38 protein-coding genes (2 of these 38 cut by a window edge) are annotated in these 57,671 nt (G+C 33.6%); 25 read left to right on the top strand and 13 right to left on the bottom strand.

Annotated elements, in window-relative coordinates; translation table 11 throughout:
• The 5 genes from AC8GF4_RS17950 to AC8GF4_RS17970 form a co-directional block, all read right to left on the bottom strand.
• On the bottom strand, positions 1–102 hold the 5' portion of the coding sequence (locus AC8GF4_RS17950; protein WP_506596725.1) for an ATP-binding protein. The gene continues 1,365 nt to the left of window position 1, outside the view; the window shows 102 of its 1,467 coding nt (coding positions 1–102); it begins with the start codon at positions 100–102; its stop codon lies beyond the left edge, outside the window.
• 2 nt (positions 103–104) lie between these two features.
• Positions 105–806, bottom strand: coding sequence for a response regulator transcription factor (locus AC8GF4_RS17955; protein ID WP_506596727.1), 702 nt, complete (start codon positions 804–806; stop codon positions 105–107).
• A 714-nt stretch (positions 807–1,520) separates the two neighbouring features.
• The gene (gene pepT / locus AC8GF4_RS17960; protein ID WP_506596729.1) at positions 1,521–2,795 is read right to left on the bottom strand and encodes a peptidase T; all 1,275 of its coding nucleotides are present in this window, start codon (positions 2,793–2,795) and stop codon (positions 1,521–1,523) included.
• A gap of 146 nt (positions 2,796–2,941) precedes the next feature.
• Positions 2,942–3,691, bottom strand: coding sequence for a hypothetical protein (locus AC8GF4_RS17965; protein ID WP_506596731.1), 750 nt, complete (start codon positions 3,689–3,691; stop codon positions 2,942–2,944).
• 271 nt (positions 3,692–3,962) lie between these two features.
• The gene (locus AC8GF4_RS17970; protein ID WP_506596733.1) at positions 3,963–5,867 is read right to left on the bottom strand and encodes an SPFH domain-containing protein; all 1,905 of its coding nucleotides are present in this window, start codon (positions 5,865–5,867) and stop codon (positions 3,963–3,965) included.
• A gap of 192 nt (positions 5,868–6,059) precedes the next feature.
• Here AC8GF4_RS17970 and AC8GF4_RS17975 point away from each other — a divergent pair, with 192 nt between their 5' ends.
• On the top strand, positions 6,060–7,022 hold the full coding sequence (locus AC8GF4_RS17975) for an ion channel (RefSeq protein ID WP_506596735.1): 963 nt from the start codon (positions 6,060–6,062) through the stop codon (positions 7,020–7,022).
• Here AC8GF4_RS17975 and AC8GF4_RS17980 read toward each other — a convergent pair.
• On the bottom strand, positions 7,012–7,704 hold the full coding sequence (locus tag AC8GF4_RS17980) for an SIR2 family NAD-dependent protein deacylase (RefSeq protein ID WP_506596736.1): 693 nt from the start codon (positions 7,702–7,704) through the stop codon (positions 7,012–7,014). The genes AC8GF4_RS17975 and AC8GF4_RS17980 overlap by 11 nt on opposite strands.
• Before the next feature lie 164 nt (positions 7,705–7,868).
• Between AC8GF4_RS17980 and AC8GF4_RS17985 the strand changes: the two genes are divergently transcribed.
• Positions 7,869–8,528: a TrmH family RNA methyltransferase gene (locus AC8GF4_RS17985; RefSeq protein ID WP_506596737.1), complete on the top strand. Its 660-nt coding sequence runs from the start codon at positions 7,869–7,871 to the stop codon at positions 8,526–8,528.
• Positions 8,529–8,561: 33 nt separating this feature from the next.
• Positions 8,562–9,554, top strand: coding sequence for a phosphotransferase (locus AC8GF4_RS17990; RefSeq protein WP_506596739.1), 993 nt, complete (start codon positions 8,562–8,564; stop codon positions 9,552–9,554).
• A 389-nt stretch (positions 9,555–9,943) separates the two neighbouring features.
• On the opposite strand, the gene AC8GF4_RS17995 is transcribed toward AC8GF4_RS17990, so the two are convergent.
• Both AC8GF4_RS17995 and AC8GF4_RS18000 read right to left on the bottom strand, forming a co-directional pair.
• The gene (locus tag AC8GF4_RS17995; RefSeq protein WP_506596741.1) at positions 9,944–10,711 is read right to left on the bottom strand and encodes a carboxypeptidase-like regulatory domain-containing protein; all 768 of its coding nucleotides are present in this window, start codon (positions 10,709–10,711) and stop codon (positions 9,944–9,946) included.
• Between the two features lie 199 nt (positions 10,712–10,910).
• Positions 10,911–12,848, bottom strand: coding sequence for a DEAD/DEAH box helicase (locus tag AC8GF4_RS18000; RefSeq protein WP_506596743.1), 1,938 nt, complete (start codon positions 12,846–12,848; stop codon positions 10,911–10,913).
• Between the two features lie 678 nt (positions 12,849–13,526).
• On the opposite strand from AC8GF4_RS18000, the gene AC8GF4_RS18005 reads away from it, so the two are divergent.
• From AC8GF4_RS18005 to AC8GF4_RS18030, 6 genes are all read left to right on the top strand, one after another.
• The gene (locus AC8GF4_RS18005) at positions 13,527–13,811 is read left to right on the top strand and encodes a DUF4834 family protein (RefSeq protein ID WP_506596744.1); all 285 of its coding nucleotides are present in this window, start codon (positions 13,527–13,529) and stop codon (positions 13,809–13,811) included.
• 171 nt (positions 13,812–13,982) lie between these two features.
• On the top strand, positions 13,983–16,391 hold the full coding sequence (locus AC8GF4_RS18010) for a YfhO family protein (RefSeq protein ID WP_506596746.1): 2,409 nt from the start codon (positions 13,983–13,985) through the stop codon (positions 16,389–16,391).
• Positions 16,392–16,440: 49 nt separating this feature from the next.
• On the top strand, positions 16,441–17,739 hold the full coding sequence (locus AC8GF4_RS18015; RefSeq protein WP_506596748.1) for a glycosyltransferase family 4 protein: 1,299 nt from the start codon (positions 16,441–16,443) through the stop codon (positions 17,737–17,739).
• A 51-nt stretch (positions 17,740–17,790) separates the two neighbouring features.
• Positions 17,791–19,269, top strand: coding sequence for a lipopolysaccharide biosynthesis protein (locus AC8GF4_RS18020; protein WP_506596750.1), 1,479 nt, complete (start codon positions 17,791–17,793; stop codon positions 19,267–19,269).
• 129 nt (positions 19,270–19,398) lie between these two features.
• Positions 19,399–21,075: a mechanosensitive ion channel family protein gene (locus AC8GF4_RS18025; RefSeq protein ID WP_506596751.1), complete on the top strand. Its 1,677-nt coding sequence runs from the start codon at positions 19,399–19,401 to the stop codon at positions 21,073–21,075.
• Positions 21,076–21,336: 261 nt separating this feature from the next.
• A complete protein-coding gene (locus tag AC8GF4_RS18030) occupies positions 21,337–21,633 on the top strand; it encodes a hypothetical protein (protein WP_506596753.1) in 297 nt (98 codons plus the stop codon).
• A gap of 98 nt (positions 21,634–21,731) precedes the next feature.
• Here the strand turns inward: AC8GF4_RS18030 and uvrA are convergent, their stop codons facing one another.
• Positions 21,732–24,527 carry an excinuclease ABC subunit UvrA gene (uvrA, locus tag AC8GF4_RS18035; RefSeq protein ID WP_506596754.1) on the bottom strand — a complete coding sequence of 932 codons (2,796 nt, stop codon included), beginning with the start codon at positions 24,525–24,527 and terminating at the stop codon, positions 21,732–21,734.
• Positions 24,528–25,170: 643 nt separating this feature from the next.
• Here uvrA and AC8GF4_RS18040 point away from each other — a divergent pair.
• The 13 genes from AC8GF4_RS18040 to AC8GF4_RS18100 all read left to right on the top strand — a co-directional run bounded on the left by AC8GF4_RS18040 (position 25,171) and on the right by AC8GF4_RS18100 (position 53,243).
• Complete coding sequence (locus tag AC8GF4_RS18040; RefSeq protein ID WP_506596756.1) at positions 25,171–29,634, top strand: T9SS type A sorting domain-containing protein; 4,464 nt, start codon at positions 25,171–25,173, stop codon at positions 29,632–29,634.
• 2 nt (positions 29,635–29,636) lie between these two features.
• A complete protein-coding gene (locus AC8GF4_RS18045) occupies positions 29,637–30,323 on the top strand; it encodes a glycoside hydrolase family 78 protein (protein ID WP_506596758.1) in 687 nt (228 codons plus the stop codon).
• A gap of 254 nt (positions 30,324–30,577) precedes the next feature.
• A complete protein-coding gene (locus AC8GF4_RS18050; protein WP_506596759.1) occupies positions 30,578–33,379 on the top strand; it encodes a triple tyrosine motif-containing protein in 2,802 nt (933 codons plus the stop codon).
• Between the two features lie 243 nt (positions 33,380–33,622).
• Complete coding sequence (locus tag AC8GF4_RS18055) at positions 33,623–36,667, top strand: SusC/RagA family TonB-linked outer membrane protein (protein ID WP_506596761.1); 3,045 nt, start codon at positions 33,623–33,625, stop codon at positions 36,665–36,667.
• An 11-nt stretch (positions 36,668–36,678) separates the two neighbouring features.
• Positions 36,679–38,157, top strand: coding sequence for a RagB/SusD family nutrient uptake outer membrane protein (locus tag AC8GF4_RS18060; protein ID WP_506596762.1), 1,479 nt, complete (start codon positions 36,679–36,681; stop codon positions 38,155–38,157).
• Positions 38,158–38,169: 12 nt separating this feature from the next.
• Entirely contained in the window at positions 38,170–39,798 is a 1,629-nt protein-coding gene (locus tag AC8GF4_RS18065; RefSeq protein ID WP_506596763.1) for a hypothetical protein, read from the top strand.
• Between the two features lie 12 nt (positions 39,799–39,810).
• Entirely contained in the window at positions 39,811–41,472 is a 1,662-nt protein-coding gene (locus tag AC8GF4_RS18070) for a family 16 glycosylhydrolase (RefSeq protein WP_506596765.1), read from the top strand.
• Positions 41,473–41,739: 267 nt separating this feature from the next.
• Entirely contained in the window at positions 41,740–42,999 is a 1,260-nt protein-coding gene (locus AC8GF4_RS18075; protein ID WP_506596767.1) for a glycoside hydrolase 5 family protein, read from the top strand.
• 135 nt (positions 43,000–43,134) lie between these two features.
• Positions 43,135–46,530, top strand: a complete 3,396-nt coding sequence (locus AC8GF4_RS18080) for a 1,3-beta-D-glucan phosphorylase, GH149 family (RefSeq protein ID WP_506596769.1) — start codon at positions 43,135–43,137, stop codon at positions 46,528–46,530.
• 6 nt (positions 46,531–46,536) lie between these two features.
• A complete protein-coding gene (locus tag AC8GF4_RS18085) occupies positions 46,537–47,811 on the top strand; it encodes a glycoside hydrolase family 17 protein (RefSeq protein WP_506596771.1) in 1,275 nt (424 codons plus the stop codon).
• 168 nt (positions 47,812–47,979) lie between these two features.
• The gene (locus tag AC8GF4_RS18090; RefSeq protein ID WP_506596773.1) at positions 47,980–49,416 is read left to right on the top strand and encodes an MFS transporter; all 1,437 of its coding nucleotides are present in this window, start codon (positions 47,980–47,982) and stop codon (positions 49,414–49,416) included.
• A 306-nt stretch (positions 49,417–49,722) separates the two neighbouring features.
• Positions 49,723–51,432, top strand: coding sequence for a family 16 glycosylhydrolase (locus AC8GF4_RS18095; RefSeq protein ID WP_506596775.1), 1,710 nt, complete (start codon positions 49,723–49,725; stop codon positions 51,430–51,432).
• Positions 51,433–51,680: 248 nt separating this feature from the next.
• Positions 51,681–53,243 carry a sugar porter family MFS transporter gene (locus AC8GF4_RS18100; RefSeq protein ID WP_506596776.1) on the top strand — a complete coding sequence of 521 codons (1,563 nt, stop codon included), beginning with the start codon at positions 51,681–51,683 and terminating at the stop codon, positions 53,241–53,243.
• A gap of 118 nt (positions 53,244–53,361) precedes the next feature.
• On the opposite strand, the gene AC8GF4_RS18105 is transcribed toward AC8GF4_RS18100, so the two are convergent.
• Positions 53,362–53,580 carry a Txe/YoeB family addiction module toxin gene (locus AC8GF4_RS18105; RefSeq protein ID WP_506596778.1) on the bottom strand — a complete coding sequence of 73 codons (219 nt, stop codon included), beginning with the start codon at positions 53,578–53,580 and terminating at the stop codon, positions 53,362–53,364.
• Positions 53,571–53,774: a DUF2683 family protein gene (locus AC8GF4_RS18110; protein ID WP_506596780.1), complete on the bottom strand. Its 204-nt coding sequence runs from the start codon at positions 53,772–53,774 to the stop codon at positions 53,571–53,573. The genes AC8GF4_RS18105 and AC8GF4_RS18110 overlap by 10 nt, the downstream gene beginning before the upstream one ends.
• A gap of 305 nt (positions 53,775–54,079) precedes the next feature.
• Here AC8GF4_RS18110 and AC8GF4_RS18115 point away from each other — a divergent pair, with 305 nt between their 5' ends.
• Together AC8GF4_RS18115 and AC8GF4_RS18120 are read left to right on the top strand one after the other, a co-directional pair.
• Positions 54,080–54,664, top strand: coding sequence for an RNA polymerase sigma factor (locus AC8GF4_RS18115; RefSeq protein WP_506596781.1), 585 nt, complete (start codon positions 54,080–54,082; stop codon positions 54,662–54,664).
• Positions 54,665–54,718: 54 nt separating this feature from the next.
• Positions 54,719–54,862 carry a hypothetical protein gene (locus AC8GF4_RS18120; RefSeq protein ID WP_506596782.1) on the top strand — a complete coding sequence of 48 codons (144 nt, stop codon included), beginning with the start codon at positions 54,719–54,721 and terminating at the stop codon, positions 54,860–54,862.
• A 106-nt stretch (positions 54,863–54,968) separates the two neighbouring features.
• On the opposite strand, the gene AC8GF4_RS18125 is transcribed toward AC8GF4_RS18120, so the two are convergent.
• On the bottom strand, positions 54,969–55,625 hold the full coding sequence (locus AC8GF4_RS18125) for an endonuclease III domain-containing protein (protein ID WP_506596784.1): 657 nt from the start codon (positions 55,623–55,625) through the stop codon (positions 54,969–54,971).
• Positions 55,626–55,776: 151 nt separating this feature from the next.
• On the opposite strand from AC8GF4_RS18125, the gene bcp reads away from it, so the two are divergent.
• Complete coding sequence (gene bcp / locus AC8GF4_RS18130) at positions 55,777–56,229, top strand: thioredoxin-dependent thiol peroxidase (RefSeq protein ID WP_506596785.1); 453 nt, start codon at positions 55,777–55,779, stop codon at positions 56,227–56,229.
• A gap of 84 nt (positions 56,230–56,313) precedes the next feature.
• Here the strand turns inward: bcp and AC8GF4_RS18135 are convergent, their stop codons facing one another.
• Positions 56,314–57,671 carry the 3' portion of a TonB-dependent receptor gene (locus AC8GF4_RS18135; protein ID WP_506596787.1) on the bottom strand. 106 nt of this gene lie beyond the right edge of the window, so only the last 1,358 of its 1,464 coding nucleotides appear in the window; its start codon lies off the right edge, out of view — the gene reads right to left on this strand; the stop codon is at positions 56,314–56,316.

A 57,671-nucleotide genomic window follows, 5' to 3' on the forward strand; every position in this document is an offset into this window, starting at 1 on the left:
TTCGTGACTTACATAAGTGTACATCAGTCCAACTCCGGCAAGAAGGACAAAAAACACTAAGGATATTTTCCAAAATAAGCTGTTAAATGTTGATTTTTTCATAATTATTTTAATTCATCAGTAAAACGGTATCCCACTCCCCAAGTGGTCAATATGTATTTTGGAGTGGTAAGATCGGCTTCAATCTTGGTTCTTAATCTATTGATATGTGAGTTTACAGTATGCTCATATCCCGAAAATTCATAACCCCAAACCAGATTCAATAAGTTTTCTCGAGAATAACTCTTTCCGGGATTTGACATAAAAAGATACAACAAATCAAATTCTTTGGGGGTTAGATCCACTTTTGTACCCTCAAGTGTTACTTTTCTTTTTATGGGGTCGATTGCTAATCCCCCATATTCAAATATCTCTTCTACAATTTCTTTTTCAGTATTCCCCATTTCGGTTCTGCGCAAAATGGCCTTTACACGAGCAATAAATTCTCGAATACTAAATGGTTTTGTCAAATAATCATCGGCTCCAGTTTCTAACCCAATTATCTTATCTATTTCTTCACTTCGAGCGGTTAGCATTAAAATTGGGGTGAAAATTTTGTCTGCTCTCAATCTTCTGCAGATCTCAATTCCGTCCATTTCAGGAAGCATCACATCAAGGATAATCATATCATACTTATTCTTGGTCGCCAAGCTTAAGCCTTCTGTACCCGTATGCGCTTTGGTCAATTCGCAATAGATATCTTTCAAATGAATTGCAACGAGTTCAACTATCGAAACATCATCTTCAATCATTAATATGTTTTTCATTTGTTTTTCTTTAAACTTAAAATAAAAAAGGATGCATTACCTCATTATTCAATACCATAATTAAGAGTATTTGGGCGTGACCCCATGGAGAAAATGGGCTTACTTATAGCACCGGTTACAAAGCCCCTTTCCTCCATGCGGTCGGGCTGTTGCTGCTACTTCGGTAGCTTAGCCCATCCCTCACGCGAGCGCAATGACCTGCAATATAATCATTTGTAGCCAATATTGTTTTCCACTTTGTATTTGAAAGCTAATTTCAACTTAGAAAAACTTTTCTTCTTTTGACTGATACAAATCTCGCTAGAAGTTATCACGAAAAGATTGCGGAAGTGTTCTTTTTTATTATACAAATGTTATTATGAAAAAATCCCAAAGCTGTTTGTGACAACTTTGGGATTTTGAATGTAAAGTCAGTTTTTTTTCGAGCACCTTTGTCAAAGTTCAAAACTTTGACAAAGGTTTAATGTAGCTTTTTTTCAAACAACTTTGTCAAAGTCTATTCCGATAAATATCGTTATTGGCAAAGAACGCTTAATTCTACATAATACATTTTTTGTTATTCTGTCTCGTCCCCAAAGACGAGACAGAAAGACAACAAAACCAATGAAATTAGTTTTACCAAATGTTGTAAACAAATGAATTAAGCGACAATGATTTAAAAAGGAACGACCTAATCAATGAGGTTTAGCTTCTTAGTAGCGTATCTTGCGAAAGTTATTTTTTCTTCGGTTTTTCTTCTGTTTTTATATAATCTCCTTTGGCAGTCAATTCAGCAATTCTAACAATAACATCAACTGCTTTTTGCATACTCTCTACAGGTACATATTCGTATTTTCCGTGAAAATTGTGTCCGCCAGCAAAAATATTTGGGCATGGCAATCCTTTGTATGATAATTGGCATCCATCAGTACCGCCTCGAATGGGTTTGATAAGTGGTTTTATACCCAATTCTCTCATGGCTTTTTCGGCAATAAAAACAATATGTTTTACAGGTAATACCTTTTCTTTCATATTGTAATATTGGTCTTTTACTTCGGCAATTACAATATCTTCGCCAAATTGTTTGGCAAATTTCTTGTTGAATTTTTTGGCTATTTTGCCAATTAAATCTTTACGTTTTTCAAATTTTAATTTATTATGATCTCGGATTATTAATTCCAAAACCGTTTCTTCTATGCTTCCCGATAAGTGATGTACATGAAAAAAACCTTCGTAACCTTTGGTTTCTTGGGGGGTTTCTCCTTTTGGTAACTCGTTAATAAAATCATTGGCAATCAACATTGAATTGATCATTTTTCCTTTGGCATAACCCGGATGGACGCTTTTGCCTTTGAAAGTAATTTTGGCACCCGCAGCATTGAAATTTTCATATTCCAATTCACCTACTTGACTCCCATCCATAGTGTAAGCCCAGTCAGCTCCAAATTTTTCTACATCAAAATGGTGAGCCCCTCGGCCAATTTCTTCATCGGGGGTAAATCCAATTCTGATTTTTCCGTGTTTAATTTCAGGATTGTTGATTAGGAATTCCATTGCGGTTACTATTTCAGTAATTCCGGCTTTATCATCGGCACCCAAAAGTGTGGTTCCATCTGTAGTAATTAAGGTTTGCCCTTTGTATTGTAATAAATCTTTAAAATAAGCAGGGGATAAGATGATATTTTGTTCAGCATTCAGTACAATGTCTTTACCGTCGTAATTTGGTATTATTCGTGGTTTTACATTGGCACCAGTAAAATCAGGAGTGGTGTCAAAATGCGAAATAAAGCCAATAGTTGGTACTTCATGATCTACATTACTTGGTAGCGTTGCCATTATATAAGCCTTGTCGTCTATAGTAACGTCATGTAATCCAATGGTTTTTAATTCTTCTACTAGTTTGTTGGCTAGATCCCATTGTTTTAAAGTACTAGGAGTAGTTGCTGAGCTGGCATCCGACTCGGTATCGATTGTTACATAGCTTACAAAACGATCAATTATATGTTGCATGGTATTTATTTTTGAACAAAGATAAACATTTTTGAAAAACGTAGGTTGTTGGTTTGGCGGTGGTATAAAATAAAAAAATATCCATTTTTCAATGGATATTTTCATTAAACTGGTTAGGTTTGGGTTTGGATATTTATTGTTGTACTTTAGTTTGGTTTTGCAGCTTTTTCCGCTGCTATTTTGGCTTGAGCTGCTGCTGCTTTCTCTGCTTCTGCAGTTGCTTTAGCGATTTGCTCGTCCAATAAAGTTGATTTTTGCAAAGCTAATTTAGCAGACTCAGCAAGTTTTGCATCCGCTTCTGCTTTTTCTTTTTTTAGTTTTTCAACATCTTTGATTAATTTCTCTTGAGCATCTTTAGCTTTCCCAGCTTCTTTTTCATAAGCCGCTATTTTTTCTTTCGAAATTTTTTCTGCTTCATCTGCCGCCTTTTTATCAGCTTCTGCTTTAATTTTAGCAGCTATTGCTTCTTCTTTTGCTGTTTTTGCATCTGATTCGGCTTTTGCTTTTGCTTCAATGGCTGCTACTCTTGCTGCTTCTTTTGCTTCTGCAGCTCCTTTTGCTTCTGCTTCAGATTTTATTTTGGCTGCAATTGCTGCTTCTTTTGCTGCTGCTATTTTAGCTTGCTCTGCTGCTTTTTTTTCTGTTTCTGCTTTTGCTTTTGCCGCCTTATCTTCGGCTACTTTAGCTTCAGCAAGTGCCTTTTTTTCAGCTTCTATTTTTGCTAAATACGCTTTTTCTTGATCTTTTAAATCTTGCATTTGCTTTTTAAAATCAATTGGAGCTGTTTTTTCTTTTACGGTATTTTCAGTTGTTGCTTCAGTATTTGTTGATTCCTGAGCAAAGAAAAATTGAGTAGTTAGTAAAAATACGATAACAAAAGGTACTTTTAAATTCATGACTTGGTGGTATTTAGTTAATAGTTTTTAGTTTTGGTTTTGACAAATATAACTTTTTTTTCAATTTGTAAACTTTTTAATAAATATTTTTTCAAAATATTAATATAAAATGTTATTTTTTTGTATTTATTGTTTATTACTTATAAATATTACCGAATTTTTATTTGTTTAAAAATCTTTTGTTATCGTTTTTTTTTTTAGCAATTAATTTTTCAAAAAAAAACCTGCAATTTCTTGCAGATTTTTAGTAGTATTGAATTGTAAATAGTAATTATTTAGAAGTATCTTTATTTTTATCAGTATCCATCATTTCCATAAGTTTAAGGCCAAGCAAGCCACTCATTGATCCGTCTGTTCCGTTACTACCAGAAATAAGTACGTCTGGAATCACTTTGATTTTTCCTTTTCCTATTTCTTCGGTGATTTTGTATTTTGTAAAATTATCTCCACCCATAGCAGAAACTTGAAGCTGATACGCCTCAGCAGTAGATTTACCTATTGCCATGATTTTTTCTGCTTCTGCAAGACCAGTTTTAGAAATTCTTTCGGCTTCGGCGCTGGCTGTCAATTTGGTTGCTTCGGCTTGTGCACCTGCTCTTGCTTTGGTAGCTTCCGCTTCGGCATTGGCTCGCATTTTTGTAGCTTCGGCTTCAGCATTTACGTTTAGTTTTAAACTGGTTGCATCTCCTTCTGCTTTTTTTACAGTCGCATCTGCAGTTCTTTGAGCAATTTCAACACTTTGTGATGCTTTTACGATTTCTTTTTGCATATCGGCAATGGCGGTTTCTTTTTCCATTCCCTGGCGTTGCTCTTGCGCCATCTTTTGGGTTTGATAGGTTTTTTGCTCTTCTTCGGCAATTTTTCTATCTGTCAACGTTTTCATTAACGATTCAGGTGGAACAATATCTCCAATTAATGTATCAACTGCGTTAACATTGTATTCGTCTAAAACCACTTTGATATGATTCTTGGCAGATTCCTGACGTTCTTTTCTAGTCGAAAGAAATGAAATTACATCACTTTCCTGAGCCGAATTTCTAAAATAATTTCCAATAGTTGGTTCCAAAACTTGAGAAACTAAGTTGTTCATGCTTCCAAAACGAGCAATTACTTTTGGTGCCTCATTGGCAGGAACGTGAATGATTTGTGAAACATCCAGATTAAAAGGGAAACCATCTTTGGAGCGAACCGTAATTGTAGAAAGGTTTTGGTCTAAGTTATGTGATTCACTTCTGGCGTCTGCCCAGTTCAAAACTAAATTTGTGGTAGGAACTGGTTCGAGTTTGGTTGTGTATTTGTTAAGTGCATATTTTCCGGGTCCAAAAGGTTCCATCCAAACACCTCGTTGCCCTTTGGAAACAATATTTCCGTGTTTGAAAGTGTCGCCAGTTACATCTTTTCCATCTTCTCCAATGTAAGAAATCACTACACCAACATATCCAATAGGCACATCAGTCATTGGAGTTTGTTCAATTTGAATTGCCCATGAATTGATATAATAGGAACCTGCTAACATCACTTGCGGTTGCAATCCACGATTTCCACCATTCTTTAAGAATTGATCAAAATCTTGGAAGTTATTGTGATTGTCAACAAACTTTCCAGCAATTTGTCCAATCGGAATCGGTTCTCCATCCATTGCGGTTACAATACCAACCATATTTTCGGATATAACAATTTGTGGAGAAACAACCACTTCAAACAAATGGGTGTTGATACGATACGATCCTGTTGTAATAAAAGCGGATTGTCTTCCTTTTTGTCCGCCATTGTCAAGAAATAAAGTAGCATCCTGAAAATTGTCTGAACTCACTTTTTGAGCAAGAATACGTCCTGTTGGTATTTCGGCTCCATCCTTGCTGAGTAACAACCCGATATTTCCTTCTGGAATAATAGTAAAGGAGGCCATATCTATCGAAAATTGCCATGGCCACATCGCCCAATACAATCCTGGAGCAAGTGTTTTGGCTTGGTAACCGGCTTCTCCTTTGGTTGCTATAATTCTGCCGTCTGGTAATGATTTATCAGCGCCAAAAAGAACGAATTTTTTGGTAACTAATCCAATTTTATTCTCAGGAACGATGACCATTCCAAAAAATACACGTAAAACAAATTTGTAAAATAGAAAGGATAATACAATTAAGAATATCCACCAGTAGGTAAGAAAAAAAGTCATATTGGTTAAGGTTTAGATTACAAACATAATTTATTTTAGTATAGTTTATTTATAAAGTTATAATTTTTTTAAAAAAATGTTTTGCAGTTCACCTATTTGTTTAATTCTCTGTAGTATGTGTTTTAAATGATTTTTTTATTTGTGTATTAATGAAATATATTATTTAATTTGCAACTCATTAGTAAAGTAAATATGGCATTTTTTAATCGATTAAATTTAAGAGAAAAATCACTGGCCAATACTGGTTTTGGAACAAGTGCTTCTAATGTAGGAGGGCGCTTTGTAAATAAAGATGGCTCGGCAAATGTTTCAAAAAGAGGGATTGGACTTCTGGATAGAATCAGCTGGTATCATACAATGCTAAGTCTTTCTACTTGGCAATTTTTGTCCATTCTATTTTTGTTTTATATTGTAATCAACTTTGTTTTTGCATTGCTTTATTTCGGGATAGGAATTGAACATTTAAATGGGATTGCGACTTCTGAAAGTAAGTGGGTTCAATTTGGGCAAGCGTATTTTTTTAGTGCTCAAACCTTCACCACCGTTGGTTATGGACACATTAGCCCCTCTGGATTTTATACCAGTGCATTGTCATCTGCTGAAGCACTTATTGGATTGCTGAGTTTTGCTATCGCCACAGGTTTGTTTTTTGGACGATTTAGTAAACCTTCTCTTTTTTTAAAGTTTTCGCACAATGCAATTATTGCCCCTTACAAAGAAGGAACTGCATTGATGTTTCGGATTGCACCTTATAAAAATACCAATTATATAGATACTGAAGCAAATGTTACTTTGGGAATGCGTATCGAAGAAGAAGGTGTTTATGTAAATAAATTTTACATTTTGGATCTTGAATTTCAAAAAGTAAATTCATTGGTTCAAAGTTGGACTTTAGTTCATCCTATTACCGAAGAAAGTCCTATGTATGGGCTAAGTGCTGCAGATTATAGTACTATAATTGGTGAAATCATGATTAACATCAAAACCTTTGATAGTATGTTCAGTACTACAGTTGCAAGTCGTACTTCTTATACTTTTGATGAAATCATTTATGGTGCCAAATTTAAACCTATGTTCACTCGAAGCGAAAATAACAAAAGCACTGTTCTGGATTTGGGTCTTTTAAATTCGTTTGATAAAGTTGTTATGAATTAGCCAATAGTTTTTCTTTTAAAATACGAACGCCTTCTGATGCGATATTCGGAATGACTTCCAGCGGATTTCTTAGGTTTGGTATTTGAATGGGTTTTGGATCGATATAATAAATGGGTGTTTCTCTTTTGGTAAAATCGATTAATCCTGCAGCAGGATAAACTTGTAATGATGTTCCGATTACTGCAAAATAATCGGCTTGTTCGGTTATTGTAATGGCTTCTTCAAGAGCGGGCACTTGCTCGCCAAACCATACAATATGAGGGCGAAGCTGATTTCCTTCGTTATCTTTATCCTCAAAATTTAAATCGTTGGACCAATCCAAAATGTAATTTTCATTTTTGACACTTCGTACTTTTAATAATTCGCCGTGCAGATGTATTACATTTGAACTTCCTGCTCGTTCGTGTAAATCATCTACATTTTGAGTGATGATGTAAACGTCAAAATCATTTTCTAATTCGGCTAAAATCTGATGTCCTAAATTGGGTTGTACGCTCTTTAATTGTTGACGTCTTTGGTTGTAAAAATCAAGAACCAAAGCTGGGTTTTTGTGCCAACCTTCGGGAGTGGCGACATCCATTACATTATGACCTTCCCATAATCCATCGCTATCGCGAAATGTTTTGATACCACTTTCGGCACTTATTCCTGCGCCAGTAAGAACCACTAATTTCTTTTTCATTTTTTTCATTTTTAAAATCATACCTACAAGGTTTGAGAAAAACCTTGCAGGAAATTCTGTTATCCTGCAAGGTTTTTTTTAACCTTTTAGGTTTTATAGTTATTGAAAATTTTATAGAAAATAAAACTACTCTTTTTTAGTATTTTTGCCAAAACTAATATACAATGATTGACCTTGATTACCTTGCTTTTCTTGAAAATATTTTGACAGATAATAGAAAAGAAAAATTCCTGAAAGTTTTGAATGATAGAACCAATCATTTTACCATTGCGGTTGAAGATGTTTTTCAGATGCATAATGCTAGTGCGGTAATGCGCAGTTGTGAGGTTTTTGGAATTCAGGAATTACATGTTATCGAGGAACGTTATGGAAAACGGATCGATAAAGAAATTGCTATGGGAGCCCAAAAATGGGTTGATATTTCGACTTATGATAGTGTTACGAATTGTATTGATACGTTAAAAAATAAAGGGTATCAAATTATTGCCACCACACCGCACGAGAATGATTGTTTGATGGAGGATTTTGACATTACAAAACCAAGTGCCTTGTTTTTTGGAACCGAGAGAGATGGATTATCAGAAGAGATTCTCAGGAGAGCGGATGGTTTTCTTAAAATTCCGATGGTGGGTTTTACGGAGAGTTTGAATATCTCGGTTTCGGCATCGATTATTATTCAGAATCTAACGAATCGTTTACGCAATTCGGATATTGATTGGCAATTGACGGAGGAAGAGATTTTGGTAAAAAGATTGGATTGGGCTAAAAAGTCGATAAAGGATATAAAGAGGATAGAGGAGCGGTATTATAGCAATGAAAAGTAATTAGATTGCAGATTACAGAATAAAATCAAACAAATGACAACAGAATTTCCAGTATCAAACTCGACACTCTCAGCAAAAGAACTTGGTGAATTTATTCAGCGGAAGTATAATTTAAGTAAAGGCACCGAATGCAAACTTTTCAGAACAGGAATGAATCACGTTTATATGGTTACGGATATGAAAGAAAAATATGTTTTTCGTGTCTATACTTTTGATTGGAGAACAAAAACAGAAATAGCAGAGGAATTAAGATTGTTAATTCACTTAAAGGAAAACAAAACTCCTGTTTCATACCCAATAGCGGATAATTTAAATGAGTATATTCAAGAATTTAATGCTCCAGAAGGAAACAGATTTGGTGTATTGTTTTCGTTTGCAGAAGGCACAAAATCGGCAAAATTTACTGCTGAAACAAGTTTTTTTATTGGGCAGGCATTAGCAAAAATTCATAAGTCTGCAGAGAATTTTCCATTAAACAGAATTGTATATAATAATAAAGTTTTGCTTGTTGATTCCCTTGAGCGAACACGAAAATTCTTTAAAAAAGAAACGGATGAAATAAAATTTTTAGAAAGAACTGCCAATTTTATTGATACTAAATTTAATGAAATTGATAAAGAGCAAATCAGACATGGGGCAGTTCACCTTGATGTGTGGTTTGATAATATGCATTTTAATGAAGAAAATAAAGTAACCCTTTTTGATTTTGATTTCTGTGGTAACGGATGGTTGTGCTTAGATATTTCGTACTTTTTATTTCAGTTATTCAGCACAAATTTAGACGAGAATGATTATCAGATAAAAGCAGAAAGTTTTCTAAAAGGATACGAAATTACAACTCCAATCACTAAAGAAGAAAGACGAATTTTACCCTTTGTTTGTCTCGGAATTATGACATATTATATAAGTATACAATGTGACAGGTATGATAATTGGACGAACATTTTTTTAAATGAAGATCATTTAAAAAGATTTGTTGGTAATTTAAAACGATGGATTGTTTATAATGAAATCGAAATTGAATAAGCTTAGTTTAATTCTAAATAACTTTTAGCAAGTAAATGACAGAAAACAATTTTTCAGATGAAATATTTTTTCTGATTCAATGCTAAAGTTTCTTTATTGCCGAAATGCTGCGTGAGGGATAGAAGCTAGCTACCTTGTAGCGCGTATAGCCCGACAGCATAAAAAAAAAAGGGACCGACTAATTAGTGTGATTAGTTGGTCCCTTTTTTTATGGTGGCACGCCCACATGATACTTAACCCATTTGTTAAATAGTCCGATCACAAGAGGTATAATGCCGATATAGTATAAAAACAGTCCATTTTTCTGGACTATAGTGAATAAATAATAGGTATAATGTTGAAAAAACTAAGACTGAACACTAAAAAAAACTGATCACTGACCACTAGTTTTATTTTTTCTTCAAAACTTTGTATTGTTCGTAGCAACCGCTAATGGCATCCATAATCTGAAGATCGTTGGCGGTTTTTATAAAAGCTTCGGAGTAGCTGCATCTGCCTAATATTTCGGAAATTTCATCTTGTGAAACGCCAAGGAGTAGTGAGATGGTTTCTCTGTCGTATTTGGTTTCTAGTAGATTCCTAACGGTGTCGTCCTTTCGCATCTCTTTGAGTTTTTTGAGCTGTTGGGGTTTTTTTCCGAAGAAATTGTAAAGCATATCGGCAGGATTGAATATGGATCCCAATACTTTTCCAAAAGCATCTGGTGCATATTGTCCTCCTTCGTATCCTTGACCTAAGCCCGAAATGCTATAGCGATAGTCTTCCTTGATTGGAATTAATTTGGAATCGATTTCTAGATATCCAGTTAAGTAGTATGGGCTAATTACCACTTCGTTTAATGGGATCGCTTTTTGGGTAAGTTGTATGGTTGTTTTTTTGTTTTTTATCCAGTCATTGGTCACACGTACACGTAAGGATTGAAAACCGAGAAGGGTAATGTGTAAGGTGTCGCTTTGTGTTACAGCAATTTCAAAATTACCTTTATCGTCTGTGGTAGTTCCGGTAACTTGATTGATATTGATGATGTTGACGTTGGCTAATGGGGTGCCGGTATTATCACTGATTATTAATCCAGAGACTTTTGTTGGGGTTTCAATTGTTTGGGCAATTGAATTTATGGACGTTACTAAAAACAAAAAAACTACAAAATATTTCATAAACTGATTTAAAACTTTAAAAGTAGTAAAACAGGATTAAATATTTTGTAGTTCTAGTATAATTATAAGAAAATTAACAGTCGATTATAGGTTAGAGGTCAGAGCTCAGAAATTAGAAGTTAGAAATCTGTAATTAAATACCTGTTTTCTATCTTCTGCCTTTTGACTTCTAATTTCTACCTTCTAACCTCTACTATCTTTAGTCTCTTCTAGGTCTTCTTGGTCTTGGTGCGTCACCAAAGTTTTCAGAACGTCTCGGAGCTCTATCAGATGAACCTTCTGTTCTTGGTCCTCTGTCTGATGAAAAACCACCAGTTCTTGGAGCTGAAGAGCTTCTTGGTCCAAAGCCACCTTCTCTAGGAGCAGATCCTCTGTCGCTTCTAAAACCTCCGCCAGATCCTTCTCTTCTTGGAGCAAAACTTCCTTCTCTACTTGGAGCAGAGCTTCTACCACCGCCGAATCCGCTTCCTCCACCTCTTGAATCTCTTCCGTTGTGATCACGTCTTCCGCCACCGTCGTTTTTAGAAATTTCAACATTGATACGACGTCCTTCTAATTGTACGTTGTTCAATACTTCCATTACTTTATCCGTGTGTTCTGGATCGGTGTTAAAGAAAGAGAATCCTTCTTTTACATCTACTTTGAAAACGTCATCACGACCTAAGTCTAATGTTTCTTTCAAATAGTCTTTTAATGACATCCAGTCGAAGTTGTCTCTAGAACCAATGTTTACAAAATATCTTGTAGCACCGCTATTGTTGCTTTCTCTTGGAGCACCGTCTCTGTCATCACGATCTCTTCTTTCAGAGTTCGATTGATTAGAGATATCTCTGTTTTTCTTGTAGTAAGCAATAAAACGATTAAATTCTACCGACACCATTTTCTTGATTAATTCCTCTTTCGTTAAACCTTCAAGAACATTGTTAATAGCAGGTAAGTAGTTGTCAATTTCGTGATCAACTTCAGTATCCTTAATTTTGTTTGCTAAGTGCAACAATTGGATTTCGCAGATTTCAATTCCAGAAGGGATTGTTTTTTCTTCGAATTTTTGTTTGATGATTCTTTCGATTGAAGAAATTTTACGCAATTCGCTTTTTGTAACGATTACGATAGAAGTTCCTAATTTACCAGCACGACCTGTACGGCCAGAACGGTGATTGTACGTTTCGATTTCGTCAGGAAGTTGGTAATTTACTACGTGAGTAATATTGTCAACGTCAATTCCACGTGCAGCTACGTCAGTTGCAACAAGCATTTGGATTTGTCTTCCTCTAAAAGATTTCATAACACCATCACGTTGCGCTTGAGATAAATCTCCGTGCAATGCAGCAGCGCTGTATCCATCTTCGATTAATTTCTCTGCAACAGCTTGAGTGTCACGTTTTGTTCTACAGAAAACTACTGAGAAAATATCAGGGTTACAATCTGCTAATCTTTTCAAAGCTTCGTAACGATCACGAGCATTTACTAGGTAAAATTCGTGAGATACGGTAGCCGAACCAGAGTTTTTGGCACCAACAGTAATTTCTATTGGGTCGGTCATAAATTGTTTTCCAATACGTGCTACTTCAGCAGGCATTGTTGCAGAAAACAACCATGTGCTTTTGGAGTCAGGCGTAGTAGAAAGGATGTTTACGATGTCTTCGTAGAAACCCATATTCAACATTTCGTCTGCTTCATCAAGGATACAATAATTAATTTGAGAAATGTTTACCAATCCTCTGTTTATCATATCTTGCATTCTTCCTGGAGTTGCCACAATTACTTGTGCACCTCTCTTTATGTCTCTCGCTTGTTCTGTAATGCTAGCTCCACCGTAAACCGCTACCACATTAATACCTTTTTCGTATTTTGAGTAGTTTTTAAGTTCGTTGGTAATCTGCAAACACAATTCGCGTGTTGGAGATAAAATTAACGCCTGTGTATTTCTATTGTTGGCATCAATTTTCTGAATAACTGGAAAACCAAATGCTGCCGTTTTCCCTGTCCCTGTCTGAGCCAACGCAACTAAATCTGTGTCTTTTTCCAATAATAGGGGAATCGCTTTCTCCTGTACTTCGGTCGGATTCTCAAATCCTAGATCTAAAATCGCCTTCAGTAACGATTCACTCAATCCTAATTGTTCAAATTTATTCATATGTATTTTTAAAATAGGGTGCAAAATTACTGTTTATAATTCATATAAACTAATTGAATTTTAAGAATTATGGTTTTATTAGGTTTTGATTATCAGTTTGTTATATTTTAAATTATACTTTTAAGTTTTGAAATTGTTTTTTCAATGTAAATTTATGTCGTGATATTGATTTTTTTGTTAAAAAAATAGTATAAAAACTGTTATAATGATGGATATTGTTTTTTAAGATTATAAAAAATGGTTTTGCACTGAATAGATTCTTGAATATTGCTACTGTTTGGGATTTATTAAGTACAAACCCGTTGGGTGAAATTATTTTTGACCACATAGAAACATAGAATTTATAGTTTTTAAAAGAAAAAGATAGACGTTTTACTACTCACATAGCTATTCTATGTGTGAAATAGTGCTATTTCTATTTATTCTTTGCCTATTTAGCATCCATCTATGATTCTATGTGGTTAAATTTTTATTTTACTTGAATTTCACCCAACGGGTTAAGTACAATTATAAACCAAATGTTACCTTAAGCAAATTACAATTTTGGTTTGGTTAAATAGATTTGTTCTTTTTTTGGTGCTATACTACCAATTTTATCATTTCTTTAAGAATGATATTTTTAAAATGCTCCAAAGTTTCCATATTGATTTATTAATTTTGCCTAAAAATTATTGGATTATGCAAACAGCCTCTTTTTCGGGTTTTATAAAAGCGATATTTTATATGATCGCTTTCTATTATATATTTAAGTTTTTGGCTAAGTTGTTTTTGCCTATAGTTGTAAAAAAGGTAGTGGAAAAAGCGGGTCAAAATTTTCAACAGCAACAGCAGCAAACTTCTCAGCAATCCACTTGGAAGAAAACACCTAGTAATGATGAAATTATAATCGATACAGCCAATAGTAAAAATCCTCGCGAAACCAAAAAAGTGGGCGATTATGTCGATTATGAAGAGATTGATTGATGATTTAAGATTAACGTTTTTTTGATTTTTTTTAACTTGGTGAAAAAATCAATTTTCTTCTGTAACGTAAATTAAATCATTAATCCTTATTATTGCTAATTAAAATTGTTCTCGTTTCTTCGGGACTAAAATCTGAAATCAAAAATCGTTAATCTTCAATCTAAAATCTTAATGAAGCAACTTCAAAGGTTCTTTCCGCACGCACTAGCCATTTTTGGTTTTGTTATCGTATCTGCACTTTATTTCTTTCCCGTTTTGCAAGGAAAACAGATTTTTCAATCGGATATAGCTCAATATACCGGAATGGCCAAAGAACAAAATGATTTTAGAGCTACGTATCACGAGGAACCGTATTGGACAAATTCAGCTTTTGGAGGAATGCCAACGTATCAATTAGGAGCCAAATATCCTCATGATTATGTCGGTGCCATCGATGACGTATTGCGCTTTTTACCAAGACCTGCGGATTATTTATTCTTATACTTTCTTAGTTTTTATATTTTAATGTTGGTTTTAAAAGCAGATCCCCTCAAAGCTTTTTTTGGAGCATTGGCTTTTGGTTTTTCTACTTATTTAATAATTATTCTTGGAGTTGGACATAATGCCAAAGCCCACGCGATTGCTTATATGCCATTGGTTGTGGCTGGATTTGTACTAGTTTTTCAACGAAAATTCATTTTAGGAGGATTGCTAACGATGTTTGCAGTGGCTTTGGAAGTAAATGCCAATCACTTTCAAATGACCTATTATTTATTGATATTGTTATTGATTCTTTCCGGGTATTTTGTTTATGAAGGAATCAAATCAAAAGAATACAAGTCTTTATTACATTCTATTGGAACGTTAATAGGTGCCGGAATTATTGCTATTGGAGCCAATTCAACCAATTTGTTAGCAACTGCCGAATATGCAAACTTTAGTACAAGAGGAAAAAGCGATTTAAGTTTCAATCCTGATGGATCCAAAAAGGTTACTGATATGGCAATGACGTATGATTATATCACCGAATATAGTTATGGTATAGCCGAAAGTTTTAACCTGATCGCACCTCGATTGTTTGGAGGGTCCAATAATGAAAAAGTAGGTACAGACAGCAGTATGTTTGAGTTTATGATTTCGCAAGGAGTTCCCGAAGCACAAGCCACAGATTTTGTGTCTGGAATGCCAACGTACTGGGGAGATCAGCCCATAGTATCTGCACCTGCATATATAGGAGCAGTTGTTTTCTTTTTAGCCATTTTGGCTTTGTTTATTGACGATCGAAAAATTAAATATGCTTTCTTAGGTGGAGCAATACTTACATTAATGCTTTCTTGGGGGAAAAATTTTCCTGCATTGACCGATTTCTGTATCGATTATATTCCTATGTATAATAAGTTTAGAGCAGTTTCTTCTATTCAGGTTATTTTGGAATTGTGTTTTCCAGTTTTAGCTATAATGGGGTTGCAATCTTTTTTTAAATTAGAAAAAGAAAAACAATTGAAACCTTTGTTGCAATCGGGAGCTATTTGTTTAGGACTTATTTTGGTATTGTTCCTGTCTAAAAGTTTGTTCAGCTTTTCGGGTGCGAGTGATGGATCTTTTATGGAAAGTTACGGACCTAATTTTGTGGATGCTCTAAAGGCGGATAGAAAATCATTATATAGTGCTGATTTGTTGCGTTCTGGTTTTTTTATTCTTATATCAGCTGGTACTTTGTGGTTGTTTTTTAAAAATAAAATAGCTCAAAACACGGCTATTATTTTGGTGGGTTTATTTATGGTTTCCGACTTGTTTTTTGTAGCCAAAAATTATGTTTCCAACAAAGATTTTATCAGTGCTAGAGAAGTAGAAGTCCCTTTTCAAGAAACACCCGCAGATACTGAGATTCTAAAAGACACAACCAACTATCGTGTTTTTGATATTCAAGGATTAATGCAAGCAAGAACATCTTATTTTCATAAAGCAATAGGAGGGTATAGCGCGGTGAAACCTCAAAGAATACAACAATTATTTGATTACCAAATTGCTAATAATAATTTGGAAATTCTAAATATGTTGAATGTAAAATATGTGATTCAAGTAGACAAGGAAGGAAAGGAATATCCAATTATCAATCCAGATGCCAACGGAAATGCTTGGTTTGTGAATCAAGTTGCGTTGGTTAAAAATTCAGACGAAGAGATGAAAGGGTTGGATAAATTGGATTCTAAAAACGTAGCTGTTGTTAATGAAAATCAGTTTTCAGATATAAAAAATAAAGCTTTCGCTAAAGACAGTTCGGCTACCATAACTTTGGATTCTTATAAACCAAATAATTTGAAATACACTTCGAATAATTCAAAAGAAGGTTTGGCTGTTTTCTCTGAAATGTATTATGGAAAAGGATGGATAGCTCTTGTTGACGGAAAAGAAACTTCAATAATGAGAGCAGATTATGCATTGAGAGCAATTGTGGTTCCTGCAGGAAAACATGCTATAGAATTTAAATTTGATCCTCAAGTTGTAAAAACGGGAGGTGTAATTACGCTTGTCAGTTCTGTAGGAATGTTGTTTCTTTTAATTGGAGGGATTTACTTTGAGAAGAAAAAAAGTAGATAAACATTGTAGAGATACACTGCAGTGCTACTATAATCAACAAAATAAGAAATTGAAATCAGAGTCAAAAAAAATTCTCATCATAACGTATTATTGGCCACCAGCTGGAGGGCCTGGTGTTCAGCGTTGGCTTAAGTTTGTCAAATATTTACCGGATTTTGACATTCAGCCCATTGTTTATATTCCGGAGAATCCAACGTATCCAATTGTTGATGCCAATTTAGAAAAGGAAGTTTCGGATAAAGCGATTATTTTGAAACACAAAATTTTCGAGCCGTATCAGCTGGCTTCGGTTTTTTCTAAAAATAAAACAAAAAAAATCAGTTCAGGTATTATTCCAAATCAGAAAAAGCAAACTTTTTTGGATAAAATGTTACTATGGATTCGTGGGAACTTGTTTATTCCAGATGCTCGGGTTTTTTGGGTAAATCCTTCTGTAAAGTATTTAGAAAAATATATAGTTGAGAATAATATTGATACCATTATCACTTCGGGACCTCCACACAGTTTGCACTTGATTGGATTGGTTTTAAAACAGAAATTAAAAGTTACTTGGTTTGCCGATTTTCGGGATCCTTGGACAACTATAGGGTATCATAAATCATTGCGTTTGTCAACAAGAGCAGAAAGAAAGCACAAAGCGCTTGAATATCGTGTCTTGAATACAGCCGATACTGTTATTGTTACCAGCAAAACGACCAAAACAGAGTTTGAAGCTATTACCAATAAGCCTATAGCTGTTATTACCAATGGTTACGATACCGAAGCTGTTACCAAAGTGACTCTGGATTCTAAATTTAGTTTGGCTCATATTGGTTCCTTTCTTTCAGAACGAAATCCAATTATTTTATGGGAAGTTTTAACGGAACTGCTCCACGAAATTTCTGATTTTAAAAGTCATTTAGAACTTAAATTAATAGGGGCCGTTAGTCAGGAAGTATTGGATAATATTTCTCAATTTAATTTGAACTCCTATTTGAATAATTTGGGATATGTTTCTCATTCGGAAGCAGTGGAGCATCAACGCAATTCGCAAGTTTTGTTGCTTATCGAAATAGACTCAGAAGAAACTAAAAGCATTATTCCTGGTAAATTGTTTGAATATATGGTGTCCAACAGACCTATTATTGCTATTGGTCCAAAAGATTCTGATTTTGCCGAAATTATTACCGGAACCAATACAGGTGTGTTTTTTGAATATACTGAAAAAGAAAAACTTAAAAACACCATCATATCGTATTATAATCAGTTTTTGGAAGGGAAATTACAATCCTATGGTGTAGGTTTGCAAAAATATTCCAGGCAACATCTGACCAAAGAACTGGCACAGTTGATTCATTCTAAAATTTAAGGTATTCCAACTTTAAACTTTTTCAAACCTTAAACTTTTAAACTCCTATTAATGGGCATAGTCTTAAATCAGTCTTTAAAAAACACAATAATTACCTATATCGGTTTTGGAATTGGAGGGATAAATACCATTTATTTATATCCTGTTTTTTTAGGGGCTACTTATTATGGTTTAACAAATTATGTTACGTCTTGTGCCAATGTCATTATGCCATTGTTTGCCATTGGTATGCAAAATACGTTGGTAAAATTCTATTCTCAATATAAAACAGACGAAGAAAGATCTCGTTTTTTATCTTTTACAGTATTATTTCCATTATTATTAATTATTCCTTTTTTATTGTTAGGGTTTTTATTTTTTGATGAAATACTATTTTTCTTATCTAAGAAAAACGCGGTAGTCAAAGGATATATTTGGTTGATACCTGTCATTGGATTGAGTATGGCATATTTCGAAATATTTTATGCATGGGCAAGAGTACACATGCATTCCGTTTTTGGTAATTTCATCAAAGAAGTTGGTTTACGCCTATTTTCTTTGTTATTGTTACTTGGTGTTTATTATAATTGGCTCTCAGTGGAGGGATTTGTTTATGCAACAACAGTCTTATATATTTTAGCCTTTTTGGTCACTATGTTTTATGCATTTAGTATTCAGAAGCCTACTTTTCAGTTTTCAATACCTGCCAATACCAAAGAGATATTAGTATATACTTTTTATATTATTTTATCAGGAAGTGTTGCCAATTTGCTTTTGGATGGTGATAAAATGATTTTGAATCAATATATGAAGATAGAAAACATTGCCTTTTATTCCGTTGCTACATATATTGCTTTGGTGATTTCCGTACCAAGTCGGGCAATGCATCAAATTGTGTATCCTATTACTGCAAAACTAATGCATGAAAACAAGCACGATGAAATGAATATTCTTTATAAAAAAACCTCAATCAATCTACAAATAGTTGGTGGATTTGTGATGCTTTGTATTTTTGTCAATATCGATCAGTTGTATGAAATGGTACCAAAAGAATACAGCGGTGGAATAATGGTTGTTTTTATGATTGGTTTGTCCAAGTATTTTGACTTGATTTTGGGGAACAACAACGCTATTATTTTTAATACAAAATATTATAAAACCGTTTTGTTTTTGGGAGTGGCGCTTGTAGTATTAACAGTAGGCCTAAATATGATTTTTATTCCTCTTTTCGGGATTATAGGCTCTGCTTTTGCAACTTTATTGTCAATAACTTTGTACAGTTTGGCTAAATTGCTATTTGTTGTAAAAAAACTGCATTTGTATCCTTTTACCAAACAAACAGTACATTCCTTGGTTATTACTTTAATAGTTTTTCTATTGTTTTATTTTTGGAAATTTCCAATAAATCAAATTATAGCAATTGGTTTAAAGTCAATTTTGGTAACTATTGTATATGTTTACATCAATTACAAAATGGTTGTTTCGCCTGAGATTAACCAAATTTTGGATGACTTATTCGTAAAATTGAGATTAAAAAAAACGATTAATTAATCATTACATTTCTCACTTAAATTTTTAAATTTTTGGTCGCTTAGTTTTTTTATATTTGTAAGAGATGTTTTTTTGTAAGCTTAATGTAACGATCTCTATTACAGAATTTAATACTAATATATTTTAGCGATGATTAAATTTAAAATAAAAGTATTTTGTTTATTCCTTATTAGTTCGACACTTGTTTTTTCTCAATCTCAAAAGAGTGAAGTGCCTGTTGTTGATAGCATCAAAAAAGAAAAATTAAACAATCAAATAAGCGGTTATCCAGTTGTTCCTTTTAATGATACTTTGTTTTTAGTTTATAATAGAATAGGGTCATTTACAGCAAAGGAAAGAGCAAAAGCAATTAGTAATAGAATTGAATCATTATACAAAGAACCTTATTATGATTCCGATTCTTTGTCATTGATTAAATCCGATATCAGTATGGATATTGTTTATAATAGTGATTTTGTTGTAATGTCTGTTACGGATTTGGATGGCAAAACAGTTGGAAGCAGCAATTTTGAATTGGCTCAAAAAAACCTTGCTATTATTCAGAAAGAAATACTTTTTCAAAAAGAGACTAATGCTACTGAAAATTGGTTAAAACGAATTGGATTAGTGCTGGTATTGATTTTGTTTGTTTTTATAATTGTATTTGCTATAAATAAAATTTTCAGATGGATCAGATTGCTCTTAATCAAGAAGCAAGAGCGCTATTTTTCAGGAATAAAAATCAAAGAATCTTATATTTTTACTCCCGAAAAGGAAATGGAATTTGTGTTGAAGTTTGTACTGTTGATACGTCTGATTGTTTTGCTTTTTGTATTTTATATTTCGTTGCCTGCTATTTTTAGTATTTTTCCAGAAACAAAAATATACGCTTCAACTCTTTTAAAATGGATTTTTTCTCCAGCCAAATCTGCTTTGATGGGATTTGTTCATTTCTTACCTAATCTGTTTTCCATACTAGTAATTGTGGCGTTGTTTCATTATTTGCTGAAAGCCATTAAGTTTTTTGTAGATGAAATTCAGAAAGGGCAAATAAAGATTGAAGGATTTTATAGCGATTGGGCCAAACCAACTTTTAATATCATTAGAGTTTTGGTTTATGCATTTATGGTTGTTGTTATTTTTCCGTATTTACCAGGTTCAAATTCGCCTGTATTTCAAGGAGTATCCGTATTTGTAGGTGTTTTGTTTTCATTAGGTTCTTCCAATGCAATAGCCAATATGATAGCAGGATTGGTTATTACGTATATGCGACCTTTTAAAATTGGTGATTTTATAAAAATAGGCGATGTTAGCGGAACGGTAATAGAAAAAACGACGCTAGTAACTCGGGTTCGTACTCCAAAACAAGAAGATATTACAATACCCAATTCAACGGTTTTGTCCAGTTCTTCCATCAATTATTCTGCCAATGCCAATGATAATGGCAACGGATTGCTAATTCATACAACTATAACGATTGGATATGACACGCCTTGGAATTTGATACATAAAGCACTTATTGAGTCAGCAATGAGAACAGAATTGGTCGAAAAAACACCAACTCCATTTGTGTTGCAGACTAGTTTGGATGATTTTTATGTTTCGTATGAGATTAATGTGTATACCAAACATCCCAACCAACAGCCTCTAATTTATTCTAAGCTTCATCAAAATATCCAAGATTGTTTTAATGAAGCGGGTCTCGAAATTATGTCTCCGCATTACAATTCACTACGCGATGGAAACAAAACTACCATTCCAGAAAATTATTTAGGTAAAGATAACAAGACGCCGAATTTTAATGTAAATAACGATTCTCAACGTTAATTACATAAATACTTGTTAAAATCAATGTCTTGATAAAAAAAATTGTAAGTATAATTGTCTTTATAATTTTAATAAAAACAGTACATCGAGTATTTTTGCAAGTTATTGTTTTTGGTTTTTTTAACTGCTTGTAATATAGTAAATTAGATTTCTGTTATTGCAATATCACGGAAAGTGGGTATTGTTTGTTTATTAGGTTAGCTTTAATTTTGTAAGCATTAATAAGTATTTGTTTAAAGCATATTAAAATAGATAACAAAGATGAAAAATAATTTACTCAATCAAAAAAGGTTAAATCTCTTTACAAAATTGATTTCAAACAAAATTAATGATGGTTTTGTGGTTATAGAAAGAAATGATAAATTACCTTTTACAATTTTGTTTAAAGAAGGTAAGAAATGCAATCACAGGTTAAATTTTTTAGTTAGCTGTGCTACTTTTGGAATGTGGACTTTACCCTGGTTGTATTTGTCTCAGGTGACTTCTAAAGATAAAAAGATTTTGATAGCCATTGATGAAGATGGTAGAGTTTTTGAAGAAAATTGTTATTTGGGATAAGAAGAATAAATTTTCAATTGAATTATATAAAGGTATAATGCGTAAAAGGCCACTGCAATTTTTAATTGTTCAGTGGCTTTTTTGTTTATTATAATGTTTTATAGTTTCTCTTTCAGGTATTTGGCAGTAATTGATTTTTTGTTTTTAACAATTTCCTCAGGAGTTCCAACTGCCAATAATAATCCTCCGTTTTCTCCTCCTTCTGGACCTAGGTCAATAACCCAATCGGCACATTTTATTAAGTCGAGATTGTGTTCTATTACCAAAATAGAATGACCTTTTTCGATCAATGCATCAAATGATTTTAAAAGTTTTTTGATGTCGTGAAAATGTAATCCAGTTGTAGGTTCATCAAATACAAAAAGCGCTTTTTCTTTGGTCGCTCCTTTGACTAAAAAAGAAGCAAGTTTGATGCGTTGTGCTTCACCACCTGAAAGTGTAGAGGAAGATTGTCCTAATTGTACATAGCCCAAACCAACATCTTGCAAAGGTTGTAATTTTTGAGTAATTTTTGTTTGCTTATTTGTTTCGAAAAAAGCTATGGAATCATCAATAGTCATGGTTAAGATGTCGTGAATGTTTTTGCCATCAAAAGCCACTTCAAGAACTTCTTTTTTGAAACGTTTTCCATTACAAGTTTCACACGGTAATTGCACATCTGCCATAAAAACCATTTCGACATTTATAGAACCTTCTCCTTTGCAAGTTTCGCAGCGTCCGCCGTCAACATTAAAAGAGAAATGCTTGGCTTGATACCCTCTTACTTTCGAAAGTTTTTCCTTTGCATACAATTCTCTTATATCATCGTAGGCTTTTATATACGTAACAGGATTGGAACGAGAACTTCTCCCGATAGGATTTTGATCAACGTATTCAATATGTTTTATTTGTGAAAATGAGCCCGAAATTTCACTGAATTGTCCCGCTTTTTCTCCTGCATTGTCCAGTTTTTTCTGCATAGCAGGGAAAAGTATTTTCTTGACCAAAGTACTTTTTCCACTTCCTGAAACTCCTGTAATTACGGTTAAAACATCAAGCGGAAAAGTGACATCTATATTTTGTAGATTGTTCTCTCTGGCACCTTTTATTTCGATAAAATTCTTGAATGGTCTGCGTTTTTTTGGGACAGCAATTTCAAGATTACCATTGAGGTAGCCTGCCGTGAGCGAAGTCGAACGGAGTATTTCATTATAAGTTCCTTGAGCGACTAGATTACCTCCCAAGGTACCTGCTTCGGGACCGATATCAATAATCATGTCGGCCGATTTCATTATATCTTCATCGTGTTCCACCACAATTACAGTATTTCCTAAATCGCGTAAGGATAACAAAACTTTAATTAAGCGTTCGGTGTCTTTTGGGTGTAAACCGATACTTGGTTCATCCAAAATATACATCGATCCTACCAAACTGCTCCCCAGTGATGTTGCTAAGTTAATACGTTGTGATTCTCCTCCAGAAAGTGTTGAAGAATTTCTATTTAAGGTCAAATAATTCAAACCTACTTCGGTTAAAAACGACAATCGATTGTTGATTTCGATTAATAATCTCTTGGCTATTTGTTTTTCATACACGTCCAAATCAATGTTTTCGAAAAAAGTAACCAAATGTTGTATTGGTAAATCCACCAAATCGGATACTGTTTTGTCATTGATTTTTACATACGAAGCTTCAATTCTCAAGCGTTTGCCTTTACAGACATGGCATTTGGTTTTGCCACGGTAACGAGAAAGTATTACTCTATTTTGAATTTTATAATTTTTCTCTTCCAATTCCTTGAAAAAGTCATTCAGACCTTGAAAGTATTTATTTCCAGTCCATATTAACTCTTTTTGCTCTTCTGTTAATTCAAAAAATGGTTTGTGTATCGGGAAATCAAATTTGTAGGCGTTGTTTACCAATTCATCTCGAAACCAACCCATGCTTTCTCCACGCCACGGAAATATTGCGTTTTCAAAAATGGAGAGCGAAGTATTGGGAACGACTAATTCGGCATCGATTCCTATTATATTTCCATAACCTTCACAAACAGGACAAGCCCCATACGGATTATTAAAGCTAAATAAATGTACGTTGGGTTCTAGAAAAGTAATGCCATCCAATTCAAAATTATTCGAAAATGAAAGTCTTTTATCCGAATTTAATTCTTGCAAATAGCAAATGCCTTTTCCTTCAAAAAAAGCAGTTTGCACCGCATCTGAAAGCCGATTGTAAAACTCTTCTTCCTCTTTGACTATAATTCTATCAATGACAAGTAAAATGTCTTTGTGATCCAGAGTGTGTTGCTCTGCAGTGGTGAAATCATCCAAACGAATCATTTCATTATTAATCAAAATTCTGGCGAATCCTTGTTGCAGTAATACTTTTAGTTTGTCTTCGAGTTGACGACCTTCTTCAAGGTGAATAGGAGCTAGGAGTAACCATTTGCTTTCAAGCTCAAATTTTTTGACTTCAGAAACCACATCGGTAACCGTGTTTTTTTTGACTTCTTGTCCAGAAATGGGTGAGTAGGTTCGTCCAATTCTTGCAAATAATAGTTTGATGTAATCGTATATTTCTGTAGATGTCCCAACCGTAGAACGTGCATTGGTGGTATTCACTTTTTGTTCAATGGCAATAGCTGGAGCAATTCCTTTAATGTATTCTACTTTTGGTTTGTCCAATCGACCCAAGAATTGTCTGGCGTAAGAAGATAAACTTTCTACATATCGACGTTGACCTTCGGCATACAAGGTGTCAAAGGCTAAACTTGATTTACCTGAGCCAGAAAGCCCAGTAATAACTACGAGTTTATTTCTAGGAATAGCAACATCTACATTTTTTAAATTATGTACTTGTGCTCCTTTTATAATGATGTTTTTCTTTGGATCGAGTTTGGAAATATCAATTGGCATAAAAAAGTAAATTTTACACAAAAGTACTCAATTTTAAAATGAGAATGGGTTAAGAATTAAATGCAATTATTAGTTTTTTAGGCTGATTTTATTGTGTGATAATTAGTTTCAAATTTTTGTTTAATCGTATGTCTTTGTGGTATAACAAATAAATTTTTTATTGGTTTGCAATGAAAATAATTTTTTTAACTGTTGAATTAATTCATCAGAATAGTTAAAAACAATGTTTTTTAAACTATGTTTAAAAATGTGATAGCATCAAATTATTCATTAATTAACTTTTAAAATGTCTTTTTTTGCCTTTGTAATCATTAGTATTGCTTAATGCATAATTGTAATAATTCAATATAAAACTGATAAAATTGCTTAAATCATTTTTTTACTGTTATATTGTTGAGTTATTTTTAATACAACGTTTTCGTGATTACCTATACATTACCACAACATTTGCTGTTTTTCGTATAAATTATTCTACAAGAGTCTTTCTTGTAGTTGTAGTTTTTTATTGCTTTAGGCTTTATTTATCAATGGTTTTGATTCTACTTTATAGTTTGTTTTAATTGGTATAGTTTTTACATAGTTGCTTTTTGAAAGGTTTTTTTTATTTCATTACTAAATTTGAGAAACTTTAAAACTATACCTTATGAAAAAATTTACTTTGTTGATTTTCTTGATGCTTTGTGCGTTTGGATTTTCGCAAAATGCGCCTATTACTTTTGAAACAGGAGAACAGGGATCTACTTGGTCTTTTGCATCTTTTGAAAATTCTACAGGAATAGGTTATGAAAAAGTATCGAATCCATTTGCTACGGGAATAAATACCTCTGCTAATGTGGGTAAGTTTACAGCTCTTGTAGCTGGAGCACCATGGGCAGGATGTGAGTCTGCAGGCATTGGTAAATTCACATTAAATGCTTCAAATGCTATTGTGAAAATTATGGTTTACAAATCAGTAATTAGTGATGTTGGACTAAAGTTTTCAATTGGTAATGGTGGAGCACAGTCAGAGATAAAAGTAAAAAATACTAAAATCAACGAATGGGAAGAACTAACTTTTGATTGCTCATCAAATATTGGAAAAGTAGAGTCAATAGATATTGAAAAAATTATTTTCTTTTTGGATTTCCAAGCTAGAACTACTGAAAATGTTTGTTATTTTGACAATGTAACTTTTTCAGCTGTACCTTTAGCAACTGTTCCAACTTCTGCAGCAACAACACCAGGATTTTTGGCAGTTTCAGATGTTATTTCACTTTTCAGCGATGCATACGCGAATCTAGCAGGAACAGATTTTAATCCAAATTGGGGTCAATCTACTGTTCATACTGATATTGCTATTGCAGGTAACGCTACCAAAAAATATACTAATTTCAATTATCAAGGAATAGCATTAGCAAGTTCAACGGATGTGTCTGCAATGACAAAACTACATTTGGATTTATGGTCACCAGATTGTACTTCTTTTGAAGTGTATCTTATTAACCCTGGACCAGTAGAGCAAAAAGTTACTCTTACACCAACTTTGTCTGGATGGAATTCATTTGATATTAACTTGTCAGATTATACAAGCATTAATCTAGCAACTGTATTCCAATTGAAAATGGTGTCTCCAACCGCTGGTACAACAGTTTATATTGATAATCTTTACTTTTATAAAGCGCCAGTAGTTGTACCATCGTCACTAAATGCGCCAATTACATTCGAAACAGGTCAATTTGGTTCGGATTGGGCTTTTGTGTCGTTTGAAAACGCTACTGGAGTTGGGTATGAAAAATCTGTTAATCCTAGCGCTACCGGTATTAACACATCTGCTACAGTAGGTAAGTTTACTGCACTTGTTGCTGGAGCACCTTGGGCAGGTTGTGAGTCTACTGGTATTGGAAAATTTTCTTTGGATGCTACAAACAGCACCGTGAAAATAATGGTTTATAAATCTGTTATTAGTGATGTCGGTTTGAAATTTTCAATAGCAAGTGGCGGAGCTCAAGCAGAGATTAAGGTTAAAAATACTAAAATCAATGAATGGGAAGAATTAACTTTTGATTGTTCGGCAAATATTAGTAAAGCAGAGTCAATAGATATCAACAAAATCATTTTCTTTTTGGATTTCCAAGCTAGAACTACCGAAAATGTTTGTTATTTTGACAATGTAACTTTTTCAGCCAAAACTACAACTCCACCTGGTGCAACAGTGCCAACTGTAGCAGCAACGACACCTGCTGCACGACCTGCAGTCGAAGTGATTTCTCTTTTTAGTGATGCATACGCGAATCTAGTAGGAACAGATTTTAATCCAAATTGGGGTCAATCTACTGTTCATACTGATATTGCTATTGTAGGTAATGCAACCAAAAAATATACTAATTTCAATTATCAAGGAATAGCATTAGCTAGTTCAACAGATGTGTCTGCAATGACAAAATTGCATTTGGATTTATGGTCACCAGATTGTACTTCTTTTGAAGTGTATCTTATTAATCCTGGACCAGTAGAGCAAAAAGTTACTCTTACACCAACGTTGTCTGGATGGAATTCTTTTGATATTAACTTATCGGATTATACAAGCATTAATCTAGCAACTGTTTTCCAATTGAAAATGGTGTCTCCAACAGCTGGTACAACTGTTTATATTGATAATCTTTACTTTTCAAAAGGTACTGTTACTCCTCCAGTAACTACTGATGCAACACTACCTTTAGATTTTGAATCAGCATCGTATGCATTTGTTGATTTTGATGGTGGAGCTGCAACAAAAATTGCTAATCCTGATAAATCGGGAATAAACACTAGTAATAATGTTGGCAAAATGGTAAAAGGAGCTGGGCAACCTTGGGCAGGAAGCAAGATTAAAATGGCTTCTCCAATAGATTTTTCAACCAAAAAAATACTTAAAGTAAAAGTTTGGTCACCAGTTGCTGGAAAAAAACTTTTGTTAAAATTTGAAGGAGCTGGAGCGGCATTCGAAAAAGAAGTAGTCACAACAGTTGCCAATACTTGGGAAGAATTGACTTTTGATTATACGGGAGTTGCCGGTGTAAACAACTTAAATGACAATATGGTTTTCATATTTGATTTAGGAACTGTAGGAGACGGAAGTGCCAATTCGACTTATTATTTTGACGATGTAACACAACCTACAACAGGACCAACACTACCTTTAGATTTTGAATCAGCATCGTATGCATTTGTTGATTTTGATGGTGGAGCTGCAACAAAAATTGCTAATCCTGATAAATCGGGAATAAACACTAGTAATAATGTTGGCAAAATGGTAAAAGGAGCTGGGCAACCTTGGGCAGGAAGCAAGATTAAAATGGCTTCTCCAATAGATTTTTCAACCAAAAAAATACTTAAAGTAAAAGTTTGGTCACCAGTTGCTGGAAAAAAACTTTTGTTAAAATTTGAAGGAGCTGGAACGGCATTCGAAAAAGAAGTAGCCACAACAGTTGCCAATACTTGGGAAGAATTGACTTTTGATTACACGGGAGTTGCTGGTGTAAACAACTTAAATGACAATATGGTTTTCATATTTGATTTAGGAACTGTAGGAGACGGAAGTGCCAATTCGACTTATTATTTTGACGATGTAACACAATTCACTGTAGGAAGTACACTAAAGCAAATGAGTTTACCAGTTACTTTTGATGACTCTACGGTTGAGTACGGATTAATAGGATTTGGTGGTGCTGAAGGTTCTACAGTTGTTGTTGATCCAACATTGGCAACAAACAAAGTGGCGAAAGTTGTGAAATCTGCAACCGCAGAATTATGGGCTGGAACAACCGTTACGGCAGCTGCTCAATTAGGTTTAAGTAGTCCTATTCCGTTTACAGCAATGGTTACTAAAATGAGTGTTCGTGTTTGGTCTCCAAATGCGGGAACCATAATTCGCTTAAAAGTAGAAGAGCATGGCGATAATAAACATACTGTAGAAACAGAATCTACTGTAACAACTGCAAGTGGTTGGGAAACTGTTGTTTTTGATTTTGCAAAACCAGTTACTGGAACAGCTGCATTGAATTTGGCTTATAAATATGACAAAGCTAGTATTTTCTTCGGTTTTGGTACAACGGGAGCACAACAAGGAGCAGAAAAAATCTATTATTTTGATGATATGATGATGGCTGTGATTCCGACACTACCTGTTTTAAGTTACGGTGTTGCTGCACAAACGTATCCATTAGGTAAGTCTATTTATCCGTTAACAATTACCAATACAGGAGGTTTAGTTCCGGCAAATGGATACACTATTAGTCCAGCTTTACCTGTAGGATTGAGTTTTGATACAACAACTGCTACAATTAGCGGTACACCAACTGTATTGAGTCAGGTAACTGATTATACCGTTACCGGAACAAATGGTGTTGGAAATAGTTCAGCTAAAGTTAGTCTTGTGGTTGTTCGTGATTTAAAATCAAATAACTTTACCATTGAAACAACTGGTGAAACCTGTTTGGGTGAGAAAAATGGAGAAATAAATATTAAAGCGCTAGAATCTCATACTTATGTGGCAATTATAAATGACAAAAGTTATGAGTTTACTGCAAATAGTTTAAGAGTGTTTAATTTAGCTCCAGGTGTTTATACTATTTCTATTTCGGTTAAAGGAGATTCTTACGTACAAAGCTTTACGGCTGTGGTTCCAAAAGGGTCAACAATAACTGGTAAAATTAATAAATCTTCTTTCAATAAACTGACTGTAGTAATGACTGAAGGAACGGCTCCTTACAAAGTGTTCTTAGACGGTGAAGAGCAGTTTGAAACTCCTTTTTCTACTTTTTTATTAGATGTTAATAAAGAAAGTTTATTAGAAGTGAAAACGGCTAAACCATGTGAAGGAACTTATTCTAAAAATGTTGAGGGTTTACTAGATGCTTCGGCAGTGTATCCAAATCCAACTTCTGGAAGTTTTGAAATTGCTATTCCAACCAATAGAAAAGAGGTTGTAGTCGATTTATACTCTTTGACTTCAGTGTTTATTTCTAGCAAAACATATCCTTTAGAAAATGGAACAGTAAAATTGAGCCTTGATGGTCAAACAGCGGGTGTTTATATTGCAAAAGTGTATTTAGACAATCCTTCCTATTTAAAAATCATAAAAAAATAAAGATGAAAAAGTTTTTATATCTAACAATTATTAGCATTTTGCTAATCTCTTGTAACGAAGATTCTGAATCTTCTGAGACTGTAAATGTGGCGCCTACAACACCTACATTAGTTGCTCCGGTAAATAATAAATTGTGCAACAGTAACGCCGTTAGCTTTCAATGGAATGTTGCTGCAGATTCTAATAACGATCCTATAATCTATCAAATTCAGGTCTCGAAAGATAAAGATTTTACTAGAATAGTAATGACCGCAGAAAGTACTGCAACGTATCAAAATTTTACTCTAGAAAAAGCTACTGCTTATTATTGGAGAGTAAAATCTATGGATAACGAGGCGTTGTCTAGTACTTATTCTTCAGTTTTTAGCTTTTATACTTCTGGAGATGGAGTGATCAATTATTTGCCTTTTGCACCTGATCTAGTGTCGCCAGAATTAAATTCTGTTTTGAATGCAACTACTGCTAAGCTAGAATGGACTGCAAAAGATGTTGATACAAAAGACAAACTGGTTTATGATGTTTATTTTGGAACAGCCAATCCACCAACAAATAAGGTAGGTGCAAATCAAGCTACTTCGACTCTTGATGTAAGTGTTATTGCTTCTAAAGAATATTTTTGGAAAGTGGTAGTCAAAGATGATAAAGGAGGCGAAACGATTGGTCAAACCTGGAGGTTTCGAACAAATTAAAGTTTTTTTTTAATTAGTACTTGTATTTTAAAAAGCGTCTCGGACATCCGAGGCGCTTTTTTGTTTTTGGTTGTTTTGCTAATTTTACTGTAATAAATGCAAAGCATACAATGTGATTCTTGGTTTTTTAGCCTATTTTTGTTTTGTGATTTGTATTATTAGTAATAGTTGAGTTAGTGCCAATTTATTATTTAAACTTATTTTAATGAAATAATTTTCAATAAGTAGTCTTTAATCTAAATACCACATCTTTTTTGAAAACAAAATCTACTTTACTGTTACTTTTTATAGTATCATTTGCTTTTTCACAGGAGCTTCCCCCAATTATTAAGTTTTCCCCCAATGTTTATGGAGGAGGAAATCAAAACTGGATGATTTCACAATCGGCTAATCAATTTGTTTTTTTTGCAAATAATGAAGGTCTGTTAGAATTTAATGGGGCAAATTGGCAATTGTATCCTTCGCCAAATGAAACCATTATCCGATCTGTTAAAGTTATAGACAATCGAATATATACGGGATGCTATATGGAATTTGGTTTTTGGACCAGACAAACCAACGGAAGGTTACATTATACTTCGCTCAGTAAAAACATAAAGAGTAAAATACTCAATGACGAGCAGTTTTGGAACATTCTTAATTATGATCAATGGGTTATTTTTCAATCCTTGGATCGTATTTTTGTGTATGACGTTAAAACGGGTACTTTCAAGATTATTACTCCCAAAAGCAGTATAACCAAATCTTATGGAACCAATTCTTCAATATATTTCCAAACTATAAATGAAGGTTTATTTGAGTTAGAAAGAGGTAAAGCACATTTAATTTCGAACAATCCTATAGTAACAAAAAACAGGATAATTAATGTTTTTGATATTGCTGAAGGACTACTTATTCAAACACAATTGAATGGTTTTTACAAAGTGATGGGGAATTCAGTTTCAAAATTCACAACCGAGGCAGATTCTCAAATTGAAACCAGTAGTGTGTATAGCAGTCTAATACTTTCGGACGGGAAGTTTGCAATTGGAACCGTATCCAATGGTGTTTTTTTATTGACTAAAGACGGTAAATTAGAACATCATATTTCTCAGAATAAAGGCTTGAGTAATAATACTGCACTTTCCTTGTTTGAAGATGTAGATAACAATCTTTGGATAGGTCTTGATAATGGTATCAATTGTATTAATTTGCAATCACCTATCAAGAGTTATACTGATGATACTGGTGTTTTGGGCACCGTTTATACTTCAATTTTATTTAATGGAAAACTATATGTAGGGACCAATCAAGGATTATTTTACAAAAATTACAATAGTAAAGAAGGTTTTAAATTTATAAATGGCACCAAAGGACAAGTTTGGTCTTTATTTGAACATAAAGGCACTTTGTTTTGCGGACATGATTCGGGAACTTTTATTATTGATAACACATTTGCTAAAAATATTTTTTCTAAATCGGGAACTTGGAAAATTGAAAAGGTTCCTAATCAAGAAAATCTTTTAATCCAAGGTAATTATTATGGCATTTCTGTCTTGGAGAAAATAAACAATCAATGGGTTTTTAGAAATAAAATAAAAGGATTTGACTATTCGTCTCGTTATTTTGAAATTACAAATAAACTAGAGGTTTATGTAAGTCACGAATACAAAGGCGTTTTTCGATTTCAATTGGACAAAAATGTACTCCAAACAAATCGGTTTACAACCTATTCTTCACCTACAAAAGGGAAAAATGCCAGTTTAATACAATTTAATGGCGATATTTATTATGCTTACAAAGATGGGATTTTTAAATTAAATCCAAAGACAAAACAATTTGACAAAGACAATGTATTGAGCTCGGTATTCGAAAAAGACGAATACACATCGGGTAAATTAATAGTTGACAATTCAAATAAAATTTGGTTATTTTCTAAAAAATACATTCATTATTTTTCATTGAGTAAAATGAGCAATCAACTCAAAAAAAATACAATTCCAATTCCTGCTTCGTTAACGAATTCTATGTTGGGTTTTGAAAATATTACTCAAATTTCAAACTCAATCTACTTAATAGGAACAACAGATGGTTTTTATAATCTGAATATAAACGATTTGAGTTTTAAAAATTATATTGTATCCATTATAGGAGTAACAGTTAATAAACAAAATGAGAATCCAATAAACGGAAACTTAATCGATGAAGGAGCTTATCCTTATGATACAAATAATTTTAACTTTAGTTATACAGTACCTGAGTACAATAAGTACATCAATGCCGAATATCAATATTCCTTGAAAGGTTTTCAGGATGATTGGAGTGGATGGAGTACCAAAACGACTGTGAGTTTTAAAAATCTGCCTCCAGGGGATTATACCTTCAAAGTAAAAGCTAAGTTTGCTAACACTACTTTAAAAAATAATGCAGAATACCATTTCACGGTTTTAAAACCTTGGTATAATACTAATTTTGCTGTATTTGTTTACTTTATTTTGTTTTTTATAATGGCTCATTTTATAAACAAAGCCTATTTGAATTATTATCGAAATCAAAGAGAAAAACTAATCGAAGAAAATAATTTATTACTGGAAATACAAGAATTAGAGAATGAACAACAGCTTATGAAATTGAGAAATGAACAACTCTCGCAAGATGTTGATTCAAAAAGCAAAGAACTGGCTGTGTCGACTATGAGTTTGAACAGTAAGAATGAATTACTAGCTTTCATAAAAGAAGATCTGAAAAAAAACAATGAAACAGGGAATTCAAATATCAAATCTGTAATTAGTACAATCAATAAAAACATCACCGAAGAGGATTCTTGGAGCATCTTTAAAGAAGCATTTGATAACGCTGACAAAGACTTTTTGAAGAGAATAAAAGTACTACATCCGACCTTAACCCCAAATGATTTGCGACTTTGTGCCTACTTAAGACTGAATCTATCTTCCAAGGAAGTAGCACCATTATTTAATATATCTGTTCGTAGTGTAGAAATTAAAAGATATCGATTGCGTAAGAAAATGGACTTGTTACATGATCAAGGTCTTGTTGAGTATATAATGGAAGTATAGGTCGTCCTTTTTTTTTAAAAACTACCACAACATTACCACAACATTAACGTGGTAGTTGTGGTTTTTTTTATGTGATTAAGCGAAATGAAAATTTTGTATTCGCTTGTTTTAAAAGAGTTGAGTGAGATATTCGCAATAAAATGTAATTATTTTTGAATTGTATGTTTTTTGTTGAGGTTGATTTTAACGATTTCTTAGTACTTCTGAATAAGTTTGTTATTCACTAACTTAAAAATTTGAATTATGAAGTCAAATCATTTATTAATAATCTTTTTGCTTTTTTCTGTTTTTGGATTTGCCCAAAAAAAGGATATCGCAGGAATTGTAAAAGAACGAAGTACAGGTCTTCCTTTATACGGAGTAAATATTTCGGACAAGAATTCGGGGAGTACAGCTTCTACCGATTTTGATGGTAAATTTTTACTGAGAGGAATTACTCCAGGATCTACTCTAGTTTTTTCTTACGTTGGATTCAAGTCGAAAGAATATAAGATTGCCGCAGACGAATCTAATATTTTAGTTTTATTAGATGATGAAGCAAAAACTTTGAATGAAGTAGTAGTAATTGGATACGGAAGTGTAAAGAAAAAACAAGTTACAGGTGCAGTAAGTGTGGTAAGTAGTAAAACTATTGAAGCACTAAGACCTGCTAAAATCGAGCAAGCTTTGCAAGGTACTGTTGCGGGGGTAAATGTTACCACTGTAGGTGGAGCTCCTGGTGCCGACATAAGTGTTCGTATTCGTGGTATTGCTACCAATGGTGAAACTAGACCAATTGCTATTATTGATGGTTACCAAGGAGAGCTCGGTCTTCTTAACCCGGGGGATATCGAATCACTTACAGTACTTAAAGATGCTCAAGCGGCTATTTATGGTACAATTGGTGCAAATGGAATTATACTTGTAACTACAAAAAGTGGTAAAAAGAATTCTAAAGCCAAAGTCTCTTTCAATGCTTCTACTGGTATTCAAGAATCAAGTAGAATCTTACCTACATTAAGTGCTACAGAGTATGCTTTGTTGTTAAACGAAAGCTACGCCAATGGTGGTCAAGCATTGCCTTACCCTAATGTATCAGGATTAGGAGAAGGAACTAATTGGCAAAAAGAAATTTTTAATCCAGCACCAATAATCAATTATGATATGTCTATTTCTGGTGGATCCGAAAAAATCACTTATGCAGTAAGTGCTTCTCACTTAGGTCAAGAAGGTATTATAGGTGGTGATAAATCAGGATTTGAAAGAAACACTGCTAGAATTTCATTAGGTTCAGATGTTTCGGATAAATTAAAAATGAAAACCAATGCAATTTATACACTTCAAAAAAGAAAAAGTGTAAATGACAACGGTTTGGGATCTGTTTTGTTCAACGCTTTGAACGTCCCTTCTACATTAACTCCTTACAATAGTAATGGTGATTATACTTTGGTTCCAAGTACAGCTGGGTTGGGTACCGAAATTATCAATCCATTGGCACAAATCGAGAATACCTACAATGAATATGAGCTGAGAAAACTAAACGGTAATTTTGGTTTGGATTATAAGTTTACAGATGCATTTGTATTATCAGGTGCGCTTGGATTTAACACTCAAAGCTCACAAGAAAAAATATTTGCAAAGCAAATCTCTTATGGAGGTAAAGTCTTTGATGTAAACAGAAGTTCTGTGACTCAAAAATCTACTTTTGATAATAATTTTTCATTAGATTTATATGGTACCTATACCAAAAAAATTGGGGAGCATAATGTGGTGGGAACTTTAGGTACAACTATATTTAAAGAATTTGGTAACCAACTTTCAGCAACTGGTTTTGATGTTCCTTACAACTCATGGGAATTTGCAGATATTGCTTTAGCCAATGGATTACCAACCGTTGCGCCGAACTCTGCTTACATTTATGACGAAAGAAGATTGTCTTATTTTGCTAGAGCTCAATACGATTTCAAAGGGAAATACCTTTTGTCTGGTATGTTAAGACGTGATTCTTCTACCAAATTTGGTCCAAACAACAGAGTTGGTTATTTTCCTTCTATGACGCTGGGATGGATTGTTTCTGATGAAGCTTTCTTTGGAGGAAGCGAAGGGATTATAAACTTGTTAAAATTAAGAGGTAGTTACGGTATTCTTGGTAACGATCAAATACCAAACAATGGATACGTTTCGCAATTGAATGGTGAAGCAACATATATTTTCAACAATACAATTACACAAGGTTTAGCAACAGGTCAAATTCCGAATCCAAATTTAAAATGGGAACAAGCTCAAAAATTTGATGTTGGTTTGGATTTAAAAATGTTAGACAACAAAATCAGTATAGTAGCCGATTATTTTATCGATACCAGAGCCGATTTGTTAATTAAAGATATTCCTGTTTCGGGTATATTAGGTGCAGCTGCTCCTGGGGCATTTTCTCCGACGATTAATGCAGGAACTGTAAAAAATTCAGGTCTAGAGTTTGCAGTAGATTACAAAAATACTTTTGCGAATAAAATGACTTTGAGTTTAGGGTATAATGTTACTTTTCTTCAAAATGAAGTAACTGAAGTAAATAATGGAACTGGTTTTGTAGAAGGAGGGTCTTTTGGAGTAGGACAACCAGCGCCTTCTAGAATGGAAGTAGGTAAAGAATTGGGGTATTTCTTTGGATACAAAACCGATGGAATATTCCAAAATCAAGCCGAAGTAGATGCTGCTCCTTCTCAAGTAGCTTTGGGAGCCGAAGCGCAAGCAGGTGATATTCGTTATGTAGATATCAATGGTGATGGAGTAATTAATACTAAAGATAGAACTGATATTGGTAGTCCAATTGCTCCTACTACTATGGGTTTCAACCTGCAATTGGATTACAAAAACTTTGATTTTGTTGCCTACGCATTTGCTACTATTGGTAATGATATGGTTCGTAATTACGAAAGAACTCTTACCGATGTAAATCGCCTTGATTATATTTTAGACCGTTGGACTGGAGAAGGAACAAGTAATTCGGTTCCAAGAGTAACAACTAGTGCCACTTCTAACAATGTTTTTTCTGATTATTTTGTAGAAGATGCTTCTTTTGTTCGTATTCAAAACATTCAAATAGGGTACAATGTAGATCCATCTTATTTTTCTAAGGCGGGGATTAGTAAGTTTAGAGTTTATATGGGAGTAAATAACCTATATACTTTTACCAAATACAAAGGATACGATCCAGGAGCTTCTGCAAAAGAGACTATTGGAAGTGGAATCGACAATGGATTTTATCCAATTCCAAGAACGTATTTGATGGGTTTAAATGTTAATTTTTAATTAGTAAAAAAATGAAAAAGTATATATACATAACAGTAGCAAGTTTGGCACTGTTCTCTACAGTTTTCGTTTCATGTAGCGATAATTTTGTAGAACGCGATATAGAATATTCTATAGGTTCTGAGAATTTTTTTAATGCAAAAAGTGATTATGACAAAGCATTGATTGCTGCTTATGACATACTTCAATCCAGCTATATCAATGTTCTGATGGGAGAAATAGCTTCAGATAATACCTTAGCAGGAGGAGAAAGTCCAACAGATGTTGTCGGTTTTCAACAAATTGACGACATGATACATACACCAGTAAATGACAATCTTAAAAACCTTTGGGATTGGATGTTTGCAGGTGTACAAAGAACAAATTACATTTTGGAGTTTAAAGACAAAACAAATTTTGAAGGTAAAGCCCAAATCATTGCCGAAACTCGTTTTCTTAGAGCCTATTATCACTTTGAATTGGTGAAATGGTTTGGTGGAATTCCGATGAATGGCGATAAAAGATTTACTACTGGAGACGAAACCAAAGTAAAACGTTCTACTGTTCAGGAAGTGTATGCTTCTATCGAAGCCGATTTAATTTATGCTTCTCAGAATTTATCACCTACTGCTTCTCAAACAGGCAGAGCTACCAAAGGAGCGGCTCTTGCTTTACTTGGAAAAGCCTATTTGTTCCAAAATAAATATCCAGAAGCTGCTGCAGCTTTAGAACAAGTAATTACTTCTTCAAAATATACTTTAGTTTCAGACTACGCTTCTATTTTTGAAATGGCAGGCGAGAATGGACCTGAATCTATTTTCGAAGTACAGTATACGGATGTAGAAGGGGCTGGTTTCGGTTGTTTGCAATGTAGTGAAGGAAATGTAGCCGTTGGATTTAGTGGAGTAAGAAACTATACAGGACCAAAATATACTTCTGGTTTTAGTTTTAATGTGCCTACCAAAGCAACTTATAATTCATTTGAAGTGGGTGACACCAGACTGAATGCTTCCTTGTTGGATATTGCCGCTTGGGCTGCTGCCAATAGTGCTACTTATGGTAAAGGGAATGAAGATACAGGATACTTTAATCAAAAATACTTGCCTAGATTAAGAAATTCAAATTCGGCTGGGGATTTAAATTTAACCAACCCAAACAATTACAGAGCCATTCGTTATGCTGATGTATTGTTGATGGCAGCGGAAGCGCTCAACAGAGGAGGATTAGATGATGCTAAAGCTTTAGGTTATTTAAACAAAGTAAGAGATCGTGGATTTGGAGATACCAATCATAGAATTTCTTCAACTGGTCCAGCATTGACAGATGCTATTTTGAAAGAAAGAAGATCTGAATTTGTTGGAGAAGGATTTCGTTTCTTCGATTTAGTTCGTACCGGAAAAGCGGCAGCTGCCATTACTGGATTTGTAGCTGGTAAACATGAATTATTCCCAATTCCTTTGCAAGAAATACAATTTTCTAATGGAAATTGGAGTCAAAATCCTGGATATTAAAAAACTATTATTATGAAAAAAATACATTTTATTATAAGTCTTTTTGTTTTGGCAATTACTATTGGTTGCTCAGACGATAAAACTACAGTTGACTTGGAATCTATTGCAGCTCCAACCAACATCTCTGCATTAACAACCGTAACGCAGGATAATACTGGAAAAGTGACTTTCTTGCCAAAAGGGGAAGGGGTTACTCAATATGAGATTTTCTTTGGTGACGGAACAACAACTCCAGCTACTGTAAACCCGGGTGAAACCGTTTCTCATGTTTACAAAGAAGGGGTATACCAATCCAAAATTGTTGGAATTACACTAGATGGAAAAAGAACGGAAGCAATCCAAGAAGTTATGGTTTCGTTCAAAGCACCTGAAAATTTAGTAGTAAAAATAACAAATGATTTGGCTGTGTCCAAAAAAGTAACTGTTACTGCTAAAGCTGATTATGCATTGTTCTATGATGTTTATTTTGGCGAAGCTGGAAAACCAAATCCTGTTTCTGCAAACAATGGGGAGTCAGTTTCTTATACCTATCAAGCTGCAGGGGTTTATAAAATCCGTGTGGTTTCTAAAAGTGCGGCTATTAAAACTACTGAATACACTGAGGATTTTACGGTTACAATAGTGAACAAACCTTCTACTTCGGCTGCAACGCCACCTAATAGAAAAGCTACGGATGTAATTTCTATTTATAGTTCAAAATATACAGATGTTGCTGGAACAAATTATTTCCCAGATTGGGGACAAGGTGGACAAGGCAGTAGTTGGGCCGAATTTGATTTGAACGGCGACAAAATGCTGAATTATATCAAATTGAGTTACCAAGGAATTGCTTTGGCAGATGGTACAAGTGTTGATGTATCTGGAATGGAATTTATTCATATGGATGTTTGGACAGCCGATTTGCAAAAAATAGAAACTTCTTTAATTAGTAAATCAAATGGTGAAAAACCAGTTACTAAAGATCTAATTGCCAATCAATGGAATAGTATTGATATCCCAATTTCGGCATTTACCAGTCAAGGATTAACAGTTGCAGATATTTTTCAATTGAAATTTGTTGGAACACCTTGGGCTACAGGGTCTGTTTTTATCGATAACATTTATTTTTATAAAGCACCTTCTGCAGCACAAACTGTTCAATTGCCTCTTGATTTTGAATCAACTACATTGACTTATACTTGGACTGGTTTTGGAGACGCTGGTTTCGGACCTATTCCGGCTTCTGTGATCACTAATCCAGACAAGTCCGGTGTTAATGTTTCGAACAAAGTTGTTAAAATTGAGAAAACTTCTGGTGCTCAAGTTTGGGCAGGAGCTAGCTTGAATTTGGATTCTAAAGTAGATTTTACCAAAGGAACCAAAATTAAAGTATCTGTATGGTCACCAAAAATTGGTGCTAAGATTTTGTACAAAATGGAAGATTCAACTTCTCCAAAAGATGGGAATGGTAATCCAACTATTAATGTCGAAATAGAGGCAACTACAACAGTTGCCAACACTTGGGAAATATTAACTTTTGATCTAACTAGTGCAGCTTCTTTCAATACTGCAAATTCGTATGATAGAGTGATTTTGTTTCCAGATTTTGGAGTAGCTGGATCTGGAGCAATCTATTATTTTGATGACATTAAACAATTCTAAAATTAAAGGAACATGAAAAAAATAGTTTTAAATATAATAACCATTTTTAGTTTGCTATTAATGGTCAATTGTCAGGAAGATAATTACTCTTTCGGGGCATTAGATGCGCCTTCCAATCTTGCTATTACTGTTGATATAATAGGAAAAACAGATCAAACACCTTTCGGAGATGGTTCCGGTAAAGTAAAGTTTACTACTACTGCTGATAATGCTGTTTCTTTTAAATATATTTACGGAGATGGCGTTGTAGAAACTTCTCCAGGAGGAGTAACGGAACATGCTTTTACTTCGGTTGGAGTAAATACCTATACCGTTACCATAATTGCCTCTGGAAAAGGTGGAGTAACAAGTAATACAACAGTTGATGTAAAAGTGACTAGTAATTTTAGTGACGAAAAATCAACTCAATTGCTTACGGGTGGTACAACTACTGGAAAAAAATGGTATTTGGCTGCAAATGAAGCTGGACATTTAGGGGTTGGACAAAACGATGGTGATGCTACCAAAAATTATTATCCTAACTATTACCAAGCTGGTCCTTTTGAAAAATCGGTTACTTGTTTCTATGATGGCGATTATACTTTTGCTTTGGTTGCAGGTAAAATTGAATACACTCAAGATAATAAAGGAAATACATTCTTTCATAATTCATACAAAAGTGTTGCTGGCGGCACAAATGGTGGTGATGATGCTTGTTTGCCTTACAGCACTGCAAGTAAAAAAACGGTGGCTTTAAGTCCATCAACTTCTTTTGTTTCCAAAAATCCAGAAGCGTCTAAGCAGTCTACTGGAACTGTAATGAATTTTTCTGATGGTGGTTTCATGGGCTATTATGCTGGTGCAACACAATATGAAATTATGTCACTTACAGAGAATAGAATGGTAGTGCGTTTTGTACAAGCCAATAATGCTGGTTTGGCTTGGTACCAAACATTTACAACTACTCGTCCTGTAAATGTTCCTACAGATACTACAGAATATACCACTTTGGATTGGGAAGATAATTTTGATGTTAATGGCGCTCCAGATCCTACAAAATGGACTTATGATTTAGGGAATGGTAGTACTACACCAGCTGGTGCTGGTTGGGGGAATGGTGAGAAACAAGACTATACTAATCTTGCTGAAAATGTAACGGTAGTTGGAGGAAATCTTAAAATAACAGCTATTAAAAAAGGTTCTGGTTATACTTCTGCAAGAATTAAAACGCAAGGACTTAAAGAGTTTACTTATGGAACGATCGAAATGAGAGCAAAAATGCCTGTTGGTTCAGGAACTTGGGCTGCATTCTGGTCATTGGGAACAGCGCCTGTATCATGGCCTGCAAATGGAGAAATTGATTTCATGGAATGGACCGGTAATCGTCCTTTTCAAACTCAAGGTGCATTACATTTTCCTGGAAACTCAGGAGGTAACCCAAAACTAGGCGTTTCTTCTCTTCAAGATCCTTCTAATTACCACATCTATAAAACGATTTGGTCACCTAAGACAATTCGTTTCTTTATAGACGGAACACTTTTCTATACTTTCAACAATGCAGATACTTCATTGCCGTTTCATAAAGATTTCTTTATGATTCTTAATGTAGCAATGGGTGGATCTCTTGGAGGTGAAATTGATCCTGCATTTACAAGCTCATCTATGTTTGTAGATTATGTTAAAGTTTATAAATAAATGAAAATTAAAATACATCAATTGCAAGTAAGTTGGCTATGGCTAACTTGCTTGTAGATTGATTGTATTTATAAAGTTAATCTCAATTTATAATCCAAAACACGAAATTATCGAACTTCAGTTCTGATTTTCAAGAAAGAATTATGATTGTATAAAACCATAAAATTCTAAACTAGTATTTTTTTTCTAAACACTCAATTAAACAATTTTAATGTTTTTTAGATTCTGATTTTCATATTTAAAAAACGTTCAAATTACTCTATAATTATGCGAAAAATTATTTTTTTACTTCTCTTTTGGAATTGTACATCCACTATTTATTCTCAAGCAGATAAGGTTACTATAGATCAAAGTAAATCGGGATTTAAACTCAAGGTTAACGGACAAGATTTTATTGTCAATGGTATGAATTGGGATTATTTTCCTATTGGCAAAAATTATACGTATATCCTTTGGGAACAGCCAGAGGAAATGATCAAGAAAGCATTGGATTCTGAAATGCCATTGCTAAAAAACATGGGGGTAAATACCATTCGAGTTTACACCGGTATTCCCAAAAAATGGATAGAATACATTTATAATAAGTACGGCATTTATACGATGCTCAATCATTCATTCGGACGTTATGGTTTATCGATAAATGGGGCATGGGTTGCTAATACAGAATATTCAGATGCAGGTACTAGAGATGTGCTTTTGAAAGAGGTTAAACAATTAGCATTAGAGTATAAAGACACCAAAGGATTGCTTTTGTTTTTATTGGGTAATGAAAATAATTTTGGTTTGTTTTGGGGTGGTGCAGAAACAGAGGATATTCCGGTTCAAGACCGAAAATCGACTGCTCGTGCACAAAGTTTATATAAATTGTTTAATGAAGCTGCAATTGCCATGAAAACAATAGACAATTCGCACCCCATCGCAATTTGTAATGGCGATTTACTTTTCTTGGATCAAATAGCAAAAGAATGCACCGATGTAGATGTGTTTGGAATCAATGTGTATCGCGGCGTTTCATTTGGTGATCTATTCGAAAGGGTAAAAAAAGAATATGGCAAACCCGTTTTATTCACTGAATTTGGTTCAGATGCTTTTAATGCCATAACTAATAAAGAAGATCAAATTGCACAAGCAACTATTCTAAGAGGAAACTGGAAAGAAATATATGAAAATGCAGACGGTATCGGAAAAAGCAATAATTGTATAGGTGGTTTTACCTTTCAATTTAGCGATGGTTGGTGGAAAACGGGTCAAATCATAAATTTAGACATTCACGACACGAGTGCATCATGGGCCAATGGCGGGTATGTTTTTGATTTTGAAAAAGGAAAAAATAATATGAACGAAGAATGGTTTGGTATCTGCAGTAAAGGACCAACTGATGAAAACGGTATCTATCAATTGACACCGAGATCGGCTTATTATATATTGAAAAAGGTGCACCAGCTTAATCCGTATGCCAATAGCAATTCATTAAAAAAGCTACAAAAGAATTTTAATAAAATTACAAGTAGTAAAGGTTCAGAATGACAACAAAAAGTAATTATTAATTTTTTAGAATTAATGGATTACCCAAGAACTAGTAATAAGAACAAGTTTCAATTTGTACTTATTTTATAAAAATTAAACTAAAATAAAAACTAAAATATATTAAAATAGTAGAGCATGAAAATAGTCGAATTAGAAGGAGAGCAATATTATAAAATCGAAAACCACGATTCATTAAGACCTTTTTTTATGAGTATCGTGAGTGATTCCAATCATTGGTTGTTTATTTCCAGTAATGGTGGTCTTTCAGCTGGACGAAAAAATGCAGATTTTGCACTTTTCCCCTATTACACAGATGATAAAATAACAGAGTTTGCCGATATTACGGGTAGTAAGACTATTTTTCAGATTCTTTTGGAGAATAAAGTATTGATTTGGGAACCTTTTTCGGAACGATTTAATGAAAATTATAACCTAACTAGAAATTTATATAAAAATTTTTACGGAAATAAAGTCATTTTTGAAGAAATTCACAATGATTTGAAATTAACATTTAGGTACCAATGGAGTTCGAGTAATCTTTTTGGTTTTGTCAAAAAATCAGAGATTATAAATAATGCTACTGTTCCTTATGATATTAGAGTTTTAGATGGAATCCAAAATATTTTGCCTCATGGTGTAAATAGTGATTTGCAAAACAGTACCAGTAATTTAGTAGATGCATACAAGAGAAGTGAATTGCAAACCGAAAGTGGTTTGGGAATCTTTGCTCTTAGTGCCATAATTGTAGACAAAGCAGAACCTAGTGAGGCGTTAAAAGCAAATGTAGTTTGGTCTTTGGGAATGAACAATCCAACTCATTTATTGTCTTCTAAACAGCTTCCTGCTTTTAGAAAGTTTGAAAAACTAACAGCTGAAATAGATGTTAAAGGTGAAAAAGGCGCTTATTTTATATCTAATGAACTGCATTTGCCAAAAAACACTTCAAAAGATTGGAAGATAATTGCCAATGTCAATCAAAACCAATCTCAAGTTGTACAGCTTTGTGAATCAATAATTCATGACAAAACACTAGAAAAACAACTTATTGACGATGTTGAATTAGGAAAACAAAACCTAATTGCTTTAAACGCTTCTGCAGATGGATTGCAGTTTACCGCAGACAAATTAATCGATACACGTCATTTTGCCAACACTCTTTTTAATATAATGAGAGGTGGTATTTTTGATGAAAATTATCAAATTGGAAAAAAAGATTTTACTCAGTATCTAGCCAAAGCAAATAGTGAAGTAGTTGAGAATAACCAATCCTTTTTAAATGATTTAAAAGAAGAGTTCTCATACGTAGATTTGCTTCAATTAATAAAAGATGAAGAAGATTTAGATTTAATTAGGCTTTGTACAGAATACTTGCCGTTAAAATTTAGCCGTAGACACGGAGATCCTAGTCGCCCTTGGAACAAATTTTCAATAAATACTCGAAGTGAGGTAGACGATTCCAAAATCTTGGATTATGAAGGAAACTGGAGGGATATTTTCCAAAACTGGGAAGCCTTAGCGTATGCTTATCCTAATTTTATCGAAGGAATGATTTCCAAATTCCTGAATGCCTCCACATTTGATGGTTATAATCCGTACAGAGTAACCAAAAGTGGTTTTGATTGGGAAGCCATAGAGCCAGATAACCCTTGGTCTTACATTGGGTATTGGGGAGATCATCAAATTATATATTTGTTGAAGTTTCTAGAGTTTATTGAAAAATTTTATCCAGAAAAACTTAACTCTTATTTTGAAAAAGAATGTTTTGTATATGCAGCTGTACCTTATACAATAAAAGCCTATCAAGATATCTTAAAAAACCCAAAGGACACTATAGAATACAGTCACAATTGGGAGAAGCAAATAAACGAACAAAGAGCCAAAATTGGCGCTGATGGTGCATTAATGGTAAATGCAGAAAATGAAATTTACCATGTGAATTTTATTGAAAAAATATTAGCAACTGTTTTAGCAAAAATGTCAAACTTTATTCCCGAAGGCGGTATTTGGATGAATACGCAACGTCCAGAATGGAATGATGCCAATAATGCTTTGGTAGGAAATGGAGTGTCAATGGTTACTCTTTGTTATTTGCGAAGGTTTTTGAAAACGTTCCAGAATATATTAGAAAAATCTGAATTGGATTTTGTTAGTGTTTCAACAGAAATGGTTGGTTTTTACCAAAGCATTAGAGAATGTTTGTTGGCTTATGAAAGCGAACTTTCAGGTAAAATTAATGATCAAAAGCGTAAAGTGATACTTGATACCCTAGGTCAAGCAGCTTCAGAATATAGATTAAACATTTATAAAAATGGATTTTCTAATAAAAAAAGAACTTTGTCTATTGAAAGTTTAAAACAATTTGCATCAGTAAGTATAGCCTATCTAGATAATTCCATTCTTGCCAATCAAAGGCCGGATAAATTGTACCACGCTTACAATTTGATGTCTGTTGAAAACGATGGAGTTGTTGTTTCAAATTTAAGTGAAATGCTTGAAGGACAAGTTGCCGTATTAAGTTCTGGATTTTTGGATGCAAAAGCTTCTTTAGAAATAGTAAATGCTTTAAGAAATAGTGCTTTGTATCGTACGGATCAAAACAGTTATATTTTATATCCAAATAAAGAATTACCTAAATTCTTAGAAAAAAATAACATTCCTAAAGCAAATGTTGACAAATCGATGTTATTGACAAAACTAATTGCGGATTCGAATAATGCAATTGTCAGTAAAGATGTAAAAGGGGCATATCATTTTAATGGAAATTTCCACAATGCAAATGATTTAAAATCAGCTTTAATTCAACTTGGGAAATCCAATGAGCTACAAAATTTAGTAAATAACGAATCAGATGAAATAGTACAGATTTTTGAAGAGGTGTTCAACCACAAAGCTTTTACAGGTAGATCAGGAACTTTCTTTGGATACGAAGGATTGGGCTCTATCTACTGGCACATGGTTTCCAAACTCCATTTGGCAGTTCAAGAAGTAATAGAAAAAGCACATGATGATCAAGAAGACTTAGCCATAATTAGTGCTTTGGCTGTACATTATGATGAAATAGGAAAAGGAATAGGTGTTCATAAAACGCCAGAAGTCTATGGGGCATTCCCTACGGATCCTTACTCACATACTCCCGCACACAGAGGAGCACAACAGCCCGGAATGACAGGGCAAGTAAAAGAAGATGTCTTAACAAGAAAAGGCGAATTGGGAATAAAAGTAATTGAAGGTAAACTTTCATTTCAGCCCACTTTATTGAATAAGAATCAGTTTTTAGAAAAAGAGGAAACTGTAAGTTTTATTGATTTTAATAACAAACCTTTTGCTATACCATTAGATAAAGGGAGTTTGGCATTTACAGTTTGTCAAGTGCCAATAATTTATAAAATAGGAGAGGATAGTCAAATTGAAATAAAATACAAGGATGGTACAATTAAGGTTGTTTCTTCTTTGATTTTGAGTCATGAAAATAGTAAGGAAATTTTCGACCGAACTGGTAAAATTGTTCAAGTAACTGTTTCTATTATCTAGTATATAATGAAAAAAAGGAATGTTTTGTCGGTGTTGCTGTTAGTAACAATATTGTTTAGCAATTGCAAGAGCATGAATGCTGTGCCTGCTGATATGACAGCTGAGAAAATACTGGGGAATCCTAATTATCAAGCCATGTGCTATGGTGGCTATCGGGGCAAATCCAGGGACATTGAGCCTACCGTTTCGCAAATAATTGATGATTTAAGAATCCTCTCGGCGATAAATATTAAAGTGCTTCGAACCTATAATGTGCATCATACAGAAATCTCTAACTTATTAAAAGCAATAAGAAGCATAAAGAAAGAAGATCCTAATTTTGAAATGTATGTAATGTTGGGAGCATGGATTGATTGTAAAAATGCATGGACAGCAAATCCACTTGTCCGGAATGAAGACAGTGAACGCAACCCAATAGAAATTGCCGAAGCTGTAAGATTAGCAAACAAGTACCCTGATATCGTAAAGATCATATCAGTCGGAAATGAAGCAATGGTAAAATGGGCTTCGGCTTATTATGTTGAACCAAGTATTGTATTGAAATGGGTAAATTACCTGCAAGATTTGAAAAAGCAGGACAAATTAGGCAAAAAGGTATGGATAACAAGCTCCGATAATTTTGCCTCGTGGGGCGGTGGAAGTACTGAATACCACGTAGAAGATTTGAATCAACTCCTAAAAGCAGTTGATTATATTTCAATGCATTCCTATCCTATGCATGATACCCATTACAATCCTAATTTTTGGGGAATTTTAGAAAATGAAACACAGTTGTCTGAACGTGAAAAAATAAATGCAGCAATAGGCAGAGCAAGAGATTATAGTATTGCTCAATACAATGGAGTTTCAAAATACATGCAGTCTTTGGGTGTAAATAAGCCCATTCATATTGGTGAAACAGGTTGGGCTACTGTATCTAATGAGTTTTATGGAGATTCAGGTTCAAAAGCAACAGACGAGTACAAATCGGCAGTGTATTACAAACACATGAGAGAATGGGCTAACAAAGAGAAAAAGTCTCTTTTTTACTTTGAAGCATTTGATGAACAATGGAAAGATAAAAATGCATTAGGTTCCGAAAACCATTTTGGATTAATCAACCTTCAAGGTCAGGCCAAATATGCACTTTGGGAAATGGTTGATACTGGAGCTTTTAAAGGGTTAATGAGAGACGGAAAACCCATTACAAAAACTTACAATGGAAAAGAAGAATCGTTGTGGTTGGATGTAAAAACGCCTACTACAATTTTAAGAAAAATAACCAATGCCGATAAATTTTAATTTGAGACAATTGTCAAAGGTTGTTTTGTTTTCTAAAAAAAAGAGTAGGTAATTTAACATCATTCTGAAAAACCCAAATAGACACAAATTTGTTTTCAATTCTAAAAAATAATATAAAAAATAATATAAAAAATAATATAAAACAAAATAACCCAAAATTCTCAAAATATGGAAAGTATTAATTTAAATCCCAAAAAAATGGTTCCTATGGGTCAAAAAATTGCCTTTGGATTGGGCATGTTAGCGAATCAAATGTTCCCAGCAGCATTAGGAATTTTTATGGTGGTCTTGGTTGAGAATTTAGGAATGCCTTCATGGATGTGGGGTGTTTTGTTTTTTGTACCTAGAATTGTAGATGCTTTTTTTGATCCTATTATGGGATTTATTTCAGATAATACAAAATCGGTTTGGGGAAGAAGAAGGCAATATGTTTTTATTGGTTCCTTAATTATGGGAATTGCATTTATCATTATGTGGCAATTGTACAGAGAAGATAGTGTATTGTATAATTTTACTTTTTTCCTTATTTGGTCGCTCATATTTCATATTGGTTTATCTATTTTCAGTGTTCCTTATGTAGCAATGGGGTATGAAATGAGTGATGATTTTCATGAACGAACCAATATTATGGCTATATCGCAATGGATCGGTCAATGGGCTTGGGTTATTGCACCTTGGTTTTGGGTAGTTATGTACGATCCTTCTTGGTTTCCAAATGCAGATACAGCTACTAGAACCTTAGCCATTTGGGTAGGGGTAATTTTTATGATTTTGGCTATGGTACCAGCTGTTTTTATCAAAAGTAAATCAACTCAGTTTGATGATACTTTAGCGCCATTAACCTTTAAAACTATTGGTGGAAGTTTGAAAGAAATTTTAATTAATTTCAAAGAAGCGTTTGGTAATAAACCTTTCAGAAAATTGTGTATTGCTACTTTCTTTATTTTCAATGCCTTTAATACTGTTGCAGGTTTTACTTTTTTCATTATTGTTTATTATTTGTTTAATGGTGTAGCTGCTGATGCGGGTATTTGGCCAACACTTTTTGGCTGTATTGGAGCTTTGTCAACGACTTTTATCGTAATTCCGATTGTGGCTTGGATGTCCAAAAAAATTGAAAAAAAGAAAACATTTTTAATTTGCCAGGGAATTTCCATTTTTGGATACATTCTGCTTTGGGTACTTTTTGTTCCAGGAAAACCGTACTTGTTCTTGTTTGCCTTGCCTTTCTTTGCTTTTGGTATTGGTAGTTTGTTTACTATGATGATGTCTATGACTGCAGATGTTTGTGATATGGATGAATTGGAGTCGGGTAAAAGAAGAGAAGGTGTTTTTGGTGCCATTTATTGGTGGATGGTTAAATTTGGTTTTGCCATTGCTGGATTGTTAACGGGTGTAATTATGTCTTTGGTTTCTTTCAAAGCGGGTGCTGAAAGACAACCAGAAGGAGCTATAACTGGATTAAGACTTTGCTTCTCGGGTATTCCTATTTTGGGGACTTTGATTGCAATGTGGGTGATGAGAAATTACGATTTGACCGAAGAAAAAGCGAGAGAAATTAAAACAAAATTAGATAATAGAAAAAAGGGTTCTGCAGAATCTTAAGATAAAAATATTGAGAAGGAAGAAATCTTGCTAAACTAGAGTTCAATTTTTTTACAAAACGGTATTTGATTTGTACAATTCTTCTTGTGTGATAATGGCTAAAATGCAAATTTTCAACTCCTAGCCCCGGTTGAAGTGAAAATCCTTTTAAGCTGGGGTTCAGCTTAAAAGATTGCAACGGAAAACGGGACGATGTTGCCCAAAAAGCCAAATGTTTCTGCTTCAAAAATTAATAAAGGAACTTAGGTTGTAAAATAATTCGTCAATTCTAATAATAGGTATTGATAAAAACTGAAATTAATTATTATGAATAATTGTACGTCATTTACGATTCCTTTTTTACTTTTTCTGATTACTCAATTTTGTATCGCACAAGTAGATGTGGTTTACAAAGACTTAGTTTGGTCGGATGAGTTTAATACAAATGGAGCTGTTGATTCTAATAATTGGTTTCATCAAACGCAAATACCTGCAGGAGGGAGTTGGTACAATAATGAAGTGCAACATTATACCAATAGTTCGACGAACTCTTTTGTGAATTTGGGTTTCTTAAATATTGTTGCTAAGAAAGAAAGTTTTACGGACCAAGGAGTTACAAAACAATATACTTCGGCACGTTTAAATTCTAAGTTTGCTTTTAAATATGGTAGAATAGATATTAAAGCAAAAATACCAAAAGATGCTGGAACTTGGCCTGCGTTGTGGATGCTTGGGAAAAATATAAATGAAGATGGTGGCTTTTTTGATGGGCAATATGGAAATACTGCTTGGCCTGCTTGTGGCGAAATAGATATCTTGGAACACGGTATTACGCGTTCTCAACCCGATAATTACATTCAAAGTGCCTTGCATACGCCTTCGTCTTCAGGTAGTACAGTTAATATTGGTGGTGTGGTTGTTGGGAATAATATTGCCGACAATTACCATATTTATTCTATGAATTGGTCGCCAAATCAAATTTCATTTTTAGTGGATGACAAAGTTTTTTATACCTATAAGCCAACCAATAAAAATGCCAACAACTGGCCATTTGATAAGGAACAATATGTACTGTTGAATATTGCTATGGGTGGTGTTGCAGGAACAATTGGGTCCAACTTTACTCAAACAGCTATGGTAATTGACTATGTGAGAGTATATCAAAATACTACTGTGGATACTCAGGCTCCTGCAAATTTTACAGCAACTGTGGGGAAAATCACAGGTTCAACTGTAGAATTACTATTGAAAGGTACCGATGATTCTGGAAATGTTAATTATTCCGTTTCTTATGAAACTGGAACAGCTTCGGCAACTAGTGCAACTGGTGTTCAAAAATCTTTGATTGTATCCAATTTATCTCCTAATACAGATTATACGTTTTCTGTTTCGGCTAAAGATGCTACTGGAAACATCGCTCTCAATAATCCGATTATGATTAGTGCAAAAACAACAGTAAATACAGCTTCAGAATGTTCGGGTACGGCTACCGAAGCTTCTCAAGGTGCATTCTCGTTAGGATATAAATATGATTTTCAATCCACAGGAACGGATGTGAAAATTACTTTCGAACTTTTGGATACGGACAAAACTGGAGTTGTTGCTTATTTATGGAAACAATCCCCTTTCTCTGAGTTACAAATGGCGAATGTTTCTGGAAATACCTTCACTAAAACTATTACAGGACAAGTCGTAGGGTCAACAATCAATTATGCGGTTAAATTTGCTTATGCTGGCGGACTTTCTGTGACAAAATACTTTTCTTATGTAGTCGGTAATAGTTGCACATTGGGAGTTGAAACATCAAGCGAATTGAAACAGTGTTTTTATCCAAATCCTGTTGAAAACATATTGTATTTACAGTTATTTGACGACCAAAATAAAATTATTTTGACAGATATATTTGGAAAAAAGTTAGTCGAAGAGCTAGTTCCGTCAACTCACAATTTGGATATGAATGGTTTTAAACCAGGATTTTACTTTTTAAAAGTAAAAAACTCAAATGGAACTCAAAACATAAAAATCATAAAGAAATAAAATTGCAAGAATAAAATAATATTAACCCGTTGGGTGAAATTCAAGTAAAATAAAAATTTAACCACATAGAATCATAGATGGATGCTAAATAGGCAAAGAATAAATAGAAATAGCACTATTTCACACATAGAATAGCTATGTGAGTAGTAAAACGTCTATCTTTTTCTTTTAAAAACTATAAATTCTATGTTTCTATGTGGTCAAAAATAATTTCACCCAACGGGTAATATTAAATAAACTATACAGTTATGCAAACCAAAAAAAGTTCGGTTACTTTGATTGCTATTGTTGTAGCAATGGGCGGTTTTTTAATGGGTTTTGATGCCTCTGTTATTTCGGGAGTAATAAAATTTATAGAACCCGAATTTCAACTTTCAAAAATTGAATTGGGTTGGGCAGTAGCTTCATTGTCATTATCTGCTACCGTAGCGATGATGTTTGCGGGTCCTATAAGTGACAAATATGGTCGGATTATTGTTCTAAAATATTCGGCATTACTGTATGCATTTTCGGCTGTTTTATCAGCAATCGCACCTTCCTTTTTTATTTTGGTTTTTGCAAGAATGTTGGCTGGTATTGGAGTCGGTATTTCTTTGATTATTGCCCCAATGTACATTGCAGAAATTGCTCCTGCGGACAAACGCGGAAAAATGGTTTCCTTCAATCAGTTGAATATTGTAATTGGACTTTCGGTAGCATTTTTTACCAATTATCTTATTGTTTATTTAGCTGGGTCCAATTCAGGCTGGGTTGAAACTTTAAAAATTAGAGAATACAATTGGAGATGGATGTTGGGTATAGAATTTGTTCCTGCAATTTTATATTATTTCTTATTGTTTTTTGTTCCTCAAAGTCCTAGATGGCTTATAATGAAAGGAAAGTTTAACGAAGCTTTGGATATAATGAAAACGATTGGGGATGAAAAAGAAGCTGAAAAGTTAGTAACCGAAATTAAAGAAAGTATTGAATTAGATTCGACTCCAAAAGAAAAAATATCCATCAAAGAGTTGTTTGAACCTTCTATGAAATTGGTAATAACAATTGGAATTGGAATTGCTGTTCTACAACAAATTGTAGGTATAAATTGTATTTTCTTCTATGCCCCTATGATTTTTGAACAATCTGGTATAGGTACAGATGCTTCTTTTGTACAAGCAATTTTAGTAGGTGTTGTTAATGTAGTGTTTACAATCATTGCAATGGCTCTTATTGATAAATTAGGAAGAAAACCATTATTGATAATAGGAGTTAGTGGTATAGCATTGAGTATGTTTGTTTTGGTTTATAGTTTTAATGCAGCAACATACAAATTAACCGAGATTTCGATTGCTAAATTACCCAATGAAATTAATAAAGATCAATTGTTATTTTTGAATGATAAAACCTTTGATACAGATATTGAATTCAAAAGTGCAGTTAGAAATACAATTGGGAATGCAGTTGCCAATAAATATGAATCAGAACTTATAACAGCATCTATAAAAATGAATGCTACTTTAATTTTAATATGTATTTTAGGTTTCGTTGCTTCATTTGCCATATCTCTTGGGCCAGTTATGTGGGTATTGTTTTCGGAACTTTTTCCAAATAAAATTCGCGGTGTTGCTATTTCGTTTGTAGGCTTTGTCAATTCAACGGTGAGCTTCCTAATTCAACTGGTGTTTCCTTGGGAATTGTCTCGATTAGGTACTACTTTGACTTTTTTGTTATTTGGAGTGTTTGCTTTTTTAGGCCTTTTCTTAATTATAAAATTATTACCCGAAACAAAAGGAAAATCTTTGGAAGAGTTGGAAGGTGTTTTAGTTAAATAATTGATTGATTTTTTAAACAACAATGGAAGATGCCTCAAAATGCAATCTTTGATATTTTTAGGTTTTTTTATTTATCGAAATAATGGCCTTTCATTCTTTGAATTTCAATATCTCCGTTTTAAGTTATTTCATAGACTAGCCGATGTTCATCATTTATACTTCTTGCCCATGAACCGGATAATTTATGTTTTAATGCGTGAGGTTTTCCAATACCTTCATAAGGATGTTTCAAAATGTCTCCAATCAAGGCACTTATTTTCTTTTGGATTGGCTTATTACCAGTTTTAATCCAAAAGTCTCGATGCTCTTTTGCAAGTGGAAGAAAAATTACTTCCATAAATCCTCTAGTGCTATTTTAATACCTTTACCTTGTTTAGAATCTTCACGAGCTTGTAATATGCTATCTACAAATTCAACGTTATATGGTTTGTCTTCTTCGATGGTTTCGAATTTCACATTAAAAGCTTCTAAAAATTTTGACACCATTAAAAGTTCTTTTTTGTTTTTGGGTTTAACAGTTAGTGCAGTCATAATGAATTGTTTTTACAAATTTATTAAAATTACAGTCAGAATACTTTTTGAATTGTATTTATTTTCTAATAATTCAAAGTTCTGTTTTTGAAACCATTTTTTTTTTTCAAAGGCACAAAAGGTTCTTAGTTTCTTTTAATAGTTTTTTAAAATAAAAATAACATTTATCCTCTTTTTTCTTGCGTATTAAGATAAATATTTGTTAAATTTGACCACTTAATAACATGTTAAAAAACACAAAGCCTATACAGTAAAATTACTTTTAGAAGATTTCCCCAAACCTAATTAATCTAAAAGGAATTGTTATGGCTAATATACAAAAATCAGACGCTTTGTTGGTAAAGGATTATGTTTCCGGTGACGAAAGTGCATTGGCTACACTAATCAAAAGACACGAATCAAAAATTTATGGATTTATTTATTCCAAAATTGCAGATAGAGATGTCTCAAATGATATCTTTCAGGATACATTTATAAAAGTTATAAAAACTTTAAAAACCAGTTCGTACAATGAAGAAGGTAAATTCTTACCTTGGGTCATGCGGATTGCCCATAATCTAATAATCGACCATTTTCGAAAATCAAAAAAAATGCCTCTTTACAGAGAAACAGAGGAATTTTCTATTTTTTCTATAATGTCTGATGATTCTCTTTCTATTGAAAACAAAATTATAGCAGATCAAGTAGAAATTGACATCAGAAAACTTATCGAAGAATTGCCTGCAGATCAAAAAGAAGTTTTGGTAATGCGTATGTATCAAGATATGAGTTTTAAAGAAATTTCCGAATTGACTGGGGTAAGCATCAATACAGCATTAGGAAGAATGAGATACGCACTCATGAATATGCGAAAAATTATTGATAAACATCAAATTGTTTTAACAAATTGACAATAAATAGTAAAGTCTTCCGTTGTATTATAAAACAATCATTTTATAAATTATATGGAAAAGAATTACTCTAAAGCATTAAAAATTACTAAAAGAATGAAACCTAATAAAGAAGTGGTCTCTTTTTTGTTAAACTACTCTAAAGCATTAAAAATAATGAAAACAGAGGAAATGGTTTTTGAATTAATAGTAAATTAAATTCTCTTTCTTGTTTTATAGAAAGAATTTCAAGTTTAGAAATGCTTGGCTTGAACGAAAAATTTCACTAATTTTCTAGAAAGATTAGTGGAATTTTTTGTTTATCCTAGTTCCCTTTTTTTGTGTATGTGTCTAAAACTGATTTTCTCCCAATAGTTCTGGTTATAATGTCCTTTTCCAAATTCCAACCTCTTGCAGGTGAATATTCCCGTCCGTACCAAATAATTTGTAGGTGTAAATCATTCCAAATTTCTTCTGGAAAAATCCTTTTGGCATCTTTTTCGGTCTGCACTACATTTTTGCCATTGGTCAAATTCCATCGGTACATCAATCTATGAATGTGAGTGTCAACTGGAAATGCAGGAACTCCAAAAGCTTGTGACATGACCACACTAGCCGTTTTATGTCCCACAGCGGGCAATTCTTCTAAGAATTCAAAACTCTGAGGTACTTCTCCATTGTGTTTGTCAATCAATATATGCGAAAGCCCGTGAATTCCCTTCGATTTCATCGGCGACAATCCGCAGGGGCGAATAATATCCCGAATTTCTTCTACCGACATTTTTATCATATCATAAGGATTGTCAGCCTTGGCAAAAAGCAAAGGCGTGATCTGATTCACACGCACATCTGTACATTGTGCCGAAAGCAAAACCGCAATCAATAATGTATAAGGATCTTTATGATCCAACGGAATAGGTATAGTTGGATATAATTCTTTTAACGTATTTATAACAAAAGTTACACGTTCCTGTTTATTCATTTTTTTTAAGTTACTGAGTTACTAAGAATCTAAGTTTCTAAGACTTTTTTTGAATGTAAAAATAGTATTATTTAGTTTTTGAATTGAATTTGAATGTCATTTTTTACAAAACTTAGTATCTTAGCATCTTAGAAACTTAGCAACTCAAAACATGACCACATTAAAAAAAGGAGATCAAGCGCCTAGCTTTTCCAGTCTTGATCAAGATGGTAAATCACATCAACTCGCCGATTATACAGGTAAAAAATTAGTTGTTTTCTTTTATCCTAAAGCATCCACATCTGGTTGTACCACTGAAGCCTGTGATTTAAGAGATAATTTTGAACGCTTTCAAGCCAATAATTACGCATTATTGGGAGTAAGTGCCGATAGTGCAAAAGCACAAGCCAAATTCAAAGACAAATATGAATTGCCTTTTCCTTTATTAGCAGACGAAGATAAAACGGTAATCAATGCTTTTGGAGTTTGGGGTCCCAAAAAATTTATGGGAAAAGAGTATGATGGGATTCATAGAACCACCTTTGTAATAGACGAAAACGGGATTATAGATGAGGTAATTTCGGAGGTGAAAACCAAAGCACATGCTGATCAAATATTAAAGTAAAAGCGTATGCGCTGTTTTAAACAAAAAACCAAGAAAAACAAAATTGTCTTTCTTGGTTTATTTATAAAAATAGTGCTTTTGTGATTATTTATTTGTTTCCAAAAGAATATTAGGTTGATATCCAAAGAGGTGCTTTTCTTTAATGATTTCAGGAACACCGGGAGGTAACATTGGTTCCCAGCCTGGTTTTCCATTAACAATCATTTTTAATACTTCACGTGAGAAAACTTGAAGAATTTCGGGGTCGTAATCTTCTATATCAACTACTTTTCCATTGAATTTAAAGAATTTGTATAATTCTTTCATTCTTGGATGTACTTTTAGATTGGCAGAAGTTATAACTTCACCATCTTCACCAAGCATTGGATATAAAAATACTTTCATATCACGATAGAATAATTTTCCAAAAGCTTCAAGTATTCCTCCACTTAAGTGGCGATAGTATTTCTCATCAAAGATATCAACTAGGTTGTTTACACCCATTGCAAGACCCATTCTTGCTTTGGTATAATTAGAGAAGTATTCGACAACTTTGTAATATTCTTGAAAATTGGAAATCATTACTGTTTGTCCAAGGGAACAAAGCAATTCGGCACGATCCATGAAATCTCTTTCATCAATTTCACCATCCGAACGAAGATTGGAAAGCGTAATTTCAAAAATCACTAAGGTGTTTTCTTTTTCTACTTTATTTTCTTCAAGGAACATTTTTAATGATTCCTTGTACATATCCATATTTACCTTGGTAACAGGACGGAAACTTCCTCTAAAAGCGAGTATGTTTTTTTTGTATAAAATAGCAGCTGGTAAAATGTTTTTGCCATCAGGGTTAAACATTACCGCATCTGTCATGCCGTTTTTTACCAATTGCAAACTCATCAAACGATTGTCAACTTCTGCAAATCGTGGGCCTGAGAAATTGATGGTGTCAATCTCAAGTTGGTCTTTGTCTAAGTGATCGTATAAATAACGTAGTAATTTTTTTGGATCATTGTATTTATAAAAAGCACCGTAAATCAAGTTTACACCCAATACACCTAATGTTTCTTGCTGTAATCTTGAATCCGTTTCCTTAAAGCGAATGTGAATTATGATTTCATTATACCCTTCGTTTGGGTCCAATTGATATCGAATTCCAACCCATCCATGTCCTTTGAACTGTTTGGCAAAATCAATTGTAGCTACTGTATTGGCATAACTAAAAAACATTTTGTTCGGATGCTTTGTTCTGCTCAATCGTTCTTCAATAAGTTCGCCTTCAAAAGTAAGCATCTTTTTGAGACGGCTTTCTGTTACATAACGACCATCTTCTTCAATTCCATAAACGGCATCACTAAAATCTTTGTCATAAGCTGACATCGCTTTTGCAATTGTTCCAGATGAACCACCTGATCTAAAAAAATGCCTAACAGTTTCTTGACCAGCTCCTATTTCAGCAAAAG

The sequence above is a fragment of the Flavobacterium rarum (SeqCode) genome (assembly GCF_965234445.1).
GTDB lineage: Bacteria > Bacteroidota > Bacteroidia > Flavobacteriales > Flavobacteriaceae > Flavobacterium > Flavobacterium rarum.

What these genes read in the sequence shown, in the direction of transcription:
- AC8GF4_RS18000 (WP_506596743.1), bottom strand. Translation starts at nt 12,848, where the DNA reads ATGAATAAATTTGAACAATTAGGATTGAGTGAATCGTTACTGAAGGCG.
- AC8GF4_RS18020 (WP_506596750.1), top strand. Translation starts at nt 17,791, where the DNA reads ATGGGCATAGTCTTAAATCAGTCTTTAAAAAACACAATAATTACCTAT.
- AC8GF4_RS17985 (WP_506596737.1), top strand. Translation starts at nt 7,869, where the DNA reads ATGATTGACCTTGATTACCTTGCTTTTCTTGAAAATATTTTGACAGAT.
- AC8GF4_RS18120 (WP_506596782.1), top strand. Translation starts at nt 54,719, where the DNA reads ATGGAAAAGAATTACTCTAAAGCATTAAAAATTACTAAAAGAATGAAA.
- AC8GF4_RS18040 (WP_506596756.1), top strand. Translation starts at nt 25,171, where the DNA reads ATGAAAAAATTTACTTTGTTGATTTTCTTGATGCTTTGTGCGTTTGGA.
- uvrA (WP_506596754.1), bottom strand. Translation starts at nt 24,527, where the DNA reads ATGCCAATTGATATTTCCAAACTCGATCCAAAGAAAAACATCATTATA.
- AC8GF4_RS18095 (WP_506596775.1), top strand. Translation starts at nt 49,723, where the DNA reads ATGAATAATTGTACGTCATTTACGATTCCTTTTTTACTTTTTCTGATT.
- pepT (WP_506596729.1), bottom strand. Translation starts at nt 2,795, where the DNA reads ATGCAACATATAATTGATCGTTTTGTAAGCTATGTAACAATCGATACC.
- AC8GF4_RS18055 (WP_506596761.1), top strand. Translation starts at nt 33,623, where the DNA reads ATGAAGTCAAATCATTTATTAATAATCTTTTTGCTTTTTTCTGTTTTT.
- AC8GF4_RS18080 (WP_506596769.1), top strand. Translation starts at nt 43,135, where the DNA reads ATGAAAATAGTCGAATTAGAAGGAGAGCAATATTATAAAATCGAAAAC.
- AC8GF4_RS18100 (WP_506596776.1), top strand. Translation starts at nt 51,681, where the DNA reads ATGCAAACCAAAAAAAGTTCGGTTACTTTGATTGCTATTGTTGTAGCA.
- AC8GF4_RS17975 (WP_506596735.1), top strand. Translation starts at nt 6,060, where the DNA reads ATGGCATTTTTTAATCGATTAAATTTAAGAGAAAAATCACTGGCCAAT.
- AC8GF4_RS18010 (WP_506596746.1), top strand. Translation starts at nt 13,983, where the DNA reads ATGAAGCAACTTCAAAGGTTCTTTCCGCACGCACTAGCCATTTTTGGT.
- AC8GF4_RS18030 (WP_506596753.1), top strand. Translation starts at nt 21,337, where the DNA reads ATGAAAAATAATTTACTCAATCAAAAAAGGTTAAATCTCTTTACAAAA.
- AC8GF4_RS18065 (WP_506596763.1), top strand. Translation starts at nt 38,170, where the DNA reads ATGAAAAAAATACATTTTATTATAAGTCTTTTTGTTTTGGCAATTACT.
- AC8GF4_RS17980 (WP_506596736.1), bottom strand. Translation starts at nt 7,704, where the DNA reads ATGAAAAAGAAATTAGTGGTTCTTACTGGCGCAGGAATAAGTGCCGAA.
- AC8GF4_RS18110 (WP_506596780.1), bottom strand. Translation starts at nt 53,774, where the DNA reads ATGACTGCACTAACTGTTAAACCCAAAAACAAAAAAGAACTTTTAATG.
- bcp (WP_506596785.1), top strand. Translation starts at nt 55,777, where the DNA reads ATGACCACATTAAAAAAAGGAGATCAAGCGCCTAGCTTTTCCAGTCTT.
- AC8GF4_RS17955 (WP_506596727.1), bottom strand. Translation starts at nt 806, where the DNA reads ATGAAAAACATATTAATGATTGAAGATGATGTTTCGATAGTTGAACTC.
- AC8GF4_RS18070 (WP_506596765.1), top strand. Translation starts at nt 39,811, where the DNA reads ATGAAAAAAATAGTTTTAAATATAATAACCATTTTTAGTTTGCTATTA.
- AC8GF4_RS18125 (WP_506596784.1), bottom strand. Translation starts at nt 55,625, where the DNA reads ATGAATAAACAGGAACGTGTAACTTTTGTTATAAATACGTTAAAAGAA.
- AC8GF4_RS18115 (WP_506596781.1), top strand. Translation starts at nt 54,080, where the DNA reads ATGGCTAATATACAAAAATCAGACGCTTTGTTGGTAAAGGATTATGTT.
- AC8GF4_RS17970 (WP_506596733.1), bottom strand. Translation starts at nt 5,867, where the DNA reads ATGACTTTTTTTCTTACCTACTGGTGGATATTCTTAATTGTATTATCC.
- AC8GF4_RS18090 (WP_506596773.1), top strand. Translation starts at nt 47,980, where the DNA reads ATGGAAAGTATTAATTTAAATCCCAAAAAAATGGTTCCTATGGGTCAA.
- AC8GF4_RS18045 (WP_506596758.1), top strand. Translation starts at nt 29,637, where the DNA reads ATGAAAAAGTTTTTATATCTAACAATTATTAGCATTTTGCTAATCTCT.
- AC8GF4_RS17995 (WP_506596741.1), bottom strand. Translation starts at nt 10,711, where the DNA reads ATGAAATATTTTGTAGTTTTTTTGTTTTTAGTAACGTCCATAAATTCA.
- AC8GF4_RS17990 (WP_506596739.1), top strand. Translation starts at nt 8,562, where the DNA reads ATGACAACAGAATTTCCAGTATCAAACTCGACACTCTCAGCAAAAGAA.
- AC8GF4_RS18060 (WP_506596762.1), top strand. Translation starts at nt 36,679, where the DNA reads ATGAAAAAGTATATATACATAACAGTAGCAAGTTTGGCACTGTTCTCT.
- AC8GF4_RS18025 (WP_506596751.1), top strand. Translation starts at nt 19,399, where the DNA reads ATGATTAAATTTAAAATAAAAGTATTTTGTTTATTCCTTATTAGTTCG.
- AC8GF4_RS18075 (WP_506596767.1), top strand. Translation starts at nt 41,740, where the DNA reads ATGCGAAAAATTATTTTTTTACTTCTCTTTTGGAATTGTACATCCACT.
- AC8GF4_RS17965 (WP_506596731.1), bottom strand. Translation starts at nt 3,691, where the DNA reads ATGAATTTAAAAGTACCTTTTGTTATCGTATTTTTACTAACTACTCAA.
- AC8GF4_RS18005 (WP_506596744.1), top strand. Translation starts at nt 13,527, where the DNA reads ATGCAAACAGCCTCTTTTTCGGGTTTTATAAAAGCGATATTTTATATG.
- AC8GF4_RS18085 (WP_506596771.1), top strand. Translation starts at nt 46,537, where the DNA reads ATGAAAAAAAGGAATGTTTTGTCGGTGTTGCTGTTAGTAACAATATTG.
- AC8GF4_RS18105 (WP_506596778.1), bottom strand. Translation starts at nt 53,580, where the DNA reads ATGGAAGTAATTTTTCTTCCACTTGCAAAAGAGCATCGAGACTTTTGG.